Annotated in this window: 40 protein-coding genes, 1 other RNA gene and 1 pseudogene; 32 read left to right on the top strand and 10 right to left on the bottom strand. The window is 49.6% G+C overall.

The window, feature by feature from the left end:
• Positions 1-486: 486 nt before the first annotated feature.
• Both ssrA and DW56_RS07835 read left to right on the top strand, forming a co-directional pair.
• Positions 487-851, top strand: a transfer-messenger RNA (tmRNA) gene (gene ssrA, locus DW56_RS21485).
• A 204-nt stretch (positions 852-1,055) separates the two neighbouring features.
• Positions 1,056-2,297, top strand: a complete 1,242-nt coding sequence (locus DW56_RS07835) for an integrase (RefSeq protein WP_024554714.1) — start codon at positions 1,056-1,058, stop codon at positions 2,295-2,297.
• Between the two features lie 63 nt (positions 2,298-2,360).
• Here DW56_RS07835 and DW56_RS07830 read toward each other — a convergent pair whose 3' ends face one another.
• Complete coding sequence (locus DW56_RS07830; RefSeq protein ID WP_024554715.1) at positions 2,361-3,242, bottom strand: hypothetical protein; 882 nt, start codon at positions 3,240-3,242, stop codon at positions 2,361-2,363.
• A 125-nt stretch (positions 3,243-3,367) separates the two neighbouring features.
• Between DW56_RS07830 and DW56_RS21480 the strand changes: the two genes are divergently transcribed.
• From DW56_RS21480 to avs3b, 5 genes are all read left to right on the top strand, one after another.
• On the top strand, positions 3,368-3,580 hold the full coding sequence (locus DW56_RS21480) for an AlpA family transcriptional regulator (RefSeq protein WP_013365117.1): 213 nt from the start codon (positions 3,368-3,370) through the stop codon (positions 3,578-3,580).
• 26 nt (positions 3,581-3,606) lie between these two features.
• Positions 3,607-5,121 (top strand): YfjI family protein, encoded by a 1,515-nt coding sequence (locus tag DW56_RS07825; protein WP_024554716.1) that lies wholly within the window; start codon positions 3,607-3,609, stop codon positions 5,119-5,121.
• Between the two features lie 259 nt (positions 5,122-5,380).
• Positions 5,381-6,079: an inovirus Gp2 family protein gene (locus DW56_RS07820; RefSeq protein WP_024554717.1), complete on the top strand. Its 699-nt coding sequence runs from the start codon at positions 5,381-5,383 to the stop codon at positions 6,077-6,079.
• Positions 6,080-6,361: 282 nt separating this feature from the next.
• Positions 6,362-12,640, top strand: a complete 6,279-nt coding sequence (gene avs3a / locus DW56_RS07815; protein WP_029589755.1) for an AVAST type 3 anti-phage nuclease/ATPase Avs3a — start codon at positions 6,362-6,364, stop codon at positions 12,638-12,640.
• Entirely contained in the window at positions 12,582-13,310 is a 729-nt protein-coding gene (gene avs3b, locus DW56_RS07810; RefSeq protein ID WP_024554719.1) for an AVAST type 3 anti-phage proein Avs3b, read from the top strand. Before avs3a ends, avs3b begins: the two co-directional genes overlap by 59 nt.
• A gap of 338 nt (positions 13,311-13,648) precedes the next feature.
• Here avs3b and DW56_RS07805 read toward each other — a convergent pair whose 3' ends face one another.
• The gene (locus DW56_RS07805) at positions 13,649-14,875 is read right to left on the bottom strand and encodes a deoxyguanosinetriphosphate triphosphohydrolase family protein (protein WP_024554720.1); all 1,227 of its coding nucleotides are present in this window, start codon (positions 14,873-14,875) and stop codon (positions 13,649-13,651) included.
• Between the two features lie 320 nt (positions 14,876-15,195).
• A complete protein-coding gene (locus DW56_RS07800; protein WP_024554494.1) occupies positions 15,196-16,233 on the bottom strand; it encodes a CHAT domain-containing protein in 1,038 nt (345 codons plus the stop codon).
• A 349-nt stretch (positions 16,234-16,582) separates the two neighbouring features.
• Here DW56_RS07800 and DW56_RS07795 point away from each other — a divergent pair, with 349 nt between their 5' ends.
• The 13 genes and pseudogenes from DW56_RS07795 to DW56_RS07740 all read left to right on the top strand — a co-directional run bounded on the left by DW56_RS07795 (position 16,583) and on the right by DW56_RS07740 (position 24,026).
• A complete protein-coding gene (locus tag DW56_RS07795) occupies positions 16,583-17,272 on the top strand; it encodes a hypothetical protein (RefSeq protein ID WP_016243026.1) in 690 nt (229 codons plus the stop codon).
• 262 nt (positions 17,273-17,534) lie between these two features.
• Complete coding sequence (locus DW56_RS07790) at positions 17,535-18,398, top strand: GTPase family protein (protein WP_029589754.1); 864 nt, start codon at positions 17,535-17,537, stop codon at positions 18,396-18,398.
• Between the two features lie 95 nt (positions 18,399-18,493).
• The gene (locus tag DW56_RS07785; protein WP_024554496.1) at positions 18,494-19,318 is read left to right on the top strand and encodes a DUF932 domain-containing protein; all 825 of its coding nucleotides are present in this window, start codon (positions 18,494-18,496) and stop codon (positions 19,316-19,318) included.
• Between the two features lie 208 nt (positions 19,319-19,526).
• A complete protein-coding gene (locus tag DW56_RS07780) occupies positions 19,527-20,237 on the top strand; it encodes a DeoR family transcriptional regulator (RefSeq protein ID WP_024554497.1) in 711 nt (236 codons plus the stop codon).
• Between the two features lie 25 nt (positions 20,238-20,262).
• On the top strand, positions 20,263-20,799 hold the full coding sequence (locus tag DW56_RS07775; RefSeq protein WP_024554498.1) for a DUF4339 domain-containing protein: 537 nt from the start codon (positions 20,263-20,265) through the stop codon (positions 20,797-20,799).
• A gap of 41 nt (positions 20,800-20,840) precedes the next feature.
• Positions 20,841-21,278: a hypothetical protein gene (locus tag DW56_RS07770; RefSeq protein WP_024554499.1), complete on the top strand. Its 438-nt coding sequence runs from the start codon at positions 20,841-20,843 to the stop codon at positions 21,276-21,278.
• 66 nt (positions 21,279-21,344) lie between these two features.
• Positions 21,345-21,755 carry a hypothetical protein gene (locus tag DW56_RS07765; protein WP_024554500.1) on the top strand — a complete coding sequence of 137 codons (411 nt, stop codon included), beginning with the start codon at positions 21,345-21,347 and terminating at the stop codon, positions 21,753-21,755.
• A gap of 77 nt (positions 21,756-21,832) precedes the next feature.
• Positions 21,833-22,072: a DUF905 domain-containing protein gene (locus DW56_RS07760; protein WP_024554501.1), complete on the top strand. Its 240-nt coding sequence runs from the start codon at positions 21,833-21,835 to the stop codon at positions 22,070-22,072.
• Positions 22,073-22,167: 95 nt separating this feature from the next.
• Positions 22,168-22,626, top strand: a complete 459-nt coding sequence (locus DW56_RS07755; RefSeq protein ID WP_024554502.1) for an antirestriction protein — start codon at positions 22,168-22,170, stop codon at positions 22,624-22,626.
• Positions 22,627-22,641: 15 nt separating this feature from the next.
• Complete coding sequence (locus tag DW56_RS07750; protein ID WP_024554503.1) at positions 22,642-23,118, top strand: JAB domain-containing protein; 477 nt, start codon at positions 22,642-22,644, stop codon at positions 23,116-23,118.
• A gap of 8 nt (positions 23,119-23,126) precedes the next feature.
• Positions 23,127-23,349: pseudogene (locus DW56_RS21475) on the top strand (DUF987 domain-containing protein).
• Positions 23,350-23,367: 18 nt separating this feature from the next.
• On the top strand, positions 23,368-23,685 hold the full coding sequence (locus DW56_RS07745) for a type IV toxin-antitoxin system YeeU family antitoxin (protein ID WP_001683206.1): 318 nt from the start codon (positions 23,368-23,370) through the stop codon (positions 23,683-23,685).
• A 20-nt stretch (positions 23,686-23,705) separates the two neighbouring features.
• Positions 23,706-24,026: a TA system toxin CbtA family protein gene (locus tag DW56_RS07740; protein WP_021520983.1), complete on the top strand. Its 321-nt coding sequence runs from the start codon at positions 23,706-23,708 to the stop codon at positions 24,024-24,026.
• A 340-nt stretch (positions 24,027-24,366) separates the two neighbouring features.
• Here the strand turns inward: DW56_RS07740 and DW56_RS07735 are convergent, their stop codons facing one another.
• Positions 24,367-24,588 (bottom strand): hypothetical protein, encoded by a 222-nt coding sequence (locus DW56_RS07735; RefSeq protein WP_024554504.1) that lies wholly within the window; start codon positions 24,586-24,588, stop codon positions 24,367-24,369.
• 1,191 nt (positions 24,589-25,779) lie between these two features.
• Entirely contained in the window at positions 25,780-26,220 is a 441-nt protein-coding gene (locus DW56_RS07730) for a GNAT family N-acetyltransferase (protein ID WP_024554505.1), read from the bottom strand.
• A 190-nt stretch (positions 26,221-26,410) separates the two neighbouring features.
• On the opposite strand from DW56_RS07730, the gene DW56_RS07725 reads away from it, so the two are divergent.
• Positions 26,411-28,378, top strand: coding sequence for a PhoX family protein (locus tag DW56_RS07725; protein WP_029589753.1), 1,968 nt, complete (start codon positions 26,411-26,413; stop codon positions 28,376-28,378).
• Between the two features lie 38 nt (positions 28,379-28,416).
• Here the strand turns inward: DW56_RS07725 and DW56_RS07720 are convergent, their stop codons facing one another.
• On the bottom strand, positions 28,417-30,243 hold the full coding sequence (locus tag DW56_RS07720; RefSeq protein WP_024554841.1) for a glycoside hydrolase family 15 protein: 1,827 nt from the start codon (positions 30,241-30,243) through the stop codon (positions 28,417-28,419).
• Between the two features lie 331 nt (positions 30,244-30,574).
• On the opposite strand from DW56_RS07720, the gene yncL reads away from it, so the two are divergent.
• Positions 30,575-30,667, top strand: a complete 93-nt coding sequence (gene yncL / locus DW56_RS21470; protein ID WP_071789825.1) for a stress response membrane protein YncL — start codon at positions 30,575-30,577, stop codon at positions 30,665-30,667.
• Between the two features lie 102 nt (positions 30,668-30,769).
• On the opposite strand, the gene DW56_RS21465 is transcribed toward yncL, so the two are convergent.
• Complete coding sequence (locus DW56_RS21465; protein WP_035889683.1) at positions 30,770-30,928, bottom strand: YqaE/Pmp3 family membrane protein; 159 nt, start codon at positions 30,926-30,928, stop codon at positions 30,770-30,772.
• 556 nt (positions 30,929-31,484) lie between these two features.
• On the opposite strand from DW56_RS21465, the gene DW56_RS07715 reads away from it, so the two are divergent.
• Positions 31,485-31,664, top strand: coding sequence for a hypothetical protein (locus DW56_RS07715; protein WP_024554842.1), 180 nt, complete (start codon positions 31,485-31,487; stop codon positions 31,662-31,664).
• 28 nt (positions 31,665-31,692) lie between these two features.
• Here the strand turns inward: DW56_RS07715 and DW56_RS07710 are convergent, their stop codons facing one another.
• Positions 31,693-32,028, bottom strand: a complete 336-nt coding sequence (locus DW56_RS07710) for a hypothetical protein (protein ID WP_035892454.1) — start codon at positions 32,026-32,028, stop codon at positions 31,693-31,695.
• 579 nt (positions 32,029-32,607) lie between these two features.
• On the opposite strand from DW56_RS07710, the gene DW56_RS07705 reads away from it, so the two are divergent.
• Positions 32,608-33,060, top strand: coding sequence for an L-alanine exporter AlaE (locus DW56_RS07705; RefSeq protein WP_024554844.1), 453 nt, complete (start codon positions 32,608-32,610; stop codon positions 33,058-33,060).
• A 59-nt stretch (positions 33,061-33,119) separates the two neighbouring features.
• Here DW56_RS07705 and DW56_RS07700 read toward each other — a convergent pair whose 3' ends face one another.
• Positions 33,120-33,464 (bottom strand): DUF2002 family protein, encoded by a 345-nt coding sequence (locus DW56_RS07700; protein ID WP_024554845.1) that lies wholly within the window; start codon positions 33,462-33,464, stop codon positions 33,120-33,122.
• Positions 33,465-33,628: 164 nt separating this feature from the next.
• On the opposite strand from DW56_RS07700, the gene DW56_RS07695 reads away from it, so the two are divergent.
• Complete coding sequence (locus DW56_RS07695) at positions 33,629-33,964, top strand: DUF883 family protein (protein WP_024554846.1); 336 nt, start codon at positions 33,629-33,631, stop codon at positions 33,962-33,964.
• Positions 33,965-33,996: 32 nt separating this feature from the next.
• Here the strand turns inward: DW56_RS07695 and pdxR are convergent, their stop codons facing one another.
• Positions 33,997-35,364: a MocR-like pyridoxine biosynthesis transcription factor PdxR gene (gene pdxR / locus DW56_RS07690; RefSeq protein WP_035889704.1), complete on the bottom strand. Its 1,368-nt coding sequence runs from the start codon at positions 35,362-35,364 to the stop codon at positions 33,997-33,999.
• A 307-nt stretch (positions 35,365-35,671) separates the two neighbouring features.
• On the opposite strand from pdxR, the gene nrdH reads away from it, so the two are divergent.
• From nrdH to proX, 7 genes are all read left to right on the top strand, one after another.
• Positions 35,672-35,920 (top strand): glutaredoxin-like protein NrdH, encoded by a 249-nt coding sequence (nrdH, locus tag DW56_RS07685; RefSeq protein ID WP_024554848.1) that lies wholly within the window; start codon positions 35,672-35,674, stop codon positions 35,918-35,920.
• Positions 35,917-36,327 (top strand): class Ib ribonucleoside-diphosphate reductase assembly flavoprotein NrdI, encoded by a 411-nt coding sequence (nrdI, locus tag DW56_RS07680; RefSeq protein WP_024554849.1) that lies wholly within the window; start codon positions 35,917-35,919, stop codon positions 36,325-36,327. The genes nrdH and nrdI overlap by 4 nt, the downstream gene beginning before the upstream one ends.
• Positions 36,300-38,444 carry a class 1b ribonucleoside-diphosphate reductase subunit alpha gene (nrdE, locus tag DW56_RS07675; protein ID WP_024554850.1) on the top strand — a complete coding sequence of 715 codons (2,145 nt, stop codon included), beginning with the start codon at positions 36,300-36,302 and terminating at the stop codon, positions 38,442-38,444. The genes nrdI and nrdE overlap by 28 nt, the downstream gene beginning before the upstream one ends.
• A gap of 9 nt (positions 38,445-38,453) precedes the next feature.
• Complete coding sequence (nrdF, locus tag DW56_RS07670) at positions 38,454-39,416, top strand: class 1b ribonucleoside-diphosphate reductase subunit beta (RefSeq protein ID WP_024554851.1); 963 nt, start codon at positions 38,454-38,456, stop codon at positions 39,414-39,416.
• A 353-nt stretch (positions 39,417-39,769) separates the two neighbouring features.
• Positions 39,770-40,972 (top strand): glycine betaine/L-proline ABC transporter ATP-binding protein ProV, encoded by a 1,203-nt coding sequence (proV, locus tag DW56_RS07665; protein WP_024554852.1) that lies wholly within the window; start codon positions 39,770-39,772, stop codon positions 40,970-40,972.
• Positions 40,965-42,038 (top strand): glycine betaine/L-proline ABC transporter permease ProW, encoded by a 1,074-nt coding sequence (proW, locus tag DW56_RS07660; protein WP_024554853.1) that lies wholly within the window; start codon positions 40,965-40,967, stop codon positions 42,036-42,038. The genes proV and proW overlap by 8 nt, the downstream gene beginning before the upstream one ends.
• Before the next feature lie 86 nt (positions 42,039-42,124).
• The coding region (proX, locus tag DW56_RS07655; protein ID WP_035889700.1) for a glycine betaine/L-proline ABC transporter substrate-binding protein ProX at positions 42,125-43,045 on the top strand (921 nt) is incomplete at its 3' end.

Genomic DNA, 43,045 nt, shown 5'->3' with positions numbered 1-43,045 from the left:
ATAGAAACAGAAGCCACCGGAGCACCTCAAAAACACCATCATACACTAAATCAGTAAGTTGGCAGCATCACCAACGTTTCTCTTTTAAGCAACTTCACACCACGATTTTTTCGAATAAAGAGTGATGATTCGCATGCTGAATCGTCGTTGTGCTTACTTATTTCAGGGAGGCTTAATAATTTATACAGGGTTAATTAATTGGGTTTTGAATTATCATTCCCTGACTAAAACTGGCCAAAGCAAAGAAACGTAAAAATATATCCGTTAATAATCCAGTAATAATTAATACCAGTTATTTCAGGGTTATTATCAGCTTAACTTTTTTTACTCGCTTCGCTTGTTTTTAAGAATATTCCTTACGCAAAAGATTATTTTTATATTGTTGCGCTCAGGCCGTGCAGAAGCGATTTTCGCTCATGCTAAAGACGTAGCGATATGGACTGGCATGGCGCGCCCTGTTTCTGCTATACTTCGCAGTACACTTCTGGGGCTGATTCTGGATTCGACGGGATTCGCGAAACCCAAGGTGCATGCCGAGGTGCGGTAGGCCTCGTAAAAAAACCGCAAAAACATAGTCGCAAACGACGAAAACTACGCTTTAGCAGCTTAATAACCTGCTCAGAGCCCTCTCTCCCTAGCCTCCGCTCTTAGGACGGGGATCAAGAGAGGTCAAACCCAAAAGAGATCGCGTGGATGTCCTGCCTGGGGCTGAAGCGTTAAAACTAATCAGGCTAGTCTGGTAGTGGCGTGTCTGTCCGCAGCTGCCAGGCGAATGTAAAGACCAGACTAAGCATGTAGTACCGAGGATGTAGGAATTTCGGACGCGGGTTCAACTCCCGCCAGCTCCACCAAAATTCTCCATCGGTGATTACCAGAGTCATCCGATGAAGTCCTAAGAGCCCGCACGGCGCAAGCCCTGCGGGCTTTTTTGTGCCTTGAATTTGTCCCGCGAAGTCTGATGCCAACTAATTAAATCCGAACCTTTTAGGCACCTTGTTAGGCACCTCATAAAGCTTTATTGTTTTTGAGGTGCCTAAAACTATGGAAACCCGGCAATGGCAAGACAAACCAAACCTCTATCCGTTAAAGAAATCGAATCTGCTAAACCCAAGGAAGCGGACTACGTTCTCTATGATGGCGATGGCCTTCAGCTACTTATCAAATCCAGCGGGAGTAAAATCTGGCAGTTTCGCTACATTCGCCCTGTCACCAAGAAACGTGCGAAGAAGAGCATAGGCCCCTACCCGTCAGTTACGCTTGCCGATGCCAGAAACTACCGGGCAGAGTCACACTCTCTCCTGGCGAAACAAATCGATCCACAGGAACATCAGCAAGAACAACTTCGTAGTTCGCTTGAAGCTAAAACCAATACTTTCCAACTCGTGGCTGAACGATGGTGGAATGTGAAGAAAGCCAGCGTGACAGAGGACTATGCCGACGATATCTGGCGCTCTCTTGAAAGAGATGTCTTTCCTGCAATTGGCGACGTTAGCGTTACAGATATTAAAGCTCACACACTGGTTCAGGCCGTCCAACCAGTTCAGGCCAGAGGAGCACTGGAAACCGTTCGTCGCCTGTGCCAACGCATTAATGAGGTCATGATCTATGCCCAAAACACAGGGCTGATTGATGCTGTTCCCAGCGTTAATATCGGTAAAGCCTTCGAGAAGCCTCAGAAAAAGAACATGCCCAGCATTCGACCGGATCAACTACCTCAACTGATGCAGACAATGCGAACAGCCAGCATTAGCCTTTCCACACGCTGCCTGTTCATGTGGCAACTTCTTACTATTACCCGCCCTGCCGAAGCGGCTGAAGCTCTCTGGGAAGAGGTAGACATAGAAGCGCGAGAGTGGAAGATCCCTGCAGCACGCATGAAAATGAACCGCGACCATACTGTTCCATTGTCAGATGAAGCAATTGCGATACTGGAGATGATGAAGCCGTTAAGTGGAAATCGAGAATTTATCTTTCCCAGCCGCATCAAGCCAAACCAGCCGATGAACAGTCAGACCGTAAACGCATCGCTAAAACGCGCAGGTTTTGGTGGGGTGCTCGTTTCACACGGCCTGCGATCTATCGCCAGTACAGCCCTTAATGAACAAGGCTTTCCGCCTGATGTCATTGAGGCAGCACTTGCCCATGTAGACAAGAATGAAGTTCGTCGCGCTTATAACCGCAGCGATTACCTAGAGCAGCGTCGTCCAATGATGCAATGGTGGGCTGATTTCGTTATGGCTGCTGATCACGGAAATATGATTGGAGATGGCATTCGAGGTATAAGGCTTGTCGGCTAATACACGAATAAGCGCTTCATAGGGAGCGCTTATTCTTATTATCCAAATTCACATAAAAGATTACTACAACTGACTAGTTCTTTTTTTTCTGCTTACAGTGTCCTCGAAAGCCTGCCTCACACTTTCAACATTTGTAGACCATGATTTCAAAATAGTATCGGCTAAGGCTTCCTGACTGGTAGTTGGCATTCGGTATTTTTTATCCTGCTTATTAATATTCAATTTTGACTCCTCTATAAATAGCCACAAAGGTTCAATGAGAACATTCACCGCTGCAGCTTTACTTCTCCATCCTTCTTCAGGAGCCAAATCATTGATAAGTTCCACCAGTTTTTCCTGAATAGGTCGATACATTTCAGATTTTTTTATTCCACCGTTTCTTCCTGATCTATTCCTGGTAGATAAAAGTTTAGTTTGTTTATCTACAGAGATCTTATACCAAACCATCCCCATGCTTTTATCAAATAACTCAGATGCTTTTTTAAATGCTTCAAATGCAACATCCTCATTGTCTGATATAACTAATTCACCCCATTTATAGCACTTCTGTGCATACCTAAGGTGAAATTTAAAAAGCTCATCCATAGAGATATATTCAGGAATAATGACAGCAACATTATCTCTCAGAAGTTCAGCCTCCAATGTACTCCAATAACGTTCAATAAGCTTAGCTAACTCGATGCTTTTCTCATTTGATGGAAAGTCCTTATGAGAGTCACTGTAGCTATGCTCCTTCAAATAAGATGATGAATACAATAATATTCCGGGACCAAACTTCTTGGAATTCCAGACCCGCTCTTTCATCATAGTCAACTCAGCCTGCATGCCTGTATGTTTTTCATCCAGAACTTGGGCATACTTGCTCCATTCACAGTCTTTCATCTCACTGGAGAGAGCACTGCGTTTTCGACTAATTTCTTCACTAAAAACTTTAATAGAAAACATTTAGCCCCACAATATCAACAAGTTAAACCTGTTAAAAATAAACCTTTGCTAGCCGTATTTTTTCGAAGAATCCTTGCAGCTATTCTTTGCTGGAACCAAACTGAGCTAACAAGAGGCAAACTAGTATGAACACTTCATCAGCAGTCAGGATACTCCGCTTACCTGCTGTTATCCATAAAACAGGTATCTCGCGAGCCACAATTTATGACTGGTTGAACCCGAGGTCGCCACGATATGATCCAACTTTTCCGAAGAAAAGAAAGCTTGGAACACAATCAGTTGGATGGCTTGAATCAGAAATTGATGAATGGTTGTTACATCGCAGTCTTATTAATTAATTATAAAGAGGAGTTAGATAGGATGTATGTCTAAAAAAAACAGCTCAACGCAAAATAAAGAACTTGGACTAAAGTTCCAGACGCTTCCCACTTTTGCACAACGGTTAATAAGCTACATACATTATAAAACAGGAGCCGCCGCTGAACTTATTTTAATAGTGTTACTTGGGGTAATGGCACTTGCCTGCCAGGACAAATTTGATATTCAGCTTAAAAATGGGAGAACCTTTACATCACTTTATCTGATGCTATTGGCACGCTCAGGTAGCAGGAAATCAACGGTATTCAGGCTGTTGATGGGGGAAATTTATCAACTGGAAAAAGAGCTGCGAAATGATTTTCTGTTAAAAGAGAAAATTCATAAGCTTAAACTAGTATCCTGGGAAACTGAGCTAAAAGAGCTTAAAAAACAATTTGGCAAAGCTGTTCGTCAGAAGGTTGATGTAACTGAGGCACTTGAGGCGTTGGAGGAGTGCCAAAGAAGAAAACCATCTGTCCCAGAAAGAAAGTATCTTACTAAAAATGATTCGACAAGTGAGGGACTTAGAAAGGCATTAGCGCTGGGTTCTCCATCATTGATGCTCGGCTCTGATGAAGCCGGTGGGGTGATTGACAGCAATCTTTTTCGCAATATATCAGTTTTTAACTCTCTTTGGGGAGAAGGGAGAATCTCTGACAGCAGAGCATCTCGTGACAGCTACGATGTTGATGATGTCCGGCTGACCGTATTGCTGTTGTTACAGCCTGAATTGTTTAACGACTTTATAAGTAAGCGGGGGAAAAAATTAAGAAAATCAGGATTCTTAGCGCGTTTATTATTGATTGATATGGAGCAACTTCCTGAACTATGCAACATCCCTGATGCGTGTTCATGGTCTGATGAACCAGGACTTGATGGTTTTTTCTCTATTCTCGTTAAGCATTTGCAAGACGGGATAGAGCGTAGAGAAAAAAATGAAGAACGTATCTGTATTACTTTATCTGAAGAGGCGAAAGCGTCATGGGATACACAAAGTAAACGAATCAGGGAACTAATGCAAAAAGGAAAGGAGTTGCATCACTATGATGATTTCGCCTCAAGAATTATGGAACAAGCTACGAGAATCGCAGCAGTAATGCAAATGTTTATTACACCCGACTCACCAATAATTACCAAGGAAACTTTAATGTCAGCTACTAAAATAACACAATGGATTATTAATCACCTTATCACTAAGGTCGATACTACCCGAGAACCTACAACTGCAGAAAAGTTGGTATGGTTCATGGAGGAGCATCTTGTTAGTAATGGTTCTTACGATTTCAAGAGGAATGATATCATTAAAAAAGGTCCATATTCAGTCAGGCGTTCAGAAAGTCTGAATTCTGCTTTAGAAAAACTTGAATCTGAAGGAATAGTACAACTATTTGAACGAGGTGGGGTTAATTATGTCAAATTTATTGGTTCCAAAATGGAACCTAGCGAACTAGCTGAAAAAACCAATATCCCGTTGTTAGACTCAGGAACAGTTGCGATGAGTAAACTACGTTTACCTGAATAACTTCAGAGTAAGCTGGCTCTTTCTGATTAATTTTTTTTGTTCTTAAGACAAGTCACACTAAGGATTCAGCTTAAATTATTGAGGAGGACAGCTCATGAGTTTTAATCGGTAGATGTAATATACCTTTATCAAAGGTCTACTCCTGTACAAACAATCATCAAGAGTGACAACCCCTACAGAAGTTATATCCAACATCACGTGGGTAGCGTGAGGGCTACCCACGATCCAATGATTAATATTTACAGAATGAAGGATTATTATGGAATCACTATATTCACTTACCAATGAAGAAACCGATAACTTGGTAGAAATAGCCTCCAGAAAGTATAGATCGCCTATTGACCTCGATATTCTCAATCCACTACTCAACATGGTCTACGGCACACTGGAGCAGCATAACCGAATACTAGCTATTCGTACTGACACAAGGTTCGCTCAATCCTATGTACCGGGCGAGCCTGATCTACCAATATGCTTCCAGCGCGATGATGCGCAGGCAATCACTCGCTTCTTCGAGTCACTGAAAAGCCAGTTACGGGCAGATCATCACCGGTCCAAGAGACCGGGTAACCCGACATTTCCATCTTATGTGTGGTGCAGAGAACGCGATACCGGGGAGCACCCACATTATCACCTGATGTTGCTGTTTAATGCAGATGTGTATGGGTACCTGGGTAATTACAAGGAACTCAATGCTAAAAACATGGCAACCCGAATACAGAAAGCCTGGTGCAGTGCTATAGGGCTTGCTCACGAAGATTACGCAACATTAACTGAATTCCCGCCAAATGCTGTTTACAGGTTTAGCCGATTCGACGCCTTGGATCGTAGCCCAGTCTACTGGGGTTTCCTGATTCGACTGGCGTATCTGGCTAAAACCAGAACTAAGGACGTCCACAGCGGTTACCGCAACTTTGGCACAAGCCAGTGTCCATGCTTAAGCGGATTAGCTTGTTAATAGCACTCTGGGTGAGGTATTTATCCTCACCCTGTCAATTAACATAATTGATACATTTCTCGGTAAAAAATTCGGTATTGTTTCTCGATACCCTGCTACAACCTGCTACATGTAGCAGTTCTCAGAGAGCAAGATATAAATTTTGGGCTAAAAGTTACGGGTATGTCACTGCCTACACTCTTCCTTTCTCAATTTCCATATCAATTCCCTCATACAGGATAGTCACTTAAATTTTAGGGGGTTATAATCCAAAAGCCTATCTGAATATAAGGATAAAAATCAATGTCAGACAGCTTGCTTGTTCGAGCCAGTAGGGATGGAGATCAATTTCACTATCTTTGGGCTGCTCGCCGAGCCCTCCGGTTGCTAGACCCTAAAGCGTCTTTAACCGCACTTACCATTGAAGGTGCTTCGACAACGGAAATGGGATCTCAACCATCGGTGGAGGAAGGCGAAGAGATCATTGATATTGCCGAATACTACGGCAGTAATGAGTTCGAGCAAGCAACTACTGTCAGATATATGCAATTGAAGCATTCAACATTACATGCTGAAACCGCATGGCCCCCCAGCGGATTACAGAAAACGATAGAAGGATTCGCTAAACGGTATAAAGAACTTTTGCAGCGATTTCCTGCTGAATCCTTGCATACTAAGCTTGAATTATGGTTTGTCACTAACCGCCCTGTCAGTACGAGTTTCAGTGAAGCAATTACAGATGTGGCAAATCAACGCACTCCTCGCCATCCAGACGACCTTGCTAAACTAAAAAAATTCACAGGTCTGGAAGATCAAGGGTTGGTGTCCTTTTGCCAGATGCTTCGCATTGAAGAACGACAGGATGGTTACTGGGAACAGCGAAATATTCTCCTGAGAGAATCTAACGGATATCTCCCTGATCTTGACACCCAAGCCCCGCTGAACCTAAAAGAACTGATTACCCGGAAAGCGCTATCAGAAAGTGCATCCGATCCAGCTATTACCAGAATGGATGTTTTACGTGCGTTAGGGGTAGACGAAACAGATCTATTCCCTGCACCTTGCCTGATAGAGAAAATTGAAAATGTGATACCCCGAATACAAGAGGTTTCACTGGTCAAAAATATTGTGGAGTCCATGGGCTCACCTATCATCGTTCATGCCGACGCTGGTGTAGGCAAATCAATTTTCTCAACCCGTATTCATCAACACCTGCCTGAGGGGTCAGTCAGTATTCTGTATGACTGTTTTGGTAATGGACAATATCGCAATGCTTCAGCTTATCGCCATCACCACCGAACCGCATTAGTGCAGATTGCCAATGAGATAGCCTCACATGGTCTATGTCATCCTTTAATTCCGAACGCCAGCACTGACATTTCTCACTATATGCGTGCATTTATGTATCGTATTTCTCAGGGGATTTCCACGCTTCGGGCGTCACATCCTGAGGCAATATTGTGCATTATTGTTGATGCTGCGGATAATGCACAAATGGCCGCAAAGGAAATCAACGAATCACGCTCATTTATAAGAGATCTGCTCAGAGAGAACATTCCCGCAGGCGTTTGTATTGTCGCACTTTGCAGACCACATAGGCAGAGCCTGCTTAATCCACGTCCCGGCACTCCCAGCCTGACTTTACAACCTTTCGATCGCAGCGAAACAGCCGCACACCTGCGTGGAATATTCCCGGATGCAAACGATCAGGATGTGGATGAATTCCATCGACTGAGCTCTCATAACCCCAGGGTTCAGGCATTGTCACTTTCTCGACATTTATCACTGCCAGATACATTGAGATTGTTAGGTCCTAATCCCAAAACGGTGGAAGATACAATCGGAGAAGTACTCGAAGCCGCCATCTGCCAGTTGAAGGATGCCTCTGGGCATACAGAACGTACGCAGATCGATTTTATTTGTGCAGCACTGGCGGTACTCCGCCCACTCATTCCTATCGCTATTTTGTCTGCCATCGCTGAAATCGATGAATCCGCAATAAAAAGCTTTGCGTTGGATCTTGGGCGGCCGCTAATCGTCAATGGGGATACTATCCAGTTCTTTGATGAACCTGCTGAAACGTGGTTTCAGGAACGATATCGTCCTAAAGAAAAAGAGCTTCGTCAGTTTATTGCCCGACTGACGCCGTTAACAAAAAATAGTGCCTACGCTGCGTCAGTATTACCACCGCTAATGCTTGAGGCTGGGCAATTTTCGGAACTCGTCACTCTGGCAATGACATCCCAAGGGTTACCAGAAACGAGTCCTATCGAACGCCGAGATGTTGAACTTCAAAGACTGCAGTTCGCCCTGAAAGCTGCGTTACGCCTTGAGAAGTATCAGGATGCGGCAAAACTTGCGCTCAAAGCCGGTGGAGAAAGTGCAGGCGACAGCAGGCGGCGAAAATTATTGCAGGATAATCTTGATCTGACTGCAAAATTTATGGACAGCCACAGTGTTCAGGAGCTTATTTCACGCCGTGCCTTTACTGATACTGGTTGGGTTGGGTCACAAAACGTCTATAACTCTGCACTTTTATCGGAATTTTCTGAGCTCTCTGGTGACGCCCGTAGCCGACTACGTATTGCTCTGGAATGGTTAGATAATTGGAGTTCACTAAACGATGATGAACGCAGCAGAGAAAACGTAACCGCTCAGGACATAGCCGTTATGGCGATCGCCTATCTGAATATTCATGGGGCAGATGAAGCGGCAAGAAGTCTTCGCCAATGGCGACCTCGAGAATTATCTTTCAGTGCCGGCATAATCATTGCCAAACAATTACTGGATCACGGCCGTTATACAGAGCTGAACCAGTTAGCTATTGCGGCAGGAAATGATCTTGGATTAATTTTGGCTATTGTACTGACCACCAGAAGGTTCCATTACCAGTTACCTGAACAATCTATCAAGAGAGGCTACCGTTTATTGGCTAGCCCTCATCTGAAAATCAAAATCAGATACTCATTTGATAATCAGACAATAGCTGCAATAACCAGCATGGTTGAAATGGCGCTACGGCTCAATGTCTGTAATGACAAAGAAGCTATAACACTTTTAAACCGCTACTTGCCCCAATCCGCTCCGAATGCCCTGTCCTCTAAACACAGTAAAGAACGTGTGCAATATATACGAATGTATGCGCTACGCGCGACATTAACTAACTCACCATTAAGTTTGAGTGATATTGCATCTGAAAAGGTCATTGAAGAGATAAACTCTGAAAGAAAGCATAGTGAATCACAGGAACTTCGCGAATTAAAGCAATATAGTGGTGTGTTAATTCCTTGGTATAACTTATGGGCTAAAGCCCTTTTAGGGAAAGTATCCAAGGCTGAGTTAGATAATCAACTCGCTGATGCAAAAAAATTATCAGCGGAAATAAAAGGGTATTCATACTCGGAGCATTCCTTTAGCAGTGATGAAATAGCTAATATCTGGTTCGATATTTTATCTGAAGTCGGAGATATTACTTGCGCTGATATCGAAGAAATCACTGCATGGTATCAACATAAGGACAACCGGGTCTTTACACCGACATTGCACAGATTTTCCCGTCTTTGCTCGCAGATAACTGGGCTTGAAAAATTTACATTTATCTTCGCGCAACAGGCACTATCTTTGTGGAAGGATGACCACACTGACGCACAAACCAAGGCTGAGAACTATATCGATATAGCCAGATCACTTATTTTAATTGATAAGTCAGAAGCACAAGAATATTTTAACTACGCTATTGAGGTCACCAATAAACTCGGTGATGAAAATCTGGAACGATGGGGAGCATTACTTGATCTGGCGGAATACATTGCCGACAAAAACATAGCATCACCAGAAATTGCCTATAAATTCTCACGCTGTGCCGAAGTAACTCGAGAATATGTTGATCGTGATAAACATTTTGCATGGAATGATACGATCAAAGCGTTGTCTGAATTATGCCCATCTTCCACTCTGGCCATCATTAGTCGTTGGCGAGATCGTACGTTTGGCGATCACCGAAATATACTGGCGTTAACGATAGAACAACTAGTAAAGAAAAATAAAATCAATCCACTTGATGCAGCAGCATTAATCCCTTTCCGGGAAGAGTGGGACGAAGATAAGTTACTAATAGCTGCTCTGCCTTTATGTAGAAGCGATCAGGACAAACAAACGCTTTTTCAATGGGTTTATAATTACATACAATTCACCTCACCTCGTTCAGAAAAATTAACACGAATTAAAACCATAGCTTTGTCCATCGGAATAAACCTCACTGTTCTAAATATAAACATTTCAGTTGAAGAACAGTCCAGATTAAATTTGGAATCAACAAGCGACCACGCCACTGAAACTGACGAAAAATCTAAAGCAGCATGGCAAAGAGTTTTTAACATGTGTGATTTATCCACATCCGAAGGAATTTCTATCGCATACCAAAACTTCCGTCATGAACCTGAGCTCTATTCAACCGAGTTATTTATTCAAGAGGCGATAACTCGTATTAGTTTTGGCAAAGAAAAAGACTTTATTAACGCTTTTGTTAAATTATCTGAGATCAGCCTTTATAGTTTCGGGACTTTTCTTGAATCCATCCCTGAGGAATGGACAGCCCGGTTAAGCATAAAAACAACTATTGCTTCAGTAACCAAAAGTTACTGCCAGCGGTTTTGCATGCTTATTAGAAAGCATCGCTACTACGAAGTGTTCCCTTTTAAGCTTGCCAGCGAACTTTCCGGGCTCAATGAAGATGAGTTAATCAGTATTGTTCTAAATGCAACATCTGAATCACCAGAACCATCAGATTCACAACAACTGTTTAGCCTTGTCGGGCTTTTGGTTAATAAGTTGACCCCAGAAGAAGCATTAAATGTCCTATCTTATGGGTTGGACTTATTCAATGAAGTATTGAAAGAGGAAGATGGTGATGGTCCATGGGGGCCAACATTAATTCCCCCAACTCAGGTAGAAGATTCTCTTGCGGGGTACATATGGGCCAGGCTAGCGTCGCCAGAATCAACCGTTCGCTGGGAAGCAGCTCATGCCGTTTTTATGCTCTGCCGATTAGAACGTTCCAAAGTGCTTCAAGCAATATTTCAACATGCTGAAAATTGCTCAACACAGCCCTTTTGCGATCGCAATCTTCCCTTCTATAACCTCCATGCTCAATTATGGTTATTAATTGCTGTTGCACGTGCCGCGCAAGATGACGGAAAAGCGCTGATACCCTATACCGATTATTTTTATCGCTACGCGACAACTGAACAACCACATGTATTAATCCGCCTTTTTGCCGCCAGAACCCTGCTCGCGCTTAATGAAGCTGGATTGATATCTATAACCGCTCAAGAAAGAGACAATCTTTCCAACATAAACCGGTCAACGTATGACCCAACAGTGAGTGACTCTGAAAGTTTAGTGGGCGAGGATTCATACACTTTTGGTATTGATTTTGGCCCATATTGGCTGGAACCTTTAGGCCGCTGTTTTGGAGTATCTCAAAAACAGCTTGAACCCGAAATGTTACGCATTATTCGCGATGATTTTGATTTTAAAGGAACCCGTAACTGGGAAGAAGATGAGCGAAACAAACGGCGTTATTATCGAGACAGAGATAATCATCACAGCCATGGTTCCTATCCACGTGTTGATGATTACCATTTTTACCTCTCCTACCATGCAATGTTCATCTCGGCTGGAAAACTATTGGCAACCAAGCCATTAGTGGATAGCCGTTACGATGAAATAGATGACGTTTTTCAGGATTGGCTAAAAAGGCATGATATTTCACGTAGTGATGGGCGCTGGCTAGCCGATCGACGAGATCCACAACCCGAAATCAGGCCAAGCTGGATTAACGATACTTCTGATAATCTCAATGAATGGCTTGGATCAATTTCGGAAAACATCTTTGACGAATCATTAAGCCCTGCCTCTGGATTACTGACAGTATGGGGACACTGGTCAGATAAGCGCAATGACCGAAGAGAGTCGATTTCGGTTTCTACTGCGTTAGTCTCACCCGAAAGATCTTTATCTTTACTCCGGGCGCTACAAACTACTGAAAATGCATATGACTATAAAATCCCCAGCACTGGTGAGGATATGGAAATTGACCATATGTCTTATAAGTTAAAGGGATGGATTAAAGACATCGGTGAATATAAAGGCATTGATGAACACGATCCATGGGCTGGCGATGTGACATTCCCGTTACCTAAGCCTGCGTCGTTTATCGTTGAAGCAATGAAATTAACTACGGATAAAGACCAGCGGGTATGGCATACCACTCATAGCACCGAACCAGAAATGATATCCAGAATCTGGGGTAGCCTAGCACAAAAAAATGAAGATGAGAAACCAAGTGGTTACAAGCTTTACGCCTCGGTGGAGTTTATCAAAAAAATGTTAACTACATTAAGCATGGATCTCATTATAGAGGTTGGTGTAAATCGCTACTCGCGGAGTAACAGATATGGACGGAGTAATGAAAATGAACTCGAGAATATCCCATCAAGTAACAGAATCTTCCTCCTTAAACATGACGGAACCTTCCGAACGCTATACGGCAATTGTACAACTGGGGAAAAAGTTGGTTGAAGAACTAGCGTTAAACAATTCTGTTGATACGTTAGGCCGTTGGATGGCTCATCATATTGCAGAACTGATTTACGACGCTGAAAATACTACGGATGACACTGTGCGCATCGCGAAACACATGGAGATTAGGGACTCTGTGTGGGCCTTTTGGACTAACCGCTACGAATTACCATTTGGTAATAAGCCATTTAAAGAACTAGAACCCATCCTAAGGGCTTTAGAAAGTCTTGATCCTGAAAACCTGCTACCAAGGTATTTCTTTCCCTACCCAAGGCTAACTGATAGAGAAAAGGAAACTTCGGAGACTCAAAAATGGTTAAAAGTTGCCGAAAGTATCGATTCGGCCTCAAAAATCCTGATTGACTATTGTCTCTCTTTAGCTGCAGAAAATTCTATTGATAAATCTCAAGAATGGGTGGAACTGGCACAAAAAGCTGGATTAGACGACGACATTGATCTAATTGAACTTCGTATTTTCCAATTACGTGGGAACCCATCCAACACAACTAATCCCAGTAGTGCACAACGGCGAGTTCTGGAAAAACGACAAAAAAATCTTGCCGTATTTCTTTCATTAGCCGCTCAGTTAGACGAACAACTCAAATCACAACTTGAAGCCCTACCAGTAATTGAGGATAAACCAGAAAAAGACGATGACGACGATGTTTGAGATAACACATGCTTAGTATTCATGACAATTAAAAAATATTAAGCTCTAGACCAAAGCGCTGAGATTCCTCTTAACATTTAGTAAAAGGAGTTCATATGTCAGTGTCCAGATTTTTGATAGATAACAGCGGCTCAAATCAGAACAATATAAAGATAGCCATAAGTAAAGCCTAGCAATGTAGGCAATTCCTATCGAACCGAGAAACGATGCATTTCGGGCCGAGCAAGGAATAGTGTGGTGAGCACAGAGATAATGTACATCGGGAATTTTTTAAGCGAAATTCGGACTTCGCGACATAAGAAATATTTCTTATGTCGCGCAGTCAGCGATCACTACAGTTATTTCTTGCAGTGGGTTTCCCATTCTTTAATGGCAAACGTATCCATCATGCCTGAGATGTAGTCAACAACAGCTCGTGCCTTTTTACTGGTGTAGTCAGTGGAATTTTCTTCCGGTATCGCAAACTTGAGTTCAGGGGGCAAAAATTTGAAATTGTCTTCCTGATTATAAAACTCGTATAAGTCAGCGATGATCTCGTTACCTCTGAACTCGTAAGTCAGTATATTCCTCTTACGCATAATTACTTTAAATAGCAGTTTTTTCAGACCTTCTGATAGTTTCTGTAACTTTCCGAACCCAAGTTCTTCAAAGCCATGCTTACTCATGACGACTGAAATATCCATGACTAGACGATTTACTATATTGGAAGTAAGCTCTTTGCGAAAAATCATGGCGAACTCTTCGGACGACTTCATTGAATTAGCTTTAGCAGCAGTTTCCTTTGACTTCTTGACAATCCCTGTAAAGTGGGGCAAAGCATCTTTGTACTTTTCTGAGATAAAAAACTCATACTCAATGTCTTCAATGGTCACCATATTTCTGCTAAGCGCGTCTTCAAGATCATGCGCAGCGTAGGCAATTTCATCAGCAAGATCCATTATCTGTGCATCTATAGTTTTCTCTCCTGCCTGCAGTTCAAGCTGATGCTTTATAAGCAATTGCTGGTAGAACTCATAATCTTCATCATAAATGAATTTCTCAGCAATGGATTTTGTATTTGGATACTTGATGACAGAGAGCAAGCTTCGGTGGGTCAGATCCAGACCGCCACAGTGAGCATATTTCTTTTCGAGCTTTCTTAAGATACGAAGCGCTTGGGCATTCCCTTCATATCCACCTATATCAGCAGATAACCGATTAAGCAATTTTTCCCCTGAGTGCCCGAAAGGAGGATTACCAATGTCATGCGCCAGAGCTGCCAGTTCAACTACCACGGAGTGTTTCAGCTCAAGGTCTGATGCGATACTCCGAGCTATCTGCGCGACTTCAAGGCTATGTGTTAATCTGTTTCTATTGAATTTTTCGGGATCAACTTCAAACAGCTGCATTTTGCCCTGAAGTCGCCGAAATGAAGATGAGTATAGAATACGCGCATAATCGCGCTGATAATCATCCCTGTTCCTTACTTCATTGCTGGGATCAGAATGCTCCCTACTGTGCCCCAGAGAAGCGATAAGTTTCTGCTCTTGCCTTTGAGCAAAAGCTTTAATTTCTTCATTGTACATATTAAATCCTTGCTGTATTAGCCAATCAAATCAGAGAACCGACTCTTTTCAGTTTGTTTAAAATTCTACGTAAAAAGATATAGTTACTGTATATTAATCTGGGTCTTGATGAAACTGTCAATGGCAAATAGTGCGCTTTCAATGAAATACGTTTAGGTTGACCTACTCCCACGCTTATTGGCATAGCCAGTGTATTGTATCCATCGATTGAACTCGCAGCGAGAAGAGGATGTTACATTGCCATTTATTTATTAATATTAATTTTGCTCAACACCTAACAAATGAGATATGCTGAGCAACTAAATATTTATTAAAAATATCTATTGATCTGATTGTGCGATAATGTATGTATTAGCTGCATCGTAGCCAGTCTTCATAAAAAGTGTTGGTGTATTTTGTTCTGGAATACCCTCTAGCATTAAAGCTGCCTTCGCTTGATTAAACGAGTTCTCAACAGAAAGACCAAAAGTTAAAGATGAATAAAATTGCGCAGAAAAGGTTCTCGCAGCATCATCTGTAATTGAGTCACTCATTCCAATGGCACATTCAATGTGTTCAACAACTTTATTAGCTTGGTTTTTTGAGTAGCATGTGTTGAAAAATACTAGTCTTAAATTGTCATTTGCAACACTCATTGCCTGAACGATAGAATCCATTGACACTAATTTAGTATTGAAGTTGTTATCCATAAGGACTAATTCATCATTAGCGCTTCCGTGACCACTGAAGTGCACAATTGTTGGCATATATTCATTTATATACTGTAGAATATCGCTTGGTCTAACTGCCCAACATGATTCCAATTTCACTGCATCACGGTGATGTGATTTCCTGATCATTTCTTTTATAGAACGAACTTCTTCATCTAACCTTAACTGTCCTTGATCTTTGGGGTTTGATGCAAGAAACAACACCGTAATTTCTTCAGGTAAATCACTTAAATTTTTTATCATTTCAGAGTGTTCCGACAAAGTTTTATTGACAGTGCATAATGCTCTAGTTTGTTCGCGTTGAAATTTATCTTGAAGCTGTTGGTGTTTTTTATATTCTTTCATTTCCTCATTATCAAACTTTCTTTGCACCGCTTGTAGTTCTTTATTTTTTCTGGAGATTTTTGATTCAAATTCTGAGATTTTCTTTTCAACTTTAGATATATCTGCTTGATGTTTGTATATTTCTTTTTGCTTATTATTTATCGTCGTTAATGACTTCGATGAGTTCATTTTTTTTGTTGCTGACTGAATTTTATTACTTAAGCTTGTTATTTTTGCATATTCTTTAGCTTTTTGATCAATCAAACGCGCGATTTCATCTCTTTTACGATCAACATTTCTTCTATATAAATCAATCATCGCCATATGTTTGTCTCCTTTTTGAACTGTTTATTTCCTCAATCCGGATTTTATCAATCAATCTTTTGAACGCAAGAGGCAAAACGGTGAGAATGACTATATCTGGCATAAAGCGGTCGGTCATCCTTTCCAGCTATATGAGGTCAGCCCAAACCCGTTCCGGCAAGTCTGGGTCTGTTTTTGCCGTAAGGTCGCAGCAGTAAACGCGGTCTCGGCCGTTCTCTGGCCAGATTCGGTCAGGGTTCGGTTTATTCGGTACTTCTTGCCTGTTAGTCTTGGGCAAAATATGCTAACTATCCGAACAGGCAGGAAGATCGCTATTGCCGGTGGTTTCTGACATAAGGAAGGTTTTCTAATGAGTTATTTTGATATCTCGCATGCAGCTCGCAAAGCGCTTAAAGCCATTGAAGAAAGTGAACTGGAAAAATGTATCAATAAATGCCTGTATGAAGAACAATCTTATTATCTTCAGGACTTCAGACTCTATGATTGTGGACCCTATGTCACGCAGCAACTCTGTTGCTTTGAAAAAGCTGTTACTACACTTCGGATGTCCAAGTCATCCAAAAAACGCGAAGCAGCAAGATACACAGCCCAGAAAGCTGGCCGCGATCTGGCAGCTGCATTTTTGCGAATGAGGGCAGGAGTTTCTGAAGTTGAGGCAGAAGAAGTTACATTTAGTGTCGATGAACAAAATTTTCCGCCAACGACATTCAGTGAACGCCTTTCTGTTCGGATTAACTACAGCTGGCGAACCGAACAGAATGCAGACTGGCAGTTCGGAAACATAACATTCTCTTACCTTGCGAAAGAACAGCCAAGTTATTTCTCCGTCGTGCCAGCACGAAAGGTCAGCGCTGCTAGACAAAAGCAGGAAAAACAAGAAAATTTATACCGTGACTGGGAACACCTAAAAGCAATATGCAAGGAATCTGTCCATAAATATCTAAAAGAAGGGAGAGATGGCTCACTAATCCCAAAAACTTTCACGGTTAAAAACCTGAATAATTTAGGGGCGAATTTTTGGGATTATACCGGGACTTAGACGTTCCAGTTACAGGAATCATACCGGTTTCACTGATTTGCTCCCCGCCATTCCATACACCGAGTCTGAATAGATCCGTTGCCAGCTCAGAGCAGGCCAGATGGTTCCTCAATCGTCCCCTTCGTGCTGTGAGTTCAACGGGTTGAAAAGGACATCAGTATTGTAAAAATCTTCAGATATATATCATTCAACTGAACACACCCAATTAACGGCAGAACCTCACGGTTCTGCCGTTTTCATTTTACTTTTCAGAGGAGTAGTGATGAACAATCCTGAAGACCTGAAGTCCCTGCAGAACTCACTTTCCGGCCTGCCACAGTGGGCATCAGAGCATATTCTGCAACAAATAAACCAGCTTACTCACTATGAGCCGGTGATTGGCATTATGGGGAAAACCGGCTCAGGCAAGAGCAGTTTGTGCAATGCTCTTTTTGCCGATAAGGTGTCACCTGTCAGCGATGTTACTGCCTGCACTCGCGACCCCTTATGCTTTCGCCTGCAGGTGGGCGAACATGCTATGACTATCGTCGATTTACCTGGTGTTGGTGAAAGTGAAAGCCGCGATGTTGAATATGCCGAGCTCTACAGCCAGCAGCTTCCCCGGCTCGACCTGGTGCTGTGGTTGATCAAGGCCGATGATCGAGCGCTGGCGGTGGATGAACATTTTTACCGTGAGGTGATTGGTGAGGCATACCGGCATAAGGTGTTGTTTGTTATCAGTCAGTCCGACAAGGTTGAACCCACCTGCGGTGGTGAAAAGCTGTCTACAGAACAGAAACAAAATATCAGCCGCAAAATCTGTCTACTGCATGAGTTGTTCCAACCTGTAAACCCTGTCGGTGCGGTGTCGGTACGTTTGCAGTGGGGGCTGCGGGTGATGGCTGAACGGATGATTCGTTGCCTGTCACGGGAGGCCAGTAGTCCGGTGGCGGTACAGCTTAGTGCTCCACTTCGTACCGATGCCGTTAATAAAAAAGCACGTGACGATTTTGGTGAAACTGTCGGCTCGGTACTGGACACAGTAAGTTCCATGCCCCTGATACCGGCCCCGGTTCGGACAGTTATCCAAACTGTACGCGACATCGTAGTATCAGTCGCTCGTGCAGTCTGGAATTTCTTCTTCTGAAAATTAACCCTTCTAACCCGTAGTTTCCTGAGCCCTGCCGCCATTTTGCGGCAGGGCTTTTTTGCTTTTATTTATCCATCATGAGGAGTCTGCTTATGACCCGTCTGGCTTCGCGCTTTGGCGCAGCAAATCTTATCCGTCGTGACCGTCCGTTAACCCACGAAGAGCTGTTTTGTGTAGTGCCCAGTGTCTTCAGCGAGGAGAAGCATGCGTCACGCAGCGCACGGTATACCTGGATACCAACCATTACCGTTCTTGAAAATCTGCAGCGTGAAGGCTTTCAGCCTTTCTTTGCCTGCCAGACACGTGTTCGTGACCCTGGTCGTCGCGAGCATACAAAGCACATGCTGCGCCTGCGTAGGGAGGGGAAAATTACCGGCAAGCAGGTCCCGGAAATTATTCTGCTCAACTCCCATGATGGCACCAGCTCGTATCAGATGCTGCCGGGATTATTTCGTGCGGTATGCCAGAACGGACTCGTCTGCGGTGAGTCGTTTGGCGAGGTGCGGGTGCCGCACAAAGGAGATGTCGTGAGTCAGGTGATTAAGGGGGCGTATGAAGTGCTGGGTATTTTTGACCGTGTGGAAGAGAAGCGGGATGCCATGCAGTCGCTGATGCTACCGCCACCTGCACAACAGGCTCTGGCACAGGCCGCACTGACGTACCGTTTTGGTGAGGACCACCAGCCGGTGACAGCACCTCAGATACTCTCCCCACGCCGCTGGCAGGATGAGAGCAATGATCTGTGGACTACATACCAGCGTATTCAGGAGAACCTGATTAAGGGCGGACTCAGTGGTCGGAGTGCAAAAGGCGGGCGAACGCATACCCGTGCAGTGCGTGGTATCGATGGCGATGTAAAGCTCAACCGTGCTCTCTGGGTTATGGCGGAAGCGATGCTGAGTGGGTTTCAGTCCTGAGCTTGTTATCAGCATGTTAGGAAAGGACACTCCCTGTCCGTTTTACTTCCATTGGGCTGAGTGTTTTTTCACCGCATTTCACGATGTGCCGCATCGGGCCTGCTTCCGGTGGCAGATAAAAAATAGTTCATTCCATGTCCATACCCTGTCCGCCCCCCTCTTTAGAATCATTTCATATTCAGTTAGTTAACTATTACGGAGATTTAAGATGACACAGGCAGAGCGCCGTCATGACCGGCTGGCTGTCAGGCTGTCACTGATAATCAGCCGCCTGGTTGCAGGTGAAACGCTGAACATGGGGCGGCTGGCTGCGGAGTTTGATGTGTCAGTCCGTACCCTGCGACGGGATTTTCGCGAACGGCTGATGTACCTCGACCTTGAGTATCGACGGGGGCAGTGCCGCCTGCGCAGTACCGGTGGAGGCGTACAGGGCGAGCTGGATGCACTGACCTTTGCTCACCGGGCAGGACTGGCCGATATTTTTCCGGGGCTGGACCGGCGTCTGGCGGGCATGCTGCTCACTGCAGGGGGGATGCCCTGCCTGGTGTGGCAACCCCCACAGTCAGTGTCACCGGCCAGCTCGCTGGTGTTTTACCGCCTCGTCAGTGCCATTACCGCATGCCAGCGGGTACTGCTGCTGGCCGAGGGAGAACGCTGTGACGGGCTGGCCCCGTACCGACTGATTTCATTCGACGGCTGCTGGTACCTCACCGGTGAACTTAACGGGCATATCACCGTGCACCCTCTGGCGACCATCCATGCGGTGACAGTCCTGAACACCACTTTTACCCCGCGAAAACGTCTCAGCCAGTTAACCACACAGGCGGGCTTTATCCGGGCTCTTCCGCACTTCAGCTGTATTCGCGAAGTCCTGTCTCCTGGGCCCTCTGAGGAGGAGCAGGGCAACACACTGATTTAATTACCTCTGTTAAGAAGGAAAAACAATGACCTGGCATTACGAGAAAAATGGCATACGTCACGACAATGTGACCGAAGACGACATCACTGGCCTGATTATGCGCGGTGAACTGACGGCAACCACGCTGGTATGGCGACAGGGTATGACGGATTGGCAACCGGTCTCCACCACCCCGCTGGCTTCGGCGCTGCTCCACAGCACCACACCACCAGCGCTGCCGGGGCACCGCATTCCAGGCGGAGTGGTATGGACACTGGCATTTGCGCCTTTTATTGGCTATGCGCTGGAGTTGTGGACGGCAGGGCTGAACGGAATGTCTTTTGACGAGGCATATGAGGCCGTCTCGGGCGGACGGTACTGGTTTATCACGCTGCTGCTCAATATCGCTCTGGGATATCTCGATGAACGACGTCTGCGTAAGGCCGGAGTGGATACCACCACGTTCGGCAAACTGGCCTGGCTGGTGCCGTTCTATTTGTGGCGGCGGGCGAAAACTCTCGGTCAGAAACCGGCTTACTTCTGGGTATGGCTGGTGATGCTGGGCCTGACCGTCTGGGCCTGAATCACCGCTCCCTGATATTTTCTCTGTTAAGGACCAACGTAATGAAAACACTGATTAAAATACTGGGCATTACCGGCAGCCTTCTGCTCTGTATAGGAGTTCAGGCCCAGCCTTATAACCGGACGCTGCCTGCTGTCGTCAATGACAACAACGGGAATATTTTCTGGTGTGATGCGCATCGTCAGGTTACCGGAAAATGTGAAGCCATGTCTGTTGACCGCCTGGGTGGGATGGTAACAGTTCGTTCAGCACCCTTTAAGGACTGCGAAGGTGGCCTGTGGGGCTGGATAACTATCATGCGCAACGATGTGTCGAAGGGATTCACCATTACTCCGGACAAGAAATTCGGTCTCACCGTAAAAGACCTGTGCCGTCCGGGCACGGTAGTGACCTTTAAGCCCAACCAGAAGAAGCCGGAATATGACGACCTGGTGGCGTTGTACCAGGGCAAAGAGCTGTTTCGCTACCGGCGTTTCTGATAACACCCGATATCAACCACTCTTATTTTGCCCAACTGCGGGCTGGATTAATTCAGGACGAAGACCATGCTGAAAATATTAACCTCTGCTGTACCCGCCCTTATTCTGTCACTTGCCGCATTCAGTGCTGGTGCCGCTCAGCTTCCGGCAAGTCTGATGGATAAAGACAATCCCGGCCAGGAGTACTGGTGCCAGGGAAACGACATCAATACGTCCATGTGCTCACTGACCGGTGTCAGCGACGACCATAAATTTGCCCTGATTCAGGACCTGCCGGGCCCGGCCTGTGAAGATTTAAGCTTCGGGGTTATCGACCTGGTGCGCCAGACCGGCGTCAATATTCCTTACGATGGTGGTGACTGTAAGGGCGATGTGCAGGCCGGGTTTGTGCGTGGCCCGAAAGATAATGCTCTGTATGTGAAGATTGTCCGGGGCAGTAAAACCCTGCGGCTGTATAAGGTACAAACCGGTTACTGACAATCCCCCCACACCTGCATACTCCCACAGCCCCTGACGCGTCTGCGTCAGGGGCTTTTGCTTTTTAGGTACACCGAATGCCTGAATCTCAATTACTGCCGTCGGGTTCATTCACTCGCCAGCAGGCCGAAGCTGTTACCCGCCGGTATCACAACATCGCCATTGAAGACGACCAGGGCAGTCACTTCCGTCTGATAGTTCGCGACCCCGAAGGCCGGATGGTCTGGCGGGCGTGGAACTTTGAACCGGATGCCGGTACGGCCCTCAACCGGTATATAGGGCAGGATGGCATTTGCAGAGCATTATCCACCGACTGACTGCAGTCATTTACCGGCATACATTTCAGACCCTGATTACCCCATCTCATACGCCAGCCATCGCCGTTGGCGTTTTTTATTGACGGAGAAACCCTATGACAACACAGACACAGTACGAGTTAGTTCCCGCTAACGAACCGCAGTTCACCCTCAGTGCCACGCTGGTACCCGAAGAACAGCGTCTCGATTTCTGGCCGCTGTACTTTAGCGCTATCCCGCAATGGATAACGCTGGAACCCCGTATTTTCGCCTGGATGGAGCGCTTTTGTGATGAGTACAGCAGTGGTATCTGGTCCTTTTACACACTCAGCAATGGCGGCGCGTTTATGGCCCCTGATGCTGACGGTGGTGATAAATGGCATCTGTTCAACAGCATGAACGGCAATGGTGCGCAAATGAGCGCGGAAGCCGCAGGTATCGCTGTCTGCCTGATTGAATACAGCCACCATGCCTGCCGTACAGAGTGTGACGCAATGACCGCGCACTATTACCGTCTGCGGGACTACGCCCTGCAGCATCCAGAAGCCCACGCCATTTTGCGCATCATTGACTGACCAGAGGAACAACGAATGAAACAGCTTTCCTTTTTACCCGGCGAGATAACGCCACAGGACCGGCGTCTCATCCAGCGGGCACTCAGGGTTCTGGACAGACATCTGCATGAGCCCGGGGTGGCGTTCACCTCCACACATGCTGTCCGTGAATGGCTGCGACTGCATATGGCCGCGCTTGAGCGGGAAGAGTTCCGGGTGTTGTATCTGGATAACCAGAACCAGCTTATCGCCCATGAGACGCTCTTTAGCGGCACGATTAACCGCACAGAGGTCCATCCCCGGGAAGTGGTCAAACGTGCTCTGTACTTCAATGCAGCAGCAGTGATACTGGCGCATAACCATCCTTCCGGAGAGACGACGCCCAGCCAGGCTGACAAAACCCTCACGCAGCGACTGGTTCAGGTACTTCAGTTGGTAGATATCCGTGTCCCTGACCATCTGATTGTCGGCGGCAGGCAAATCTATTCGTTCGCAGAACACGGTCTGCTGTGAGGTATTACATGGAAATTATCAGTAAACGCCGGGCAATGACGATATACCGCCAGCATCCTGAGTCCCGAATCTTTCGCTACTGCACCGGCAAATACCTGTGGCATGGCCAGCGTCTGTCATTACACCGGCAGGGACGTTCCGGATATCACTGGAGTCCTGGCGGTATACGCCGAACGCCGCCAGGACTGCAAAGGGCCTTATACCTGCCTGATGAGTATTACCCTGAACTGACAATAAAGGAGGTTATAAATGAGCAACATCACATGGGGGCTGCAGCGGGATATCACGCCACGCCTGGGAGCCCGTCTGGTGCAGGAGGGGAACCGGCTGCATTATCTGGCTGACCGGGCCAGCATCACTGGTAAATTCAGTGACGTCGAATGCCGTAAGCTGGATGAAACATTCCCGCACTTTATCAGCCAGATGGAGTCGATGCTGACCACCGATGAACTGAATCCCCGCCATGCCCACTGCGTCACCCTGTACCACAATGGTTTCACCTGCGAAGCCGACACCCTTGGCAGTTGCGGCTACATATACATCACCGTTTATCCTACTCAACGATAACTAATTTCACGAGAGCAAACATGAAAACTCTACCTGCAACGACTTTGTGGGCGGCTAAACCATGCCTGTCACCAGTGATCGTATGGCAAATGCTTCTTTCACGCCTGCTGGATCAGCACTATGGCCTGACACTGAACGACACGCCATTCAGTGATGAAACTGTGATTAAGGAACATATCGATGCCGGTATCTCTTTAGCCGATGCCGTTAATTTTCTGGTGGAAAAATACGAACTGGTTCGCATCGATCGTAAGGGGTTTAGCTGGCAAGAACAGTCGCCTTTTATTACTGCTGTAGACATTCTAAAAGCCAGACGGGCTATGAGGGAAATGAGAACTTAAGTAGTATCAGTTTTCTTCCCACACCCCATCTCTTTACTGGGTAAAAAAGGTAAAAATATTTTTAGGCACCATATTAGGCACCATCACAAAGTTGAATTAGAATTTAGATCATATAATTCAACTAATTACAGCACCAATTCAGACTCCACCAGCCAAATAAAACAAGGGGTTACGCGAAAGCGTAGCCCCTTTTTGTTGCCCGGTGTCCATTTAGCGTCCAGCTGGCAAAATTTTCATGCTCTGTGAATACCACGGGGCGATGCCTGCCATGCAGTTGATACAAACAAAAAAGGTTACGTTTTCACGTAACCTTTCTGTTGGTTCTTCGGGTCGTTAGTTTCTAAGCTTCGCCTTTCACTATATCCATGACCCAGGCAACCACATACGCAAGCACAAGAAAGCCGACGAACCCGGCTAGCTTCATTCCCCATCCATCCAGAATGAAGAGGCTACCAAGCGCAGCAAACGAACAAAGGCTAGTGAACAGGGCTTCAATCATGTTTGCGGACTGAACCCCTATGAATTTGCAAAATTTAGCGAGCGAGGATTTTGCAGATTTCATTTTCAATACCTTTGCATTGTATCGGGTGGCTATTAATGTACATCAGGTATGGCTCCTGCTCTCTTTCAGCAAGAAAATAGACCATATCTAAATTCATGGTGACACTTTAAAATAAGTTTGGGGATACCTGGCTTTCATCCGTCTGGATGCCCTGGCTGCTTCTTCTATCATTCCCTGAATCATGACAATGTTGAAAGTTACCGCTGAAGCGACGCGCGTTACACGGCTCATAACTTTACTCATTTTCACGCGGCGGATTATCTTGTCTGCTATCACTTTAGTAATAGCTGCCTGTACACCTACACGACTTCCCAGCTTCGCATCCGAATAATTCAACTTGTTATTAATTGCGCTTTTACTTTTTTCATCCAGCTTATTATAAAAATCATTAATAACCGTTGTAACAAGCTGCCTGATCGGCCCTTCATTAGTAGCTAAGTTTTAAGCACCCGGAAAAAACGCTCATTCTCTAATTCGTTACGCGCTCTTAGTTGGCGATCGATAAGGCCAGTACTTTCATACATCCTGACAGCGGATAGATATAACCCCTCAGGGATCGAGGCCAGACCGTCAACAATGCCTAAAGCGATTAATTTTGCGTCCATACAATCCATCTGATGAAATAGGCGGTGTAGAAAATCTAATCAAAACATAATTATCTTAGTAACCACAAGCCTTTAGCTTAAGAATGACGGTTCTTTCAATCTTTTCAGTAACGAAGCGGCTTTTTTATTGACAGCAGTCAGTGTCCCCTTGTGGTCCCCCTTCCCTCCTTCACAATCAGGTAATGCGGTTTTTGGTAACGGGCTGGGTGGCAAAATAAGCGCACCGAATTGCGGAAGCAACGGCATAATCGTGTTTAACCGATTTCAGTTTTTCAGATTAGGTAAATCTACGCACAGCCCGCGCCATTTCTGGTAATACGGGCTTTTTACGTAAACATCAGCATTCCCGCCTTAGATCCACAAAGCACACATAAAAAATTATTTTTCCCTTTTTTATCTGTGAGTTGCGATATACTTTAGATACTCCGCAGATCCTTTTTACTGAAAAATAATGAAATTCTTTTCAATCTTTTCAGTTCAGGTTTTCCCACAAGCCGCCAGCAATGGCGCGGGCCGGCGGTCTGGCCAGGTAAGCTTCATTACCCTCGTAAAAAGGCAACGTGGAGGGTTGAGCAAAACGCCCTTCTTACCGCTTAAGAGGCTTCCTCAGCATCAGCCGGTAATCACTCACCTCGCCTTTCTTTTCAAGCTCAACGAGCTGGTAGCCGTTTTTAACCAGCATTATCAGCATGCCTGGAAAGCTATTACGCGTTTTAACCGTTATGCTTTTATAGCCATTTTCGGTCGCCCAAATTTCCTGCGCATCCAGCAACGCCTGTGCGACGCCCTCCCTGCGATATTCCGGCAGCACGCCGCCGAGCCAGCTGTAGAAATTATCTTCATCCAGCGCATAACCAAGCTTAAAACCGGCCGCTTCTCCGGCTACGTAAGCCATCAGCGCGCAGGAAACAGCAGCCCCTGTGCGCTGGCGCAGCGCTGCTTTATCCAGCGGCTGAGAGAACTCGGGGATACGATGATACATGCTCACCATTTCATCCTGCGTGGCGTGGGTAATGATAACGGGCATAGCGCTTTTGTCCGGTTGCAAAAAGCAAAGTTTAAAGCGAGAGACGGCAACAAGTAACCCGCTGATTTTTTTGTGTCGTTTCTCCCGGTTCCGTTTTGCGGGGTAATTGTTATAAAAGTGTAACAATCCATCCCTACACTGGCTTGCGTTGTTCGACCGCCCCTCTGGCAGCACATGACAGGAAGCCACTATGAGCAGACCATTAATCAAAAAAGAACACAGTGAAGAAATCAGCAACCGCAGCAGCAACCCGGTCTTTTCCGAGGTTGCCGATGCCTTTCTTTCCCGCCGCCGCTTTTTGCAGTTGGGGGTGGTGGCAGGCGCCGCTGTCTCTTTTCCTTTATTACTGAAGTCTGAAAACGCACTGGCCGCCGCTGGCGCCAGCCCGTCAAAAATCGCCAAAGCGGTATCGCTGGGTTTTACCAGCATCCCGGTTTCGACTGAAGATACGGTGATTGTGCCGCAGGGGTATGTCGCCCGCCCGTTCTACCGCTGGGGTGACGCGGTGGGGCTAAAGGGCAATCTGCCGGAATTTAAAAAAGATGGCAGCAATACCACCGACGAGCAGGCCGCGCAGGCAGGCATGCATCATGACGGCATGGCGTGGTTCAGCCTGCCGCAGGGCGGCGAAAGCGCAGAGCACGGACTGCTGGCGATGAACCATGAATACATCGACAACGGCATGCTATTTAAAGACGGCGTGGCGAACTGGAGCGCCGATAAAGCGCGCAAAGGCCAGAACGCCATGGGTGTATCAGTCATTGAAGTGAAGAAAAACGGCCAACAGTGGGAAGTGGTGCGCCCTTCTTCTTTCGCCCGCCGCATTACCGTTAATACGCCGATGCAGCTCAGCGGCCCGGCCCGCCACAATGACCTGATGAAAACCGCCGCCGACAGCAAAGGCGAAGTGGTGCTGGGCACCATGCAGAACTGTGCGAACGGCCATACGCCGTGGGGCACTTACCTCACCTGCGAAGAAAACTGGTCCGATATTTTTGTGAAAAAGGGCGAGATGAACGCCCTGGAAAAACGCTACGGCATCAGCGACAGCGACGACTCGTACCGCTGGAATGAAGTGGACGAGCGCTTCAGCGTTGATAAAACCCCGAACGAGCCAAACCGCTTCGGTTGGGTGGTGGAGATTGACCCGTATAACCCGACTTCCACGCCGCGCAAACACACTGCGCTGGGGCGCATCAAGCATGAAGGCGCCGCAGTAACCCTCGCGCCGGATAACCGCGTGGTCGTCTACATGGGTGACGACCAGAAATTCGAATACATCTATAAGTTTGTCTCAGATAAAAAATATGACCCGGCGAACCGCGAGGCGAACCTGTCGCTGCTGGAATCCGGCACGCTATACGTGGCGAAATTCAACGAAGACGGCAGCGGCGAATGGCTGCCGCTGGTGCACGGCCAGAACGGCCTCGACAGCAGCAACGGCTTTGCAAACCAGGGCGATCTGCTGATTAAAACCCGCATGGCCGCGGATGTTGTCGGCGCAACGAAAATGGACCGCCCGGAGTGGATTGCCGTAGACCCGCACGCTGCCGGCAGCGTCTACTGTACGCTGACCAACAACAGCGACCGCGGCAAAGAAGGCAAAGCGCCGGTGGATGCCGCCAACCCGCGCGCCAATAACGTTTTCGGCCATATCATGCACTGGGTGGAAGAGAACAGCGACCCGGCCTCCCCGCGCTTTAAGTGGGATATTCTGGTTATGGCGGGCCGCACCGATGGCGACGACGAAAAAGCGAAAGGCTCAATGAAAGGCGCCGCGTTCGGCAGCCCGGACGGCCTTTCTTTCGATCCGCGCGGCGTGCTCTGGATCCAGACTGATGTCTCCTCCAGCACCATCAACAAAAAAGCGTACGAAGGAATGGGCAACAACCAGATGGTGGCGACGATCCCTGGCAGCAATGAATATCGTCGCTTCCTGACCGGTCCGCGCGGCTGCGAAATTACCGGCATCGCCTTCACGCCGGATAACCGCACGCTGTTTATCAATATTCAGCACCCGGGCGAAGGCGGCGATGACCTTACCGACCCGGCGAACCCGACCGCGGTTTCAACGTGGCCGGATGGCGACAAAGCAGGACGCCCGCGCTCTTCTACGGTGGTTATCACCAAAGCCGACGGCGGCATTATCGGCACCTGATCCCCCGCAACGAAAAGAGGCCCACAGGGCCTCTTTTTTTATACCCGGTGGCCGGGATTATTCTCTGAAAGGGCGTTAGCCGCACAGACAAACGCCAGATGGCTCAGTCCGAGCGGCATATTGCCGCGCCAGCTCTGCGTTCGCGTATCGTACATCTCATTGAAGATCTGAATATTCCCGGTGTTGCAGAGGGTATCCAGGATCTCCTCCAGATCTTTCTGCGCCTGGGCGGTTTTTTTCAGCTCCGCCAGCGCCTCGATGCGCCAGAAGGCGCAGGCGACAAACGTACTCTCTTCCACCTCGACGCCGGAATAGCGATAAAGCATCGGGCTGTTGTGACCAAGCTCCTGGTAAATCGCTTCCAGCGTGGCCAGCATACGCTTGCGGTTAACCTTGCTGCCGTAATAGTGCGTGAGAGTGATGGCGGCATCCAGGCGGTCGCTGCCCGGGTAAAAGGTGTAAGCCTGGCGGGATTCGCTCCAGCAATGCTCTTCCACCCAGTCGCGGATGCGCTCGCGCTCGCGCGCCCAGCGCCCTTTCCATGTCGGCTCGATATGGCCGCCTTCCGCCAGCGCTACCGCCTGGTCCAGCGCCAGCCAGCAGGCCATTTTCGAATGGGTATAATGTTGCTCTTCGGGCAGTTCCCAGATGCCGGAATCGCGCTGGCGCCAGGAGTCTGCGCAGCGGTTCGCCAGATGTCCCAGCAGGCGTGAAGTCGCCAGATCCAGCACATGCCCGACATCAATAAAGAGCCGCGCGGTGGCCAGCAAATCGCCATACATGCTGAGCTGCTGCTGCGTGCGGGCGTTGTTGCCCACCCGCACCGGTTTTGTGCCCCGGTAGCCTTCCAGCTCCGGATAATGTTCTTCGGGCACCCAGTCGCCCTGTAGCGTATAGCAGGCGCGCAGCTCGCCGTCGTGACGCATAATGGTGGAAGTGAGCCAGGAGAACGCCGCCTTACAATCTTCCAGCGCTCCCAGGTACACGAACGATTTAATAATCAGGCAGGCGTCGCGTACCCAGGCGTAGCGGTAATCATAATTTTTTTCATTGCCGAGGCCTTCCGGCAGCGAACTGGTGGCGGAAGCCGCCAGCGCCCCGGTCGGCGCGTACCAGAGAAACTTCAGCGCCAGCGCCGAGCGCTTAACGTGTTTCGGGAACGGCCCTTCCCAGGTGAGGTTGTTGACCCAGTCGCACCAGGCGGCGTGGCTGGTTTCAATACGCTGGTCGATTTTATCCACCGGCGGCACCGCCAGCGGCTCTTTCTCGGTCGCCACCAGCCCGACGATAGCGCGGGAGCCGGGCGACGTAGTCAGTGTCGCCACCAGACCTTCGTCATCGCTGCGATCGATAACAATCTCATCGGAGAAGCGCGGCATGACCATCAGGGCGGCCACATGAAACACGGGCTTATCCTGCACCCGGTCAAGCCACGGCGAGAGCTTTTCCGCCTGGGTGCCAAGCTTCAGCTCCAGGCGCAGCCGCACTTCGCCTTTTATCCCTTCCACCCGGCGCGCCAGTTCGCTCCAGGGCAGGCGCCCGGCAAAGGTGCTGTTCACAGACTCGGTAATTAATACTTCGCCGGAAGCGGTTTTATAACGCGTCTCCAGCACATTGCTGTCGTCACGGTAACTGCGTGACATCTCCCACTCCTCTTCCGGTGCAAGCTTAAAAAAGCCGCCCAGCCCGGCGTCGAGGATGCGGTCAAACAGTGGCGGAGAATCCAGGTTGGGCACGCACCACCAGTCGATGGATCCATCAGGCACTATCAAAGCAACCGAGCGGCCTTCACCAATGGCGGCGTAATCACCCAGTTCGGCGTAGCCTTCTTCTCTGGCCGGAGAGCGATAAGTCTTGTTTTTCACGTAGTGCCGGTTCCTTGATAACAAAAATAATCCGTTGTCCTTCAGGCAAGGGAAAGACAGTGAAACGGTGCTGCTTTTCAGCATAGTACATCTGTGATCGCCATCACTGAGGAAGGAGGCAGAGAGAGAAACGGGCAAAAGTAAAAGGCGTTTAACTTCCTGTTAATAAAAGGCTTTTACCGTTCGTCAGCGGCTCGATGAATTATCCTGCGCATTTTTTTGCAACTTTACCGCTTTCTACTACCTTTGGTGGTAGTCACTGGCTGAACTTTTTTGTCGCTACGCTGCGTCATACTTTTACAATCATGCTCATTTGTTAAAGGTCCGCAAAATGAACGTCTCCAGCAAAACCGTCATTATCCTTAACTGTCTGGCTGCCGCAGGTCTCTTGTTAACCCTTTCAGTGCGTTTTCAATGGCTGTAATTTTGCGTATTGCACCTTAAGAGATGCTGCGGTCTGTCTGCCGCGCCCATGAAAAAAGCCCGCTAATGCGGGCTTTCTTGTTTCTGCGGCTTACGGGCAGGCTTAGTGGCGCGTCTGCACCCAGAAAGCGTGAATAAGGCCCGGGATATAGCCCAGCAGCGTCAGGAGGATATTCAGAATAAACGCCCAGCCAAAACCTTTACCAAGCAGTACGCCCAGCGGCGGCAGAATAATAGTAAAAATGACTCTCCAGAATCCCATAGTTACTCCTGTATTGTCTTTTGCAGGTTCTTGTTAAAACATCAATTTTTATTGAGTTTAGCTGCTGTGAGGCAAATCGCTACCTGCCATACAGGACTTTACGGTTGTTAACGCGGCTATACAGAGGATAAACGAGGCGATTATCCCGGGTCGGGATTAAAAAACCACCGGCATACGGTTATCGCGCTCCTTATTACTTTACCCGGGGGTGTTACATGGCCAGGCTATCCCGCCAGAACAGGCACACTGGCGCTGCGCAAAACCCGCCTCGCGGCCCTTTCGCGCGCACGGCCTGGGTTTATCCACGCTCAGCGCAAGCGACTGGCGTTTCCGCTGCACAAATCTGGCCAGGCCGCTGTGTTCACAGGCAGAGGAAGCATCAGGACGCAGCCAGCCTGTTCGCGTGACGCGACGCAGACCGACGAAACGCCTGACATGCAGGCCACTTAAACATTTCGTTATCTTATTAATAACAAAAGCATTACCGATCCGCTTGTCGGCACGTATTCGCCTGCGCTAATGTTATTGAACAACATCAACAATTCAGGAGGTAAATATGTTTCAGCCAGGCGATCTGGTGCAGCCGCGTCTCGGCGGGCCAAAGCTCAAAGTTCTGGAAGTTCACAGCGACCAGGTTGTCGCCGTGCGCGCCGATGACGAAAACGGCGAAAAATTTACGCTGAAGGCGGCGGATATCGCGCTTTATAAAGAAGACGGCGATTTCGGCGTGTGCTAAAAGCCAGCCCCCTCCAGAGAGGGGGTTCTTATTCCAGCTGCTCCCGCTTCTCTTCTGCATTTGCCTGCCAGCGCGCCAGCGCCATGTAAGCGCTCCAGTCCCGGTAGAGCATCACGATTTTTCCACGCAGTTCCGTCAGCGCCGCTTCACTGTACTGGTTAATAGCGCCGCGCTGCTCGTCGCAAAAATGGCTTTTTATATCGACAAAGATCTGGCGTAAAGACGGGGGGATCTGCCGGGCCGACGTCGCAGTCAGAAAGACCAGCCAGAAGCGCAGCAGGCGTGTTCCTGGCTCCCCTTCGCCGCAAAGCGCAATAAGCGCCTCTTCTAATGCCGCCAGTCTCTGCGCGTAACTCTTTAACATTGTCTTTTCCTCAACGCTTAACATGGCGCCCAGCATAGCGCTGCGTTACTGGCGTTGGGGTTAGTTTGCTTAAACTCTTTTTTGCCGCCCGCTTATCAAATAAAGCGCATCAATAGATGAAGCCTTGCGGCGCACGGGATTGCCTCTACACCCATTGCATAAAAACAGCCATAAAATGAATAAAACTTCACCGCTTCTGTCAGCATAAAACACTAACAAAAGTGCTTTATCAGGATTAATCATTGCCTGTAGGCCTGAATCGTTTCATTCACCGCATTCTGCTCCGTAAAAGAAAAGGTCAGTGCTTTTCTGCGTAATGAATAATATCCACAAGAGCAATTAACCCAATGTTTATAAAGTACTTATTGCACAAAGCAACTAAAAATCATGACTAACCTGTCCAAATGCTTTGTTAAGAGCATTTTGTTAACCAAACGGCTTTAAATAAAAATAAATCGCTAATTGTATGTTAATAGGCAGTCATATAACCTGATGTTATACGTAACCACCTTTGCATAACACTATCCAGCAGCCATCTGGCTGGATTTTTGCGCCATTGATTTTCAGGAGTAATAAAAGATGTTCTCGCCGCATTCTCGCCTGCGTCACGCCGTTGCCGACACGGTCGCCATGGTAGTGTATTGCTTCGTCGTGGGGATGATGATTGAAATTTTTATCTCCGGGATGAGTTTTCAGCAATCGCTCTCTTCGCGCCTGGTTTCCATTCCGGTGAATATCGTTATCGCCTTTCCCTATGGGGTTTATCGCGATCTGATCCTGCGCCAGGCGCAGCGTCTGAGCCCGGCGCGAACGGTAAGAAGCCTTGCGGATATGCTGGCGTATGTCACGTTCCAGTCGCCGGTTTACGCAGCGATATTGCTTTTCGTCGGCGCTGACGGGCAGCAAATCGTCACGGCGGTTAGCTCAAATATGGTGGTATCAATGCTGATGGGCGCGGCTTATGGCTATTTTCTGGAATATTGCCGCCGCCTGTTCCGGGTGAGCGCCGCGCCAGTGAGCGCCGAAGCGTGAGAAATGCCTGAAGGGTAAAGCGTCAAAGAAGCGCGACAGGGTAAAGCCTGTCGCGTTTTTTATTGCGGCTCGCCAAAAAGGCCGGAGAGATAGCGCTCCAGCGCCATGCGTGAACTAAAACCGTGCGGGATCCCGTAATGTTCCTGCGCTTCGCCGCCCAGGTAGAGAGGAAACTGCTGGTAGTGATCGCAGGTTTTCATTTCCGAAGCGGGTTCTGCCAGCGATGAGCTGCGCTCTTTCAGCGTCGGATGAATAATCAGCGCCGTACGGCCCATCCGCGCTTCGCGATTCACATAGACATAATTTTCACCGCGGCGGTAACCGTAGGTTTTGGGCGTCACCACATCCATCGTAAAGCCAGCTTTTTCCAGAACGCGCGCCACCTCGTCGGGTCGTAAATACATACCTTTTCCTCGTCATTTTCTTACTGCATCGCAACCTTACAATAAGCAGCATTAGCAGGGCTTTCGGAAAAGTCCATAAACGCCCGCACAAGGCGTGACGGGCTTCAAGCGGCAAAAATGTGGTCTACACTGTTAACTACATGACTGAAAAGGGAGGATTCACAATGGCTGATAAATTTACCCGTAATGATGCCCGCGAAGGCGTACAGGAAATTAACGACGATGTGAGCCGTCTGGCAGATTCGCTGGAAGAGGTGCTGAAGTCCTGGGGCAGCGATGCCAAAGACGAAGCGGACAACGCCCGTCGCAAAGCGGAGTCGCTGCTGCGCGAAACCCGCGCCCGTATGCAAGGCCGTAATCGCGTTTCGCAGGCAGCCTGCGACGCCGTAGGCTGCGCCGACACGTTCGTGCGTGAAAAACCGTGGTGCAGCGTCGGCATCGGCGCGACCGTCGGTCTGGTGCTTGGCGCTCTGCTGGCTGGTTCTTCCTGCCGTCGCTAAGAAATTTCCCTCCCCGGTTTTGCCGGGGAGCGTTATTTTAAGGCTTCGCGCAGCGCGCGGGCCTGCTTTCTCGCCTGTTCCGGCGAGACAATATTGGTAAAGCTCATCAGCAACCCGCTCTCTCCTTTGTGTGCCATGCGCCAGTCGCTTATCGCCTGTACCGCAAGCCCTGCCTTCACCGCTTTACTCGCCATTTCGCTGTCGTTTCCGGTTACCGGCACCACAAGCTGAATGCCGCCCTGCTGCGGCGTGACCGCAAAGCCCTGCTCCGCCAGCGCGCTTTCCAGCCACTGGCGACGCTGCCCATAGCAGTGGCGCATTTTCTTCAGGTGCCGCCAGAAATGCCCCTCGCGGATAAAGTCGGCAATGGTGTGTTGATAAAGCGGCGGCACCGTACACGGCAGATGTTGCGCCACCTGGCGAAACGCGGCCACGCACTGCGGCGGCGCCACCAGCCAGGCGGTGCGCAGCGCCGGAAAAAGCGATTTGCTGAAGGTGCCTGCGTAGATCACACGCTGCGGCGCATCGAGACTTTTTACCGGCGGCAACGGTTTGCCGTGATAGCGGAATTCGCTGTCGTAATCGTCTTCTATCACCCAGCGATCGTTAAGCGCCGCCCAGTCGAGCAGTTCGCGGCGGCGCGGTAGCGAAAGCGCCACGCCCAGCGGGCTCTGGTGCGCTGGCGTGATAAGCGCGAACCGGGCGTCCGGGTAGCGTTGACTTCCCTGGCGAATATCCATGCCTTCGCTATCCACCGCCACCGGGCAGAAGCGCAGCCCCGCCTGCGCCAGCACCGGACGAATAAACGGAAAGCCGGGATCTTCCAGGAAAATGCCCTCACCCGGCTGGGCCAGCGCGCGCAGCGCAAGGGTCATCGCCATGCTGTAGCCTGCGGTAATGAATACCTGCTCCGGCTGGCAATCGATGCTGCGCGAAAAGCGCAGGTAATCGACAATGGCCTGACGCAGCACGGCTTCCCCCTCGCACGGCGGCGCGGCCAGGTCAAAGCGGGTTTGCAGCCGCAATCGGCGTCCCATCAGGCGCGACCAGAGCGCGCGCGGGAAGGCGTCGAGCGCGGGCAGGCCCATCTGAAACGGCAACGGCTCGCGGTTGCCGGCAGGCGGCGCGCTTGTGGTGAATGCGGGTTGCGCGGGCGAGAGCGTCTGGCTGACGAAGGTCCCCGCCTGCCCGCGCCGTTCCAGCCATCCTTGCGCCGCCAGATCACCATACGCGTTTTCAATGGTGGCGCGGGCAACGCCCATCTCCAGCGCCATCGTCCGGCTGGAAGGAAGCCGACTGCCCGGCAAAAGCTCGCCGCTGAGGATAGCCTGCGTAAGCTGGCGGGCAATCTGTTGATAACGCGGCAGCGCATGCCTGGCTGCGTCCTTTTCCTGCTTCATGGTCTGTCCGCCTCTGTTATTTTCATAAACCATCGCAGACCATTACAGGATGCAGACCTGCTTGCCAACCTCTTATTTTCTTTCTTAACGATTCCGTTATCTCGCTCTGCGCCCTTTTTTGACGGGCTTTCACGCTCCGGGGTCGGTATGCCGTTGCGTTGGACATCCCTCTTACATCAATCGAAAAATCCCATATATTGCGCGGTTGAAAGTAATGGCAACTATATCTAGTATTTCCTTTAACAACGACTCCCCTGCTTCCTCGCGTCTGCGCGGCAGCATTCTACTTATAAGGGAAATACGAATCATGCGCATACTCATTTACACCCGCAATGACTGTGTACAGTGCCACGCCACTAAAAGGGCCATGGAAAGCCGTGGTTTGCGCTTTGAGCTGATCAACATCGACGAACAGCCGCACGCCGCAGACGAGCTGCGCGCCCAGGGCTTTCGCCAGTTGCCGGTGGTGGTGACAGATGAAACCAGCTGGAGCGGCTTTCGCCCCGACATGATCAACCGCCTGCGCCCCGGCGGCGGTCTTGCGGCCAGCGCATGAGCGCGCTGGTCTACTTCTCCAGCGCGTCGGAAAACACACACCGTTTTATCACGCGCCTGGGGTTGCCGGCTGAGCGTATCCCGCTCGATATGCACAGCCGGTTGCAGGTAGACGAGCCTTATATCCTGGTGGTGCCCACTTACGGGGGCGGCGGTACGGCAGGCGCTGTTCCGCGCCAGGTGATTCAGTTTCTTAACGATGAACATAACCGTTCGCTGTTGCGAGGCGTAATTGCCGCCGGCAACCGTAACTTTGGCGACGGTTTCTGCCGCGCCGGGGATGTCATCGCCCAAAAATGTCACGTGCCTTACCTCTACCGTTTTGAGCTGATGGGCACGCAGGCCGATATCGATAACGTGCGTAAGGGAGTAAGCGAATTTTGGCAACGACAGAAATCACCCGCGTAGCGCAGAGCGCGCCGGATTATCACGCGCTGAACGCCATGCTGAATCTTTACGATAAAGCAGGCCGCATTCAGTTTAAGAAAGATAAAGAGGCGGTAGCGGCGTTCATGGCCCAGCATGTCTTGCCAAACAGCGTGGCTTTTACACATCCCCAGGCGCGCCTCGACTACCTGGTAGCCGAAGGCTACTACGACAACAGCGTGCTGCAACGCTACAACCCCGATTTCGTACAGAGGCTGTTTGAGCGCGCCCACGACAGCGGCTTTCAGTTTCAGACCTTCCTCGGCGCCTGGAAGTTTTACACCAGCTACACGCTGAAAACCTTCGATGGCAAACGCTATCTTGAGCATTTCGAAGATCGCGCCTGCATGGTGGCGCTCACCCTCGGTCAGGGCGATGAAGCGCTTGCCAGCCAGCTGCTCCAGGAAATAGTAAGCGGCCGCTTCCAGCCCGCGACGCCAACTTTCCTTAACAGCGGAAAAATGCAGCGCGGCGAGCTGGTCTCCTGCTTCCTGTTGCGTATTGAAGACAATATGGAATCCATCGGGCGCGCGGTGAACTCGGCGCTGCAACTCTCCAAACGCGGCGGCGGCGTGGCTTTTTCGCTCTCTAACCTGCGTGAAGCGGGCGCGCCCATTAAGCGCATCGAGAATCAGTCTTCAGGCGTCATTCCCGTTATGAAAATGCTTGAAGACGCCTTCTCTTACGCGAATCAGCTCGGCGCGCGTCAGGGCGCAGGGGCGGTCTACCTGAACGCCCACCACCCGGATATTTTGCGTTTTTTCGATACCAAACGCGAAAACGCCGATGAGAAAATCCGTATCAAGACGCTCTCCCTTGGCGTGGTGATCCCGGACATTACCTTCCAGCTTGCCAAAACCAACGCGCAGATGGCGCTTTTCTCCCCTTATGACGTGGAACGCCTGTACGGCAAGCCGTTTGGCGATATCTCCGTGACGGAAATGTACGAACAACTGGTCGCGGATGAGCGCGTGCGCAAAACGTACATTAACGCCCGGGATTTCTTCCAGACGCTGGCGGAAATTCAGTTTGAGTCCGGCTATCCGTACATCATGTTTGAAGATACGGTTAACCGCGCCAACCCGATTGCCGGACGGGTCAACATGAGCAACCTGTGCTCGGAAATTTTACAAGTCAACAGCCCGTCGACCTATGACGAAAATCTTGACTATGCGCAGGTGGGCAAAGACATCTCCTGCAACTTAGGCTCGCTGAACATCGCTCACACCATGGATTCGCCGGACTTTGGCCGCACGGTGGAGGTGGCGGTACGCGCCCTGACGGCGGTTTCCGACATGAGCCATATCCGCAGCGTGCCGTCGATTGAAGCGGGCAACGCGCAGTCACACGCCATCGGGCTTGGGCAGATGAACCTGCACGGTTACCTGGCGCGGGAAGGGATCCCCTACGGCTCGCCGGAAGGGCTCGACTTCACTAATATCTATTTCTACACCATCACCTGGCATGCGCTTAACACCTCGATGAAACTGGCGCGCGAGCGTGGACAGCGCTTCGCCGGGTTTGAGCAGTCGCGCTACGCCAGCGGCGAATATTTCGATAAATACCTTGAGCAGACCTGGCAGCCGAAAACACCCAAAGTGCAGGCATTGTTCGACCGCGCGGGCATCGTCATTCCCACCCAGGCGATGTGGCGCGAGTTGCGTGAAGCGGTCATGCGCTTTGGCCTTTACAACCAGAACCTACAGGCGGTGCCGCCTACCGGATCTATCTCTTACATCAACCATGCGACATCGAGTATCCACCCGATTGTCTCGAAAATTGAAATTCGTAAAGAGGGAAAAACCGGGCGCGTTTATTACCCGGCGCCCTTTATGACCAATGAAAACCTGGCGCTCTATCAGGACGCCTATGAAATCGGCCCTGAGAAGATCATCGACACCTACGCCGAGGCGACGCGCCATGTCGACCAGGGGTTATCGCTTACCCTTTTCTTCCCGGATACCGCTACCACGCGCGACATCAACAGAGCGCAGATTTACGCCTGGAAGAAAGGCATTAAGACGCTCTACTACATTCGTCTGCGTCAGCTGGCGCTGGAAGGAACCGAAATCGAAGGCTGCGTTTCGTGCGCCCTGTGAGGAAGTAAAATGACCCGTTTAAGCCGCATATCCGCGATTAACTGGAACAAAATCCAGGATGAGAAAGATTTAGAGGTGTGGAACCGTCTGACCAGCAACTTCTGGCTGCCGGAGAAAGTGCCGCTCTCGAATGACATTCCGGCGTGGCAAACCCTGTCCCCGCAGGAACAGCAGTTGACGATCCGCGTCTTTACCGGCCTGACGCTGCTCGACACCATCCAGAACACCATCGGCGCGCCAGCGCTGATGGAAGATGCGGTTACGCCGCACGAAGAGGCGGTGCTTTCCAACGTCAGCTTTATGGAAGCGGTGCATGCCCGCTCTTACAGCTCGATTTTCTCCACGCTCTGCCAGACGAAAGCGGTGGATGCCGCCTACGCCTGGAGCGAAGAAAACGCGCCGCTTCAGCGCAAGGCGCAGATTATCCTTGAGCACTACCGCCGCGACGACCCGCTAAAGAAAAAAATCGCCAGCGTTTTTCTGGAATCTTTTCTTTTCTACTCCGGCTTTTATCTGCCGATGTACTGGTCGAGCCGCGGGCGGCTTACCAATACCGCCGATCTTATTCGCCTGATAATTCGCGACGAAGCCGTACACGGTTATTACATTGGCTACAAATACCAGCAGGGGCTTGCGAAAGCAGATGCCGCGCGCCGCGAGGAGCTGAAAAGCTTCGCGCTGGATTTGCTGATGGATCTCTATGACAACGAGCTGGCTTACACCGAAGCGCTGTATGGCGATGTCGGCTGGACAGACGACGTTAACGCGTTTCTCTGCTACAACGCTAACAAGGCGTTAATGAACCTGGGTTACGAGGCGTTATTCCCGGCGGAAATGGCGGAAGTTAACCCGGCAATCCTCGCCGCGCTTTCGCCTAATGCCGATGAAAACCATGACTTTTTCTCCGGCTCCGGTTCGTCTTATGTTATGGGCAAAGCGGTGGAAACGGTCGACGAAGACTGGGATTTTTAATTCTCCCCGGCACGCCAATAATCGCCTTATTTTCGTGCCGGTTATTTTCCCTTCCTCACCTTTTTTAGGCGCCATTATTTCATTGCTATTACAGGCAACTATTTCCTCTGATTACCCCGATAAACAACGGTAATTTCCGCTAAATCGCCCTGCGCCTGAAGAAAACCTCCCGATAATTTCATTCGCGCTCAGCCCTTATATCATGGGGGCTTCAGCCGATTATGACGAACAAATGACGGGTAGCATTCGACATTAAGGGTTGTCTCAGAATCTGAGTATGCTAGGGTATAGCCCGATCATTATTTCCATCAGGAATTATTTAGCGCATAAAATAACAGGAACGCTGATATTGCATGGCAATTAAATTAGAAATCAAAAATTTGTATAAAATATTTGGAGAGAATCCACATCGCGCCTTTAAATATATAGATAAAGGTTTGTCGAAAGCAGAAATTCTGGAAAAGACCGGGCTGTCGGTTGGCGTAAAAGACGCCACTCTGGCCATTGAAGAAGGCGAGATATTCGTGATCATGGGATTATCCGGCTCCGGAAAATCCACCCTGGTTCGCCTTCTCAATCGCCTGATTGAACCCACCCGCGGGCAGGTGCTGATTGATGGCGTGGATATCGCCACGGTTTCAGACGCCGAGCTTCGCGAGGTGCGCAGGAAAAAGATTGCGATGGTCTTTCAGTCCTTTGCCCTGATGCCGCACATGACGGTGGTGGACAATACCGCTTTCGGCATGGAGCTGGCGGGCGTGCCGCAGAAAGCGCGTCTTGAAAAAGCGCTCGACGCGCTGCGTCAGGTGGGCCTTGAAAATTACGCGCACGCTTACCCCGATGAACTTTCCGGCGGCATGCGCCAGCGCGTTGGTCTTGCCCGCGCGCTGGCTATTAATCCTGATATTTTATTAATGGATGAAGCATTCTCAGCCCTCGACCCGTTAATTCGTAATGAAATGCAGGACGAATTAATTAAATTACAGGCGAAGCATCAGCGCACCATTGTATTTATTTCTCACGATCTCGATGAAGCCATGCGTATTGGCGACCGTATCGCCATTATGCAAAATGGTGAAGTGGTGCAGGTCGGTACGCCGGATGAAATACTTAATAATCCGGCAAATGATTATGTGCGCACCTTCTTTCGCGGCGTGGATATTAGCCAGGTTTTCAGCGCCAAAGATATTGCCCGTCGTACTCCTGTAGGGTTATTGCGTAAAACGCCCGGTTTCGGGCCGCGTTCGGCAATGAAATTATTGCAGGATGAGGACCGGGAATTTGGTTACGTGATCGAACGCGGCAATAAATTTGTCGGCACGGTTTCTATTGATTCCCTTAAAGCGGCGCTGGCGGCAGGCCAGGGGCTGGATAACGCCCTGCTGGAAGCTCCGGCGGCGGTTAACGCTGAAACGCCGCTTAGCGAACTGCTCTCGCCGGTCGGGATGGCGCCCTGCGCCGTGCCGGTAGTCGGCGAAGAGCAGCAGTACATCGGCATTATCTCTAAAGGAATGCTGTTGCAGGCTTTAGATCGCGAGGGGGCAACCAATGGCTGATCAAAACAATCCGTGGGATACCAGCGCCACGAGCGCCACTGAAACCGCCGCGGCCAGCAACGGCGCTGACGCATGGGGCAGCCCGACGCCCGCGCCCGACGGCGGCAGCGCCGACTGGCTTACCAGCGCGCCTGCGCCGCAGCCGGAGCATTTCACGCTTCTCGATCCGTTCCATAAGACGCTGATCCCGCTGGACAGCTGGGTGACGCAGGGGATCGACTGGGTAGTGTTGCATTTCCGTCCGCTGTTTCAGGGCATTCGCGTGCCGGTGGATTATATCCTCAGCGCTTTCCAGCAGTTGCTGCTGGGCATGCCCGCGCCGGTAGCGATTCTTATTTTCGCGCTGCTGGCCTGGCAGATTTCAAGCTTCGGCATGGGGGTAGCGACGCTGGTTTCCCTCGTCCTTATCGGCACCATCGGCGCCTGGTCTCAGGCGATGGTGACGCTGGCGCTGGTGCTAACCGCCCTGCTCTTCTGCGTGGTGATAGGGTTGCCGCTCGGCATCTGGCTTGCCCGCAGTCCGCGCGCGTCAAAGATTATTCGCCCGCTGCTGGACGCCATGCAAACCACTCCCGCGTTTGTTTACCTGGTGCCCATCGTCATGCTGTTCGGCATCGGCAACGTGCCGGGCGTAGTGGTGACCATTATCTTCGCCCTGCCGCCGGTGGTGCGCCTGACTGTCCTCGGCATAAACCAGGTGCCGGCGGATTTGATCGAGGCGGCGCGCTCCTTTGGCTCAAGCCCGCGCCAGATGCTGTTTAAAGTGCAACTGCCGCTGGCGATGCCGACCATCATGGCAGGCATTAACCAGACGCTGATGCTGGCGCTCTCAATGGTGGTGATCGCCTCGATGATAGCCGTGGGCGGTCTCGGCCAGATGGTGCTGCGCGGCATTGGCCGTCTCGACATGGGGCTTGCGACCGTGGGCGGCGTGGGGATTGTTATCCTCGCGATTATCCTTGACCGCCTGACCCAGGCGGTGGGCCGCGACGCGCGAAGCCGCGGCAACCGCCGCTGGTACGCCACCGGGCCGCTGGGCCTGCTGACTCGTCCCTTCATCCGTTAACGCTTTTGCCCGGCGGCGCGTTTCGCCGGGCGCCTTTCCTTAAGGCGGCCATGCCGCCGTCACACCTGAAGATAAAAGGAATAACGATGCGACATTCTGTTCTTTTCGCCACAGCCTTTGCCACACTCGTTAGCACTACCGCTTTCGCCGCCGACCTGCCGGGTAAGGGCGTGACGGTACAACCGGTGCAGAGCACCATTTCTGAAGAGACATTCCAGACGCTGATTGTCAGCCGCGCGCTGGAGAAGCTCGGCTACACCGTTAACAAGCCAAGCGAAGTGGATTACAACGTGGGTTATACCTCTATTGCTTCCGGCGATGCGACCTTTACCGCCGTGAACTGGCAACCGCTGCACGATGACATGTACGCCGCAGCAGGCGGCGATAATAAATTTTATCGCGAAGGCATCTATGTGACGGGTGCGGCGCAGGGCTACCTTATCGACAAAAAAACCGCTGAGCAGTATCACATTACCAATATCGCGCAGCTTAAAGATCCGAAAATCGCGAAGCTGTTTGACAGCAACGGCGACGGCAAAGCGGACATGATGGGCTGCACGCCAGGCTGGGGTTGCGAAGCGGTAATTAACCACCAGAACGAAGCGTTCGATCTGGCGAAAACCGTGACCGTGAACCACGGCAACTATGCCGCGATGATGGCGGACACCATCGCCCGCTTTAAAGAAGGCAAGCCGGTGCTTTATTACACCTGGACGCCATACTGGGTAAGCGACGTGCTCAAGCCGGGTAAAGACGTAGTCTGGTTGCAGGTGCCGTTCTCTTCCCTGCCGGGCGAGCAAAAAGGCATCGACACTAAACTGCCGAACGGCGCTAACTATGGCTTCCCGGTGAACACCATGCATATTGTCGCCAATAAAGCCTGGGCGCAGAAAAACCCGGCGGCGGCGAAGCTGTTTGCGGTAATGAAGCTGCCGATCACCGACATCAACGCCGAGAACGCGATGATGCACACCGGCAAATCTTCCGAAGCGGATATTCAGGGTCAC

Source organism: Franconibacter helveticus LMG 23732 (assembly GCF_000463115.2).
Classification (GTDB): Bacteria; Pseudomonadota; Gammaproteobacteria; order Enterobacterales; family Enterobacteriaceae; genus Franconibacter; species Franconibacter helveticus.
The sequence above is the reverse complement of the archived record's forward strand: the minus strand, read 5'-3'. Positions and strand labels throughout refer to the sequence as shown.

What these genes read in the sequence shown, in the direction of transcription:
- DW56_RS07765 (WP_024554500.1), top strand. Translation starts at nt 21,345, where the DNA reads ATGCTGAAAATATTAACCTCTGCTGTACCCGCCCTTATTCTGTCACTT.
- DW56_RS07745 (WP_001683206.1), top strand. Translation starts at nt 23,368, where the DNA reads ATGAGCAACATCACATGGGGGCTGCAGCGGGATATCACGCCACGCCTG.
- yncL (WP_071789825.1), top strand. Translation starts at nt 30,575, where the DNA reads ATGAACGTCTCCAGCAAAACCGTCATTATCCTTAACTGTCTGGCTGCC.
- DW56_RS07775 (WP_024554498.1), top strand. Translation starts at nt 20,263, where the DNA reads ATGACCTGGCATTACGAGAAAAATGGCATACGTCACGACAATGTGACC.
- DW56_RS07725 (WP_029589753.1), top strand. Translation starts at nt 26,411, where the DNA reads ATGAGCAGACCATTAATCAAAAAAGAACACAGTGAAGAAATCAGCAAC.
- DW56_RS07715 (WP_024554842.1), top strand. Translation starts at nt 31,485, where the DNA reads ATGTTTCAGCCAGGCGATCTGGTGCAGCCGCGTCTCGGCGGGCCAAAG.
- DW56_RS07835 (WP_024554714.1), top strand. Translation starts at nt 1,056, where the DNA reads ATGGCAAGACAAACCAAACCTCTATCCGTTAAAGAAATCGAATCTGCT.
- avs3b (WP_024554719.1), top strand. Translation starts at nt 12,582, where the DNA reads ATGACGGAACCTTCCGAACGCTATACGGCAATTGTACAACTGGGGAAA.
- DW56_RS07755 (WP_024554502.1), top strand. Translation starts at nt 22,168, where the DNA reads ATGACAACACAGACACAGTACGAGTTAGTTCCCGCTAACGAACCGCAG.
- proV (WP_024554852.1), top strand. Translation starts at nt 39,770, where the DNA reads ATGGCAATTAAATTAGAAATCAAAAATTTGTATAAAATATTTGGAGAG.
- DW56_RS07785 (WP_024554496.1), top strand. Translation starts at nt 18,494, where the DNA reads ATGACCCGTCTGGCTTCGCGCTTTGGCGCAGCAAATCTTATCCGTCGT.
- DW56_RS07830 (WP_024554715.1), bottom strand. Translation starts at nt 3,242, where the DNA reads ATGTTTTCTATTAAAGTTTTTAGTGAAGAAATTAGTCGAAAACGCAGT.
- DW56_RS07820 (WP_024554717.1), top strand. Translation starts at nt 5,381, where the DNA reads ATGGAATCACTATATTCACTTACCAATGAAGAAACCGATAACTTGGTA.
- DW56_RS07825 (WP_024554716.1), top strand. Translation starts at nt 3,607, where the DNA reads ATGTCTAAAAAAAACAGCTCAACGCAAAATAAAGAACTTGGACTAAAG.
- DW56_RS07695 (WP_024554846.1), top strand. Translation starts at nt 33,629, where the DNA reads ATGGCTGATAAATTTACCCGTAATGATGCCCGCGAAGGCGTACAGGAA.
- DW56_RS07750 (WP_024554503.1), top strand. Translation starts at nt 22,642, where the DNA reads ATGAAACAGCTTTCCTTTTTACCCGGCGAGATAACGCCACAGGACCGG.
- avs3a (WP_029589755.1), top strand. Translation starts at nt 6,362, where the DNA reads ATGTCAGACAGCTTGCTTGTTCGAGCCAGTAGGGATGGAGATCAATTT.
- DW56_RS07730 (WP_024554505.1), bottom strand. Translation starts at nt 26,220, where the DNA reads ATGCCCGTTATCATTACCCACGCCACGCAGGATGAAATGGTGAGCATG.
- nrdF (WP_024554851.1), top strand. Translation starts at nt 38,454, where the DNA reads ATGACCCGTTTAAGCCGCATATCCGCGATTAACTGGAACAAAATCCAG.
- nrdI (WP_024554849.1), top strand. Translation starts at nt 35,917, where the DNA reads ATGAGCGCGCTGGTCTACTTCTCCAGCGCGTCGGAAAACACACACCGT.
- DW56_RS07800 (WP_024554494.1), bottom strand. Translation starts at nt 16,233, where the DNA reads ATGGCGATGATTGATTTATATAGAAGAAATGTTGATCGTAAAAGAGAT.
- DW56_RS21480 (WP_013365117.1), top strand. Translation starts at nt 3,368, where the DNA reads ATGAACACTTCATCAGCAGTCAGGATACTCCGCTTACCTGCTGTTATC.
- DW56_RS07740 (WP_021520983.1), top strand. Translation starts at nt 23,706, where the DNA reads ATGAAAACTCTACCTGCAACGACTTTGTGGGCGGCTAAACCATGCCTG.
- DW56_RS07760 (WP_024554501.1), top strand. Translation starts at nt 21,833, where the DNA reads ATGCCTGAATCTCAATTACTGCCGTCGGGTTCATTCACTCGCCAGCAG.
- DW56_RS07700 (WP_024554845.1), bottom strand. Translation starts at nt 33,464, where the DNA reads ATGTATTTACGACCCGACGAGGTGGCGCGCGTTCTGGAAAAAGCTGGC.
- DW56_RS21465 (WP_035889683.1), bottom strand. Translation starts at nt 30,928, where the DNA reads ATGGGATTCTGGAGAGTCATTTTTACTATTATTCTGCCGCCGCTGGGC.
- pdxR (WP_035889704.1), bottom strand. Translation starts at nt 35,364, where the DNA reads ATGAAGCAGGAAAAGGACGCAGCCAGGCATGCGCTGCCGCGTTATCAA.
- DW56_RS07780 (WP_024554497.1), top strand. Translation starts at nt 19,527, where the DNA reads ATGACACAGGCAGAGCGCCGTCATGACCGGCTGGCTGTCAGGCTGTCA.
- DW56_RS07790 (WP_029589754.1), top strand. Translation starts at nt 17,535, where the DNA reads ATGAACAATCCTGAAGACCTGAAGTCCCTGCAGAACTCACTTTCCGGC.
- DW56_RS07705 (WP_024554844.1), top strand. Translation starts at nt 32,608, where the DNA reads ATGTTCTCGCCGCATTCTCGCCTGCGTCACGCCGTTGCCGACACGGTC.
- DW56_RS07735 (WP_024554504.1), bottom strand. Translation starts at nt 24,588, where the DNA reads ATGAAATCTGCAAAATCCTCGCTCGCTAAATTTTGCAAATTCATAGGG.
- DW56_RS07710 (WP_035892454.1), bottom strand. Translation starts at nt 32,028, where the DNA reads ATGTTAAAGAGTTACGCGCAGAGACTGGCGGCATTAGAAGAGGCGCTT.
- nrdH (WP_024554848.1), top strand. Translation starts at nt 35,672, where the DNA reads ATGCGCATACTCATTTACACCCGCAATGACTGTGTACAGTGCCACGCC.
- proW (WP_024554853.1), top strand. Translation starts at nt 40,965, where the DNA reads ATGGCTGATCAAAACAATCCGTGGGATACCAGCGCCACGAGCGCCACT.
- DW56_RS07805 (WP_024554720.1), bottom strand. Translation starts at nt 14,875, where the DNA reads ATGTACAATGAAGAAATTAAAGCTTTTGCTCAAAGGCAAGAGCAGAAA.
- DW56_RS07770 (WP_024554499.1), top strand. Translation starts at nt 20,841, where the DNA reads ATGAAAACACTGATTAAAATACTGGGCATTACCGGCAGCCTTCTGCTC.
- DW56_RS07795 (WP_016243026.1), top strand. Translation starts at nt 16,583, where the DNA reads ATGAGTTATTTTGATATCTCGCATGCAGCTCGCAAAGCGCTTAAAGCC.